Source organism: Sporosarcina sp. P26b, assembly GCF_002743245.1.
Classification (GTDB): domain Bacteria; phylum Bacillota; class Bacilli; order Bacillales_A; family Planococcaceae; genus Sporosarcina; species Sporosarcina ureae_C.
In genome coordinates this window covers 1-57671 of the sequence record NZ_PDYW01000008.1, presented here as the reverse complement: position 1 = coordinate 57671, position 57671 = coordinate 1, and the positions used below count along the sequence as shown (strand labels likewise).

The following is a 57671-nucleotide window of genomic DNA, read 5'->3' as shown; positions in this document are numbered from 1 at the left end:
TAGAAGATTACAGTGCAACTCAATTCGATATGAATGAAGAAGAAATTGAAAACTTGCTGTCTATCGGACGTATTCGTACCAAGGATTTTTTGCTAACTTGGTCACCAATTCACCTACAGTTAGTCAGTCAGCGAAATGTCACACAAATGAAATATTAACTTGCATTCCTGTTTAAAACCCTGTCACTACGGGTAAATTGACTTATGAGGAGGGTTGCTATCATGACCAACTATAAAGAAAGTTCTATCTTCATCCGAGAGCTTGAACTACTCAGTGACGAGTACGATACTGCACCCGCCGATATCAAAACTTTTATCTTAGAAGATATTCAGTTACTTGAATCTGCGATCTCCCTTTTACAAAGTGATGTACAGTAATTACTTATCATATAGAGTCTGTTTCATGCTTACAAAAATAACTGTTGCATCTTACTATCACGTTCTGCACGTTCTACTTCCGTTGCCAAGTCATACTTTTTCAATAGATGAAATACCTCGTTCAACGTTTCCTGACTCAATTGCCTATTCAAAAATACATTACCACTTTCCACTAGCTCTTGCGGCATGAATGTTTGTTGTTCATTTAACTTTTGCACAACATCCTGCTGCGTGTGATCAATTGTACATTTGCTCATTTACATTCACTCCCTTGTCCACTACCATATCACAATATTCGGTGAACATAAAATAAAGACTTGTTGCTATATTGAAGAAGCCACAAGTCTTTTTGTGGTTTATTCATATAACTACTCTTTAACCGATACATACTACAAGCCATTTTGCATTCGATATACGGGAGATGAGCAACATATGACAACTATTTCAAAGCGCCGACGGACTATTTCTCCACCCGCACTGATTGCTTTGTCTTTTGCAATTACTATTGTAGTAGGGACTTTGCTTCTGAAATTACCTTTCGCGACGTATACACCAATTAGCTGGACAGACGCTTTTTTCACCGCCACTTCGGCAACGACTGTTACCGGTCTTAGTGTATTTGATATAAACACTACACTGACTTTATTTGGTGAGCTGATTGTACTTTTTCTGATCCAAATTGGTGGAGTGGGATTTATGGCATTTGCTGTGGCTATGCTGATGATTCTTGGAAGAAAAGTTGGAATGAAAAATCGCATATTTATTCAGGAATCGTTCAACTACCAATCGATTGGTGGCACGATTAAATTCCTGCGTGAAATACTTTTGTTCGTTTTCATAGCGGAAGGTATTGCATTTATTGCACTGTCATTTTTCTGGGTTCCTGAATTTGGATGGAAGCACGGCCTTTATTATAGTTTGTTTCATGTAATATCCGCATTTAATAACGCCGGCTTTTCCATTTTTCCAGATAACCTAGAATCGTTCGCTGGAAATTCCGCCGTCATCCTGATCTTATCTAGTTTATTTGTTATTGGCGGTATTGGCTTTATAGTAGTAGTGGATATTTGGCATAAGCGTTCTATACGACAATGGGCTTTACATACTAAAATGATGGTTTATGGCACATTGATCTTGAATGCGATTGCTACGTTGTTTTTGCTTATACTAGAATTTCACAATGAAAAAACCATTGCGGATCTGAGCTTTATAGATAAAGTGTGGACTTCTTACTTCCAAGCCGTCACGCCAAGAACAGCCGGCTTCAATATGATGGCTGTTGGTAATATGGAAGAATCCTCATTGCTTCTTACACTTCTTCTAATGTTTATCGGCGGAGGAAGCGCTTCTACAGCATCGGGAATTAAATTGACGACATTTATGATTATTATATTAGCGACACTTTCTTATTTTAGAGGCATAAAAGAACCACACATTTTCAAACGAACAATTAAAGCAGAGTTAATTGTTCGTTCCATGGCGATTGCTGCGGTAAGCTCTTGTGTAGTTTTCACCGCTTTATTTTTATTATCCATTACAGAAAGTATACCTTTCCTACCTGTCTTGTTTGAAACCATTTCTGCTTTTGGTACGGTAGGATTGTCCATGGGCATTACAGATGATTTAAGTTCCGCAGGCAAAGTCATACTTTGTGTTGTCATGTTCTTGGGACGAATTGGCCCGTTGACATTGTTTTTCTTACTTATTCGGGCAAAAAAGGAATCGTATCACTATTCGTACGATCAAGTGCAAACGGGTTGAATTACCTTTTAATTATTATTCTTAACCTTTCAGAGTTTATTCTGAAGGGTTTCCTTGTTGACATGAATAGCACTACTGGATATAGAAGGAAAAGTTGACATAGCTGTCTACTCTCTTATCTATACGAACTATTCGTAAAACGGAATTTGACCACGCTTAAATTTTTAAGTCTTACAACTTTTACGAATGAATATCGTTAAATACTATATGTACTCTTCATCACTGATACAAAAGGGAGGATCTATGGACATAAAACCAATAGTCGAATTACAAAACTTGACGAAAGTCATTGGCAACAAGAAAATCATCGATAATATCAGCCTATCTTTATACCCTGGTCAGATCACAGGATTCCTCGGACCAAATGGAGCCGGTAAAACTACGACCATTCGCATGATGGTCGGGCTGATGAAACGGACTAGCGGCGAAATCCTGATTGACGGGAAATCTCTTTCCAAAGACTTTGAAGAAGGTTTATCCAAAGTAGGCGTCATTGTAGAAAACCCTGAGATGTACAAATTCATGTCAGGTTACAAAAATTTACTGCATTTTGCACGCATGCAGAAGGACATCAGTAAAGAACGAATCAACGAAGTCGTTACACAAGTGGGATTGGAACAACGGATTCATGAAAAGGTTTCCACTTACTCGCTAGGTATGCGACAGCGTCTTGGTTTGGCACAGGCTTTATTGCACCGTCCTAAATTTTTAATTCTAGATGAACCGACGAATGGTTTGGATCCTGCTGGCATTCGGGAGTTTCGTCAACATTTGCGAACTGTAGCGGAAACAGAAGGGGTTTCTGTCTTTGTTTCAAGCCATATGTTATCCGAAATCGAATTAATGTGTGACCGGATAGCCGTAATCCAGAATGGTCGCCTTGTCGATATACGGGATATGTCAGAAACTACTCAATCTCATTATTACCTAGAATTGTCCCCTGCCGAAGAAGCAGAAAGTCTATTGATTTCCAAAGGCTTCACAGTAGAATCATTACCTGTCGGTTTACTACTCCAAGCCGAGAAAGAACAGATTCCATCTATCATTCAGCTTCTTACATCTAATAAAATTGAAGTATATGCCGTGCAACCACACCGTAAAACACTAGAGGATCAATTCCTTGAAATGACGGGAGGCGGACAAATTGCTGAATCCCATACAAAATGAATGGATGAAGTTATGGGCTAAAAAAGGTACATGGGTAATGACTATTTTGTTAATTATCTCAGTCATTGGCCTAATGGGATTGACTAAATGGATAAATAACCAAGATCGTACAGAGGCAACCGATTGGAAGTCCAATGCACAAGAACAGATAAACTATACAAAAGAGGCACTTGAGCTAGACCTTCCTGAAGTGGAACGTAAACAGAATGAGGAAACGGTTAAAGTTTTAGAATACCGTTTAGCAAATAACATTCCACCTCTTGCTGTAGATGGCCGGGAATCCTTGATTATTAATCCTGTCGGGGTTGGAAGCTTTGTCGTACTTCTAACAGTCATTGCAGCAGCGGGCATCGTAGCTTCTGAATTCTCCCAAGGTACGATCAAAATGTTACTGACGCGACCAGTTAGTCGTTGGAAAATCATGACGTCAAAGTACATTACAGTTCTATTCTTTGGCATCTTGCTCATGTGTATAGGATTTGCGGTAACTGTCATCAGTGCCTATATTCTGTTCCCTTCAGGTGCAGGTCAGGAACTGAAATTAGTCGGCAATGCGATCGTCCCTGTTTCGGTGTGGGGACATGGGCTGTATATGCTGATTCTATCTTTCGCCAACGTACTCATCACGGCTACGTTTGCCTTCATGATCGGCAGCGTGTTCCGCTCTAACGGAATGGCTATTGGTCTATCGTTATTCATTTTCTTTACAGGCAATACGATCGCTTTATTACTTTCACAATATGAAGTTGCGAAATACTTGGTGTTCACGCATATGAATCTGACGATGTATGAGACCAACTCTGTTTTTGTGGATGGAATCACGATGCCGTTCTCGCTTGTTGTATTGGCAGTATATATAGTGATTTTCTTGGTGATTAGCTACACTGTGTTTACGAAACGGGATATTACTGCATAGGATCTTTAAAGAATGAAGAGAGATTTTGAATGAATAGATGTGCTCTCTTGACCGAGCAGCAATCCCCTCGCATTCACTACTAACTCACCCTACATCCAGCCTTGAACTATGCTTTATTAAAAAAGAGATGCCCCATTGAATTTCCGGGGCATCTCTTTTTTATGTTCCGCAATACGTCTGAAAAGAACTTCCATCAGAAGGCGGTGTCGTGTATTCTTCTTGTTCTGCTGTATAAGCATAAGGGTTTTCAAGTACTTTGAGCAAACGGATAAACGGTTGCATATTACCTGTTTCAGCTGCCTTTAACGCTTCCTCCACCCGGTGATTTCTCGGGATGACTGATGGATTATGCTGTTTCATCAATGCTTCTACTTCTTGGACATCTTGAGGCTGACGTTGCAGTCGATCCATCCAGCGATCTTTCCAATCAATGAACTCAGGCGTGCCAAACATTTCTTCTTGTTGGCCAAGTGTCAATGAACGGAACGTGTTCGTATAGTCAGCCTGATGGTTTTCCATGATAGCAAGTAAGTCATTGACTAACGTTTCATCAAATTCTTCCTCATTGAACAGACCGAGTTTCGAACGCATTCCGCCCATCCACTCAGCAACATAAAGCCTGCCAAATTCAGCAAGCTTACCCTCTGCCAGTTTTACAGCTTCCGCTGGCTCTTCATGAAGCAATGGGACAAGCGTTTCGGCAAAGCGCGTTAAATTCCATTCTGCTATACCAGGCTGATTGCCGTAAGAATAGCGTCCTTGCACGTCAATTGAGCTAAAAACAGTTTTTGGATCATAGCTATCCATAAATGCGCAAGGTCCATAGTCGATTGTCTCACCGCCTATTGCCATGTTGTCCGTATTCATCACGCCATGAATGAAGCCGACCAGCTGCCATTTGGCAATCAAAGAAGCTTGACGTTGGATGACGTGTTCCAATAGCGATAAATAAGGTTGTGACTCTGATTTTGCTTCAGGAAAGTGCCGATTGATCGTGTAATCTGAAAGAGCCCGTAAATCCTCGACTACTTGTCTCGCCGCTGCATATTGAAACGTCCCTACGCGTAAATGACTTGAAGCAACTCTCGTCAACACTGCGCCTGTCAAAGCCTTTTCCCGCAAAACAGGTTCTCCTGTTACGGTGACAGCTAAACTGCGTGTTGTGGGGATATCCAGTCCGTGCATGGCTTCGCTGATCAAGTACTCTCGTAACATCGGACCCAGTGCCGCCCGTCCGTCCCCACCGCGCGAATAGGGTGTCCTTCCCGAGCCCTTTAATTGAATATCCACCCGATGCCCTTCAGGTGTGAGATGCTCCCCTAACAGCATGGCACGTCCATCACCAAGCATCGTGAAATTACCGAACTGATGCCCCGCGTAAGCTTGCGCAATAGGTTCTATTCCTTCAAGTCGTTTATTTCCGGCAAAGATCGCGATTGCTTCTTCAGAATGCAATTGTTTTTCATCCAGTCCTAGCGATACTGCTAATTCATCATTGGTCAGGACTAATTGGGGGGAGTCGACGGTATTCGGTTCCACTTCTGTATAAAATGCCTCCGGTAAGTCACAGTAGCTACACTCGACTTTCCATCCAATAGTTTGATTAGTTTTCATATATTCCTCTTCCCTCCATTTGTTGATCTAGAATAAATCATCAATTTCTATGGTGCTCTAGTTCAGGAAAAATATATTAACACCATTTAGACCTTTTTACTCAAATTATAAATATTTTCTCCTGTTTTACATTGATTTACGCGTAAAAATATCTATACTATTAGTAAATACCTATTTAGGAGGCCTATACCATGTCGTCATTTCGTCCCAAAATGAATATGGAACAATTACTTCAAAGAGGCACGGATTTGGATTCTGCGCCAAGATTTCAAGAGACACTGCACTACAATAATTTCCGCAAACAAGATGTTCAAAATCTTCAAGAACTATATAAAAAGTGTGAGAACATCACACCGAGTATTACTGATATTTTTGAACAATATTTAACGGAACTTTCTCCTACACAAAAAAACCCTGTACCTCGCTCATTAATTGATGAGTATTTACACGACTTCTTCACCATGACACGCAGTACAGAATATATGGAAAAAACACTTCGCTTCTTCTTTACTTTACGCAAGCATAAATTCGAAGCAGGAAAAACCATTGTTTTATTTAATCAATTCGCCTTTTATATCCAGACGCATGTATTGTATCATTTCGGTTATCGCCCAGCCAAAGCATTCGATTTACTGAAGTCTCTGCAAGCCGCTGTCAATATTGATCAGCAACTGTATATTGAACTGATGACAGAGCAGACAGTAGAACATGTAGTAACAGAAATTTCAGGTCTTGTTGATGCGAATGCAAAGATCATGTTCATGAAGGATTTGATCTTTAGCCTAGACCACCAATCGGATGAAATCCAATCCTCTACTGCCGCTACTGAACAAATTACAGCTTCTATTACGGAAGTAGCCAATACTTCCTCACGAATTTCTGAAAAGACTGCAGACTCCGTAGACTATGCGATAAACAGTAAAAAAACAATCGAAACAACATTAGAAGATATTTTTCAAACGGAACAACAATTCCGTTCTATCGTTGAAACATTCTCTTCTTTGCAACAACGCATCGGAGAAATTGAAAACGTCGTGCAATTGATCAATGGCATTGCAGGACAGACAAACTTGCTGGCATTGAACGCATCCATTGAAGCAGCGAGAGCAGGTGAACACGGTAAGGGATTTGCTGTCGTAGCACAAGAAGTTCGTAAGCTAGCTGAAAATACAGTATCTGCACTGGCTGAAGTTACGGATAACGTAGGACATTTAAAATCCTATGCCAATAACGTATCCCATTCTATTGAAGATACAACGAAAATCATTACGCATGCTACTTCAGAAGCAAAAAACGCTTTGCCGTTGTTGACAGCAATAGTTTCTGCAATCGAAGAAATTAATATGGATGTCAGCAATACAGCCGCCATATCCCAGCAACAAGCTGCCTCAATTGACGAAGTGTCTCATCGCATGATGGCTATTTCTCAAACACAGGAAGACATACGTCAATTTGGCGAGAGTACTTCTGCTTCCATTTACGATTTGAGTAAAGAGATCAATGCATTTCGTTTACGCGTAATTAGCGAAAACAGTGTTCACTTATCTTCTAAATCTTTACTACAATTATCGAAAGCTGATCATATACTTTGGAAATGGCGTATTTATAACATGCTATTGGGGCTTGAGACTGTGAGGCCGGCAGATGTTTCTTCTCACAAAGATTGTCGCCTCGGTAAGTGGTATAACCTGCCTGAAACGAAAAAAAGGCTTGGGCATCTGACTGCCTATCAAAACATAGATCAGTATCATGCATTAGTTCATCAATACGCACGCGAAGCAGCAACTCACTTTGAACAAGGTGACCGTGTGGGTGCTGAAAATGATTTAAAGCAATTAGAAGTTGCATCAATGGAAGTGGTCAATCTACTAGACGAATTAATCATCGTTCTAGAAAAAGAAAGCGAGAACTTACAACCAGTATGATCGTAAAAAAGCTATCCGGGACATCCATTGATGTCCAAGATAGCTTTTTTCAATACACTTTCGCAAGAGAGAATCCTCTACCAAGAATTTCTGATGCGTTCAGGAATACAACAAATGCCTGTGGTTCTTCCTCTCTCAGAATCTTCTTCAAATAAATCGCTTCCGCTTGCTCTACTACACATAAAATCATAGTTTTCTCTTGATTGGAAAAGCCGCCTACCGAGCGAACTTTAGTCAATCCGCGGTCAATTTCCTCTTTAATAATCGTCTGGATACGTTCTTCATTATCCGTAATGATCAATACCAGCTTAGATTGTGATGTCTGTAATTGCACAAAGTCAATTACCTTACTGGTCACAAAGATCGCCATCATCGCAAATAATGCCAACTCTAGATTAAATACAATAGCGGATGCAATAACCACCATGCCATCTACAATTAATTGCGCATATCCACTGGACAAACCCGAATACTTCTTGACGATTTGCGCCACTGTCGCTAGTCCTCCAGTCGAACCATTTCCTCTGTAGACTATGCCAAGCCCTACTCCTAACATGATTCCTCCATAGATAGCGGATAGTAAAGGATTGTCGATAGTCGAAGGAATATCAGCAGTCAGCCAAATAGTTAGCGGCACAAAAAATGTTCCAACTAATGTTTTTAAACTAAAATCCTTGCCGAGAAGTAACATGCCTATAAAGAATATTGGGATATTAATAAGCCACTGAACAAAGGCAGGCTCAAACCCATACATCTCATACAGAATAGTACTAATTCCAGATACGCCTCCAGCTGCTAGTCGCGCTGGTAAGAAAAATATATTAAAAGCTAAACCGACTAAAACAGATCCGATCATAATCCAGACATATTCTATCAGAAGCTTTTTCTTCGGTGAACGGGTTTTCATTCGTAAAACCTCCCTATCTCGATGAGCTAAAAGTACATTTGTCATTTTACATCATATTTGTGAGGATGAATAGCCTACCGTATATTTATAGGCATAAACGGTCTCCCCTTTGCATTTACTAGTTTTGATAGTAAATTCACTTGGAAGGAAGCGATGTATTGAAATTAACACCATTTATTGACCCACTACCTATTCCTCAATATCTTACTCCACTGGAAAGGCATAAGTGCTTCACGTACTATGAAATTGGCATGAAAGAGTTCTTTCACGAGTTTCATTCAGAGTTGGCACCCACAAAAATTTGGGGTTACGAGGGGCAATTCCCTGGTCCACTAGTCAATGTCAACAGTGGTGAGTGCGCACATGTTAAGTGGAAGAATGAACTCCCCGAGCAACATTTCCTACCAATCGATAGAACACTGCACGGTTCAAGCGAACATATGCCAGATGTTCGTACAGTCGTCCATTTACACGGGGCGGAAGTTGAGCCTGAAAGTGATGGTCATCCTGAAGCTTGGTTTACTAATAACTATCATACCGTCGGTGCGGTATTTGACTCGCCGGTCTATAAATATAATAATAATCAACGTGCCGCTACACTTTGGTACCATGATCACGCAGTCGGCATTACCCGTTTAAATGTTTATGCGGGTCTCGTTGGCATGTATATTATTCGCGATGAAGAAGAACGCAAACTAAACCTTCCTTCTGGAGCATATGAAATTCCATTAATTATTGCTGATCGCGGCTTTAACGAAGACGGCTCCCTATTTTATTCAGATACTACAAACGTGAGGCCAGGACCTGTACAGCCCGGATTGACATTCCCTCATCCTTCCGTCACACCTGGTGAGGCGTTTGAAAACATCACAGTCAACGGTAAAGTCTGGCCGTTTTTAGAAGTAGAGCCAAGAAAGTACCGATTCCGCATATTGAATGCATCCAATGAACGCTTTTATAAAATGAATTTATCAAATGGTCAGAAAATCATACAGATCGGTTCAGATGGTGGATTATTGGAAACACCTGCCTATATGGATGAGTTAACGATTGCACCCGCTGAACGTATGGACGTAATTATCGATTTCTCCAAACTGGCACCCGATGATACGATCGTCTTAGAAAACACCGCAGCGACACCGTTTGATTTCGCACCGCCAGTAGGTGCTCTGCCTGACCCCGAAACCGACGGACAAATTATGCAGTTTAGAGTGGTTGAATTAACGGCACCAGATACGAGCAATCTCCCAGCTATACTCAGCCATATCCCCAAACTTCGGGAATGTGACGCTGCTCAAACACGTGATATTACACTGGATGCAGACATCGATGAATATGGTCGTTTAAAGTTCTTGTTTAATAATAAAGGTTTCATGGAACGAATCGATTTTAAACCTCAACTGAATGATACAGAAATCTGGCGCATCATCAACACGGCCGGCGCAACGCATCCTATACACATCCATTTGATCCAATTCCAGATTCTCGACCGCATCCCTTTTGACGCCCAAGGTTTCACAGCGAATGGTTTACTGAATTTTACAGGTCCTCCTGTAAAACCTCCCGTAAATGAACGAGGATGGAAAGACGTCGTCCAATCTCCACCTGGATTTGTAACACGAGTGATTATGCGCTTTGCTCCATTCACCGGTCGCTACATGCTTCATTGTCATATTTTAGAGCACGAAGATCATGATATGATGCGACAATTCGAAGTAGTGGAGCGCAAATGTGGCTGCAAAACCAACTGCACATGCAAAGAGCATAAACCAAAACGCAAATGTGAGTGCAAGAAGAAGTGTACATGTCAGGGTAAGTGTACGTGTAAAAAAAGCTGTACTTGTAAGAAAAAGAAATCGAATCACCCATCGAAAAAAGAACGTCATCATAAAAAATGTCCTACATGTCCTCCTTGTTCCGAAACGTATCGATGCGAATGTGAATGAAAGAACCCCTGTGATATTCTCACAGGGGTTCTTTACGCTTCTATCAAATAGTCATAGAGCATAGCTTCCACGAATATAGCACTTATAAAAAATTTGTAAAGTGAATAAAGATACTCGTGATAAATGCAGAAGAATATTATACATTTGTTAAAGAACTAAAGAATGCTTACCATTAATAATATTAGACTGTATTGCAGAACTATTGGTGATAGTAACATTTTCAAACTGTTTTAGTAATGCATCTGCTAAATACCACATTACGACTGGTGGAATTGCATTACCAATTTGTCTATATGCATCTGCTTCAGAACCAACAAATTCAAAATTGTCTGGAAAGGATTGTATTCTAGCTGCTTCTCGAGGAGTAAACCTTCTATATAGCTCTTTCTCGGGATCAACTAAAAGCACAGGATCACGAGAATTTAAACTTACTTTAGCCAGATGGCTTGTTATCGTTAAACAAGGACCATTTAAATCTTGCCATAACCCTCTTTTCATATTTTTTTTCGCATTTTTCATGCCTTGGACTGCTCTTTCAGAAAAGTAATACTTAGGATCATCTGGTACTAAACTTTTTATTACTTTGTTTAATGGTACCCATTTAACATCATCACTTGTACTAGACTCTGTATGAGTTGGCTCAGGGAATATATAGTTTTTTCCATAATCTTTTCTGACTCCAACAATGAAAACCCGGTATCTCTTTTGTGGTATACCATAATCAGCTGAATTAATTAGTTTTACAGTTAGATTATAGCCACATTTATTAAATTCATCACATACTCTCTGAAAAATGACACCTTTTTTCAAAGTCATAAAACCTCTAACATTTTCTGCGATAAAAAAGTCTGGTTGCTTGTCTTTTAAGACTCTTATCATTTCTTTATAAAGATTTGCACGCTCGTCAAACGGATCCTTAGTAGGATTAACAGTACTGAAGGATTGACATGGAAATCCTCCAACTAAGAGATTGTGATTTGGTATATCTTCTGTAGAAATATTACGTATGTCTTCGCAAACAATGTTATTACCGCCAAAGTTTTGTTCATAAGAGTTTAATGCTTTTCTATCGATATCATTTGCATAAACAATTTCGAAGGGTAGTTTTTTATATTTCTTTCCTATAAATTCAAAGCCACCTTTAATACCGACATCAGACCCACCGCAACCTGCAAACAATGATACTACTTTCATTTAGTTATATTCCTCCTTCTCATCTACTATAAAATCTACAGCATTCTTGGAAAAGTCTAATCTATAAGAAATAGGCTTTGCGCGAAGTATGCCTTCAACGTTTTTTTGATAAGGATCTTTTATTATATAGACCAAAGTCTTTTCAGGTGTGAAGTAAACTCGATAAAGAAAATAAGACCCTCTATGTTGTGTTGCAGCAATCCATTCATTTCTTGTCAAGTTTATTGAGTCAATCCAATTTGGATCATCTAATTTTGGCACTGTTACTCTTTTGGTCGATTTAACCTCTATATACTTTACAAACTCCGAGTCCTCTCCATTTTCTGCAACAACAGATTGAATATCATATCCTAACCCTCTCGTTTTACCTAAGTGAACCACTTTACCAGATAGTCTCACGTCAAATTTTCGAACCCTATCCTTTTCATAAGTTAAAACGTAATTCTCTCCTTCATCTCCTAAAGCCATTTTATCAAAACCATTTACTTTAAATTCTTCTGTTTTATTGGTTTGTTGTAATCTTAAGGAATTAAGCGAGGTTTTAAAAGATATAGTTTCATTTAGTCCAGCATAATATAATTGCCAGTCATCATATAACCTCTTTTTATCTATTGCAGTGTTTAGATTGTATTGATAGACGTCAAATTCAGGTTTACTGTTCCAAAAATCAGCAAATACTTTTATATATTCCTCATCAAGTGAATTAAGATAGACATAAAGTCCATCAAAACGTAATATATTCGCTAGCTCTAATAAATTAAGTTGTTCTCTAATGTGTTGCATATAATAGGAACTTCTCTCTGTTGGGTAATTGACTTTCATAGTCAAGCCCATACTTCGATCATATAATATTCTTTCGACTACATCAGCGGGGTTAACTAGACCTTGTAATACATTTAGAGCGTTCAGTACGTAATAAGCAATATCATCCTTTGTTAAGCGGATTCTCTTTTCTTCTGAGATCTGTAATACTTTAATAACATAAGGAAACTGTCTAATTGATAATTTTTTTTCAATATGATCTTTTATAGTGTCTATTTTATTCATTCCATTAGGAAACTGGAATTTAAAACATATATCCTTAAAGAAGGCGGGTTGATCAGAATCATCTAAATACTTCATAGTTCTACTAGATGGTATAATAATTCCATCTTGTTCATAGTACATACCAAATAATTTCCCTGCTATTTCTGAACGATGGTTGTCTTTTGTCTTTTTAGATATACCATTACCCAATAGCGATGTAACTCTTTTATTGAATTCCTCTATAAACTCTAATTTACTACATGGACAAATATCATCTATTATATTAGCGTATGCCGGAAGTAAGTCATCCAATTTATTCGATGCTTTACCTCTAATAATAATACATCTATATTGTTCTTCTGGATTATACTTCATTTGACTTAGCACCTAACTTTCTATAATTTTTTTTATTTCTAAAGCAAGGGCATAAGATAAAATAGGTGGAACAGCATTACCAACTTGTTTAAGCTGACTTGTTTTCGTTCCATAAAATATAAAGTCATCTGGGAATGATTGTATTCGGGCAGATTCTCTTACTGTAGGAACTCTGTTGGCTTTATAATGAAAGTGATGATTATGTCCTGTGTCAATAGTGAAACAAGGCTTTTTACTATTCATTCTAGTCCATGCTATATTTACTTTTCTTGTATTATGAAGATTTTCAGGTAAGTCCTTATAATTACCACCATCTGGTACTTGTGAGATGATCTCTACTGTTTTTGGTTTATGAATAGTGGCTAAATGATTTTTAACAACATCACTTCTTAATCTCATTAAACTTTGATACTTATTTTGAGGGGGGGTTAAATAGCTCATATGCTCTTCACCATGTTCATCTTCTAGTAAAGGGAGATCACTTATGGCTTCTTCACTGGTTACATATGGATATTTTAATTTTGCTCCATGAACTGGAACTGGAAACTGAAAGTAATCATAAGGAAACTCAAAAAGATCTTTTCTCAACCCTACAAAAAATACACGTTTTCTCATTTGCGGTACACCGTAGTCCGCAGCAGTAAGAATCTTATATGTAACGTTATAGCCTATACTTTCAAGACTCTCAAGAATCCCATCTTTAGCTTTTCCTCCAAATAATCGAACTAACCCTGGAACATTCTCCATCACAAATACTTTAGGTTGAATATCGTTAACAATATTAACAAATGACTTGTATAGTTGGTTTCTTGGGTCATCAAGGATCCTTTTACCTGATATGGAAAAACCTTGACAAGGGGGACCACCTATAATTATGTCTATTTCATTTTTATCTTTATTTATAAATGATAATAATTGATTTGCTGAAATACTATTTAGATCTTCCTCAATCACTTTAGCTTTATTATGATTTTTTTCAAAAGTAACAAGTGCATCTTTCCAGACGTCCACTCCTAAAAGCACATTAAAACCCGCCTTTTCAAAACCAAGTGAAAATCCACCACATCCGCTAAATAAATCTATAACATTCAATGTCAATATCTCCTTTTTCTCTAACTAAAATAATTATTACCGCGAATCTTACATTTTACTTGTATTTTGATACATCCTAGATAGTTTAGGTCCTAAATAATTTTTATAAAATAACTACATTTAATATTCTTCGTAATTTCATTGGTGATTTATTATACCATATACGAACGTAAGATCCTAATATGCAATTTTCACCGAAATAATCTATTAGAGAAGATAAAGTTACTAGTATCGTTAAACTGACATGCAAAGATTTTATTAGATCTAACGAACCGGTGTTTCAGTCTGCTAGAAAACAGGAATACTTAACCAACTACTATAATATAATCTACTTAAATGAGGTGTAGAAATGAAACGAGGAAACACATCCGTATTATTGCGCGTGGCGATTGTTGTTACGTATGTTATCATGATTGCAGCCAATGCACTCGCAAATATACTACCCCTAAATGGACAAACAACAGGTGAGCTGTCAGATAAATACGGAAATCTATTCGCACCTGCGGGATTTACATTTTCCATTTGGAGTTTGATCTATTTACTGTTATTATTCCACGTCGTCTATCAATTGGGGTTGTTTCAAAAAACGAAGAATCCACAACTTTTAAGTCAAGTAGGTAAGTACTTCTGTATTTCATCTTTGTTAAATGCTTCATGGATTTTCTTATGGCATTATGAATACTTACTTTTTTCCGTTGTTGTGATGTTGCTTATGTTGCTAACTCTCATCAAAATCAATACCATCACCTTGAATGCAACACTGACACGTAGAGAAGCATTTTTCGTCAAACTTCCATTCAGTGTCTACTTTGGATGGATCACGATTGCTACGATCGCGAATATTACCGCCTTTCTCGTCTCAATTGATTGGGATGGATTTGGAATATCTGAAGTCACATGGACGATTATCATTTTATTTGTTGGCGCTGCTATCGGAATTATGACTACTATTAGACAACAAGATATCGCCTATGCCCTTGTGTTGATTTGGGCATATTACGGTATTTACTCGAAGCACACTGCAGTGAGTGGATTTAATGGAGAGTATCCTACGATTATTCTATCGATAATAATTTGCTTAGCGCTTATAGCACTGACTATTGTATTCGTTGTTGTGAAAAAGTTACGCAAATAAAAAAGCGCAAAGGAGCAGGCGATTGCCTTTTCCTTTGCGTCAAATAGTTGTGCAATTAGGTTGTGTTATCATACAATACCCAATACATACATTCTACTACAAAACTTATCGTGATGAATTCAACAGCCTTTCCAATCGAGGACGATTAAATCGTTGCACCACGATCAACGGCACGTTAAACAGTACGGCATAGGCAACATTAAGCCAAGCAGCCCAAACTGGATTCCAGAAAAAGAAAAGAAATCCCGGCAAAATAGTTAACCAATGTACACATTCCGCACGTCTTGATTCTAAAAGAAAGTCATAAAGCGATGAATCATCCGCTCCATGCAAATGACTTTTATTGTATCCGCTCGAAATGAACAACGTACCGTCTGGAATATGCCCCTTCCACTTCTTCACGCGGAATAACCGTTGCCAAATTCGTCCTTCCTGTTCCCAAGAAAAACTCTTAAACAAGTGTCCATTCCGCGCAAACCAATTGATAGGAATTCGCTGCGCCGCCACCGATATAGTTAGATGAAAGATCATCCACGCGACTGCATCCAGAAGAATGACTCTATGCAGTGGCAATTCGATCAGCGGCATCCCATCACCCCCTTCATTGGTTCCTTCAACTCATTACCTCACACATTAATATTTCGCCCTTTCCATTGTACACTACCTTTTCGCTTTGATAGATAAAGTGAGTACGTAAAGATAGAAATAAAGACGACCAACAATAGTGGATATAGCGGGAATATCCACCAAATAAAACGACCGACACGTTTAGATGCGACCGCTAATTCAACTGCGTACAGTATATATAAACCAATAGACACCCCTAGCCAACTTGTCGAACTAAAGCCTGAAGCAAATAGCATACTAGCAGCAATTAATGCACCCGCCATCCATGTATAGATCAATACCATAACGAGTGGGTGCGTCGCTGCAGAACCACTTGCCATACTTTTTGAATAGCCTTGTACCATATCGGATAAGCCTCCTGGATACATACGCAACCAGGCTATTCCCTTACCACCATAGCAACGTACAGGCAAATCATGTTGTTGAAACGCCTTCCCAAGCGCCAAATCATCCATTACGGCTCCACGTACGACCGCATGTCCGCCAATCTCTTCATACTGCATCTTATCACATAACAAGCACGGCCCGAATGACCCCCCCGACTTCAAACGAGTTCCTGCAACTGTAAAGACGTTCATACCCGCCATCACAATGAGTGGAAACAGAAATGCCAACTGCTCATACCATTTCTCGGCATAGTGCTCCGGCTGTAAAGACAAAATTCCACCGCTCCCCATGGATTCAAATGATGCGATATAATTCGACAAACTGTCTGGATGTGTAAAGACCGTATCTGCATCCATAAATAGTAATAATTTATTGTTAGCTACCAATGAACCCGCCCAACAAGCAGCAGACTTTCCAATCCAGCCTTCTTCCAATAATTCATTTGAAATTACGTTAGCACCGTAAGATCGTGCCAATTCTCTTGTACCGTCAGTAGAGCCGTCATCTACCACAATCACTTCATACGATACGTGTCGCTGATGAACAATGGATTCAAGTAACGGCTTCAGACGAAACTCTTCATTTCTTGCTGGAATGATAATGGAAACAGAAGATGTGGGAATACCTTTATGCTGAATGGTGGGTACTCGCCAAAAAACTAGTACGCCACATAACAAGCCAAGGAGCGCTATGACAAGTGCAATCAGTAGCAAGATCGATAAGACATCCATCACAAACTCCTCCTCTGTATCATTCCTTTATGATCGTGACCGTTTCACCATATCACGCGTCAGGATCTTATCGCATACTTGTTGACCACTTAGCGTCACCATGGGCATACCGCCACCTGGATTGACTGTACCGCCAACAAAGTACAAATTATCAAAGCGTTCACTATGCTTCGAGTGTTTGAATCCTTTATTCTTCTTTTTATCCGATACCGTCCCATAAATCGCTCCACGGTGAGAGCCATATGTGCGTTCAATATCATGAGGCGTCCAGACATCACGCGTTACGATGTTCTCACGTAAACCTTCTAGCCCCATACGCTCAAGCTTTTCTAACACGTTATTCTCAAGCTTCAAATAATCCGCTGGCGTAAATGGGTTGTCTTGAATATATGGAATATGCGGTAGGATTTTCAGATTTTCGTGACCCGGTAACGTTTGTGAAGGATCTGTTTTATTCGTGTTAACAAGATAAATTGTTGGGTCATCAGGTAATTGCTTCTTCACAAACACTTTATCCATTTGCTTTTTGAGATTCTTGGAGAAGAAGAAGTTGTGATGATTAAGTTGCGGATAGCTCTTCTTTACGCCTAAATGAAGCACCAAGCCTGAACTGGATGGCTCAAACTTCTTCTCGAGTTTTTTCGTGAACTTAGGGTCACTATCGACCATCTTCTGGTAGAACGGAATTACTTCCATATTGGAAATGAAATAGTCTGCCTCTACTATTTCACCGTTAGCCAGTTCAGCACCAATAATTTGGTCTCCAACTGTCTTCATTTTCCGAACACCGATCCCTGTATGTAGCTTGACACCAACTTCTTCTGCCAATTGAACAAGTGCATTAGCTAAATGATGCATTCCGCCCGGTACATACCAACAACCTTGCGCATGCTGCATATAGACCATCATATTTAGTATAGCTGGCGCGTCATAAGGAGAAGAACCAACATATTTAATAAAGTACGACAACATATCGCGCAGATGCGGATTACGTACACGCTTGTCAATTGCACCGTGTACAGTAGAAAACAGATCAAAGCCTTTAATCGACTTGAGTGCACCATGATGTTTAATCACTTCACTCGTGGAGTCCAGTCCTTCTTTGAAGTAGCCCGCTTCCGTCATGTCATACAGACCTTTAGAATAGTTCAGGAACTTCTGATAATCTTTCATATCCTTATGTGATAACTGTGGGTTCATCTGCTCCATCTTTTGTAAATCACCATATAAATCGAGCACTGTTCCGTCGGGGAAGAAAGAACGCCATTCACGCTCTAATCTAAGTATTTTTACGTAATCTGACATACACTTCCCACTATCCTCAAACAGCTTTTCGAAAATATGCGGCATCGTCAAAATGGAAGGGCCCAAATCGAAACCGAAACCGTCTTGCTCCAAGCGATTTAATTTTCCACCTAGATGATTGTTTTGTTCATACAAGGTTACAGAATAATCACGTTGCGCTAATGAAATAGCAGCCGACAGCCCACCTAGGCCACCGCCAATCACCACTACGCGTTTTTGGTTTTCCAACATATAGGGCCACTCTCCTTCTTACATGCTCGCACGGGCAACTAACTTTGCCATTTCCACCGCTGACACATAATTTTTCTGATTAAAACAATCGTATCCACTTTTTCGTACACTATTTAATATTCCTTGATAAACATGTGCTGACGATAATACGGGAAAACGGCTATCCTCATCGAATTCTCCAATATGTTGCGTGAAATTGTCATATAAGTTCTCCGCACGTTTCGCAAGATATTCCCACATAGCCACAAAGTTCTTTGTGATTTGCCCTTCTGACAAAAAAACTTCACTATACTTATAGCGTTCCATTTCCTCTTGTGGCAAGTAAATACGACCTTTGTCTCGGTAATCTTCACCGACATCACGAAGGATATTTGTTAGTTGCATTGCAATGCCGAGATCTTCCGCCACGCGATTCAAGTCCGTCTTAGCGTTACTCGCAATAATGGGTAATAACATTTTTCCTACAGAACCTGCCACATACTTACTATACGTTTCCAATGAACTAAGATTCGATGGGCTCATAAAATGAATATCCATACGTTGCCCTGTCAGTTGTTCATAAAACGGTTGTAAGTCCATATCGAAACGATTGAATACGTCACGTAAAGCTCTCCATAATGGATGATCTACTTCTTGGCCTTTTGCAAAATGATTGAGTTCATCTGTCAATCGATCCAACGCAATAAGTTGTAAACCGCTTGTATTATTTTCATCTACACTATCATCTGCAGTTCGGCAAAAGGCATAGATAGCATATACTGCGCGTGCTTTATCTTTTGGTAGATTTGAGAACGCGTAATAAAAGCTCTTTGAATGACGCTTGATGATTTTTTCACAATAGGCATAGTCAGAAGCTATAGTCGATGATCGATCGATTACCATATGAATTCTCCTCTCAAGTTGCTTGGAATAATATACCTCTATCATCATGCATGAGTTCTTCTGTCGCGATTCGTGCGGAAAGAAGAACAATCGGCACCCCTGCACCTGGATGTGTACTACTACCTGTAAAGTATAAATTTTCACAATGCGTTGCTTTACTTTGTGGACGTAAATGATTACTTTGGCTAAGTGTTGGCTGCAACCCGAATGTTGCACCATTTTGTGCGTTGAAACGTTCTTCAAAGTCTTTCGGCGTCATAAAGCTTTCAGACACAATTTCATTTTCCACGTTTTCAAAGCCTTTTACTTTCTTCAATGCTTCTAGAACGTAGTGGCGATAATGCTGGATTGTTTCTTCATCCCACTCGTATTGTGAACATGAACGGTCGGAAACAGGTACTAGAATATACAAACCATCTTTACCTTCAGGTGCCAATGAAGGATCCAACTTGGAGCCAATATAAACGTAGAAAGATGCCTCTTCTAGTTTCTTACCAGTAAAAATATCATCCAAGTTTTCTCTCAACTTCTCATTGAAGATAAAGTTGTGTGCAGTCTTTATTTCTTCATATTTCTTATCCATTCCGAGATACATCAGGAAGCATGAACAAGAGTATTTCATATTATCTATTTTCTTATCTGTGTACTTCCCTTTAGAAGGCACATCTTTCACCAAATTTTTCATTGCGTATGGGAAGTCCGCATTGCACATTACATAATCGGATTCGATGAACTCACCCGCAACTTGTATACCTTTTGCTACTCTATTTTCAATGACTATCTCCTCGACCGGTGTATTGTAATGTACTTTGCCACCAAGCTCTAGGAACAAACGCTCAAGCGATGATGCCATAGTGTACATTCCGCCTTTAATAAACCAGACACCGTAGAGGAATTCGATCATCGGAATCATCGTATATAGTGACGGTCCACTATAAGGAGAAACCCCAATATATAATGTCTGGAAACTTATCATCTGCTTTAGACGTTCATCTTTAATGTACTTGCTCATAAATGCATCCGCTGTGTCAAACGTCTTCAGCTTCAAACCTTGTTTAAGTACAGACAAGTTATAGAAATCCGATGGTTTACGGAATGGCTTCTGCAAGAAATGTTCTTTCGCCACTAGGAAACGCTTATAAATCACTTGCAAGTATTCTAGGAATCCAGCCGCGTCATCTTCGCTTATTCCTTCGAACACTTCCATCAGTTTTGATAGTTCAGCAGAGATTTCATAGTGATCCTGTGGTTTGTCGCCAAAGTATACGCTATACATTGGATCTAAACGTTCCATAGGAATATAGTCATCGGGGTCTTTTCCACACAGATAAAAAATTTCTTTATATAGATCAGGCATCATTACAATGGTGGGCCCTAAATCGAATTGATAGCCGTCTTGTTGAATACGGTGCATCTTACCTCCAGCCATAGATTCCTTCTCAAATAGCTCTACTTGATAACCCGCGTGTTGAAGTCGGGTGGCACTCGCGAGTCCTGCTACACCCGCGCCAATTACGTTTACCTTTTTCTTCATTTTTTACATCTCCTCACTTCTAGTGTGAAACAAACATTGTACAGAGTTGTATAATCAATGGAATAATTACAAGTTTCGCAATAAAACCTTATACAATGGTTATACACTATTATAAGATTTTTCACAAGTAGTAGAGTTAGCATTTTTAAAATTACGTGAAAAAGCCCCTAATCTCATAGCAAGATTAGGGGCTTTTTCATGTAATCTATTGTAGATTTATACAGAAAAACTACAAGTTACTCTTATTAACAGAAACAAATTCTATACCCTTTCCTACAGCTTCATCTAAGTAAATAGAGAGCTTGTCCAACATATGAGCTGGTGCACGGTCATCGGCACCTCGGTTAGTGCCGTCGTCGTGTAGTAAAATAATCGAACCGTCAGCTGGGACGTTACGCAAGCCTTCTAGTAGTCCTTGCTCGCAACTATTTATTTTCCAGTCTTTGAAGACATGTGACCAGAGGACGATTTGATACGGTCTGGTGACGAATAGTGTTGCTGCGTTCATAAAACCCCATGGCGGTCTGTATACTGTTGGTGATTCTCCTGTAATATCGAAGATGGCACGATGGGTTTCCTTAATTTCTCGTGACAACATAGAAGGCGTTAGCAACCAGCTAGATGTATGGTTGTCGTGATGAATACCGATTTGATGACCTTCTTTGTGCATACGTTCGACAACCTCAGGATAGTCTCGAACATGTTGGCCCACTACGAAGAATGTTGCTTTGATTTGATGTTGCTTAAGTAAATCGAGCAGTTGCATTGTGTAAACGGGATTGGGTCCATCGTCAAACGTTAAAGCAATGCCTCTTCGTTCTGGCAGACGTTTCATGACTCGGTACCCTGTTGACCGGATCAAGGCGGTAGCTCCCATGCCATAGGCAAAAGGAAGAAGTGCAGCTGCTCCTGCAATCCAGGCAATGTTTTGTTTTTTCATACTAACTCACTTCCTTTTTCTTTAGTATAGAGTGTATTTATTCGTAATTCAAAATCATAACTATGTATCCATTCTATTCTGACCACTAAACTTTATCCTGTATTGACTCTTTTTAAAGTATCAGATTCCCTTTATTCTAAATCTAATACTTTTATACGTGAGGATGGTACAGACCATGCAGAAAACACAAAGTTATCCTACGCAACGAACAAAGACATTTGATTTAATACTGACGTCCATGCTTGCATCACTCGTGTTCGTCGCTACACTTTTACTTAATATTAAGCTGCCTCTTGGAAACGGTGGACTGATTCACCTCGGTACTGCCATGTTGTTCATTGTCTCTATTTTATTCGGACCTAAAAAAGGGATGATCGCAGGAGCTATCGGAATGGGCTTATTCGACCTCGTCAGTGGCTGGGCGTTGTGGGCACCTATCACTATCCTGACACGTGGCTTGCAAGGGTATATTGTTGGTAAAGTTGCATGGTCAAACGGCCGTAAAGGAACAAGCTTCAAATTTAACCTACTCGCCATGCTGATTTCGATACCACTCACTGTTGCAGGCTACTACGTAGGAGAAAGTATACTCTACAACAGTTTAATCATCCCGCTTGCTTCCATACCAGGTGATCTAGTGCAATGCGCAGTGGGAATAGCAATTGCTATTCCGGTTTGTGCGATGTTGAAAAAGGTTTCCATGTTTAAATAAACACTACCCACTGCAAAAGCAGTGGGTAGTGTTTATTTATATGTACTATTCATTTTCTAGAACTAAACGAGTTAAGTGTATATAAAAGTGAATTCATTAAAAAAACTCTACTACGAATCACATCGTAGTAGAGTTTTATGATTCTAACAATTAGTTATGAACTACTTCTTTCTCCAGCTCATTCTCTGTCAGTTTTAATGTTTTGGAAGTAGATGCATGCATGTCCTTCAATAACTCAGGATGCTCTGCTAATGCTTTACCAAATGAAGGAATCATCTCCTTCAACTTCGGCTCCCAGTCGCTTACTTGCTCAGGGAAGCACTTGTTAATAAGGTCCAGCATAACTGCTACTGCAGTAGATGCTCCCGGAGAAGCTCCTAGCAACGCTGCAATTGAGCCATCCTTATCTGTTACAAGTTCCGTACCAAATTGTAGCGTCCCTTTGCTATCTGGAGTATCTTTGATAACTTGTACACGCTGTCCCGCCGTCCATAAATCCCAATCTTCGCTCTTCGCATCTGGAATAAATTCACGCAGTTCATTGATACGTTGTTCTTTTGTTTGTACTACTTGTTCTACCAAATACTTAGTCAACGACATATTCTTTGCACCACATGCTAGCATAGTCGTTAAGTTATTAGGTTTTACAGAACCAATTAGATCCATCATAGATCCTTCTTTTAAGAACTTCGGTGTGAAGCCTGCAAATGGTCCAAACAGCAAGGATTTTTCGCCGTCTATATAGCGAGTGTCCAAGTGTGGAACGGACATTGGCGGTGCACCGACTTTAGCTTTACCATATACTTTTGCATGATGCTTTGCAATGACATCTGGGTTTTTACAAACCATGAATACACCGCTAATTGGGAATCCACCAATGTGCTTACTTTCAGGAATACCTGTTTTCTGAAGCAATGGAAGACTTCCGCCCCCGCCACCAATGAAAACAAATTTAGTTTTATGGAATTCAAGCTTTCCATCTTTATTATTCTTTATTTTTAATTCCCATTCGCCATCACTTGTACGCTTGATATCTTCTACTTGATGACCGTAGTTCACTTCAACGTCCACTTTTTGCATGTGCTCGATTAACATACGAGTCAACGCACCAAAGTTTACGTCCGTACCTGTATCAATTTTTGTTGCAGCAATTGCTTCATTGACAGTACGGTCTTTCATGATTAACGGAATCCACTCTTTCAACTTCTCCGGATCTTCGGAAAACTCCATTCCTTGGAATAGTGGATTTGCTGTCATCGCTTCAAAGCGCTTCTTCAAATACTTCACATTGTCTTCACCTTGTACAAGACTCATGTGTGGCAGTGGCATTATAAATTGCTCAGGATCTTTAATTAATTCTTTCTCGACTAGATGTGACCAAAACTGCATAGAAAGCTGGAATTGCTCGTTTACTTTAACCGCTTTCGCAATATCTACAGTACCATCCGGTCTTTCAGAAGTGTAATTCAGTTCACACAATGCTGCGTGACCTGTTCCTGCATTATTCATCTCATGCGAGCTTTCTTCACCTGCTCTATCCAGTTTCTCGAACAAGGAGATGTTCCAGTCTGGCGCTAATTCCTTTAGCATCGTTCCTAGTGTCGCACTCATAATTCCGGCACCAATTAAAATAACATCTGATTTAGTTTGTCTATTACTCATTTTGACCTTCCTTATATGTGAAATTTACAGAAACGTAAATGTTCCTAAATAAGGCGTCACAGCATACATGGCGCGTACTAGGAGCACTTTATTCTGTCTTGGTTTGACCATACAACTACTACCATCTTTTCTAGTATACATCAAATATAACGAGGTTTAAAGAGACTTGTCTGTTTGTTTGTGAAGATAATCACAATAAAGTGTCAGAATTCTGTTATATTTTCTTTTTATTTTAGCATTGAGAAATTTCATGTTAATAGATCTTCTGAAATCACTTTAAATCCTTCAATAATCGTATCTTCTTCTACTTCAATCAAAATACATTGCTTGCCATCATAGTTGACCTGCTTCACATATTTCAAGTCTTGTGGGCTGATAGAAATATTGGCTACTTTGGTTTCAATTTTAATTGACTTCGATGTATAGCTAGGGACAATGTGAGCCGCCTTCATTTCATAAGATGTGTCATCGACTATAGTCTGGAAAGCCGTTTCTACCGCTTCTGTATTGACGTAGTCGACACCGCTCATTTTCAACACACGCTCTACTTGCTTCGCATCAATTACTGGTGGCTCTTCCGGTTCTTCCTCTTCTTCATCCACTACAGTCAACCTGTAGATTGCCTCGTAGACATTTCCTAGCGTTTCCGTATCTACTTCGCCACCTACTACTTGTTTAACAATCTCCTCGAAAACAGCTTTATCGTCAGCGGCAGTAACTACTTCTTCTCCATTCAAGACATTCTCTATAAACGCATAGTCGGGCTTATTCGCTTTACCGGCTGCATACAAGACATGGTTTACATCAGCCGAATTGTCTGTAAAGCAAGGGAAGAGAAAGCCGCCGATGGGTGATGCTAGATTAATGATAGGATCAAGCATCGTATTCGATTTAAATTCACGCTCTTGAAAATCAAATACGATAGAGCGCTTCGGCAAGTCGGTGTGATTCATACTGCATAGAATAAACGGTGTCGTAAACACTTCATCACGCATATCGATTTCTGTCTCTTCACTGTTACGTTTGGTCTTTTTAAAGTAGTTCCCACGAACAAATGTGATGACAAGATCTTTTTCATATTGGACATCTTTCACCATCTTCAATGCCAAATGCTGCATCTCAGTTTTCCAATCATCTACTTCTTCTGCCTGCAAACCTTCATACAATAACTTTTGTGTGTGTTCCTCATTAGGCTCTTCTTCCTGACGTTCGAACTTCACTTCAAATAACTTCATACCTAGCTTACCGCCAAGTACTTTCTTGAAGTTCGTCATGAATAATTCCTGTTGTTCACGGTCCAGCAAAGCAAAGGCCTGACTTTCCTCATGATAAATCTCACTGCTTTCCTGTCTAATATACACATGGTAAATATCAGTGATTGTTAGAAGATCTGTATCTAATTTAAATCGTTTACGAATATCTGCAATATCGTTCTTATTCATTTTCGTTCCCACTTCCTAACTGATTTAAATGAATTGATTCAACACGTTGGATGATGTTATCACACTTATCTGGAAAAAATTAAATAAATTGTACATAAAAAACGAAAAAACGGGTACACAATGGAGTGAGACTAAAAAATGTATACAAGGAGTAGTGATTTCATGTCAGAAAAACTATTTACAGCCACAGCAACTGCTAACGGAGGAAGAGAAGGTCATGTTGCGTCTTCCGATCAAGTAGTTGAATTCGATACGGCAATGCCTGGAACAAAACGAGCGAAAGAATTAGAGCGCTCTACTAACCCCGAGCAATTATTCGCTGCGGGTTACGCGGCTTGTTTTGACAGCGCACTTCAACTCGTCGCAAGCAAAGAACGCGTTAAATTCTCTTCCGAAGTCACAGCAAACGTCAGCCTGTGTAAAGACGAATCGGACGGTGGCTTCAAGCTAGAAGTAGAACTACAAGTAAAAGGTACAGACATTGAAAAAGCACAACTAGAAGAACTAGTAGAAAAAGCACACCAAGTCTGCCCTTACTCTAAAGCTACAAGAGATAATATTGCCGTTACATTAACAGTAGCCTGATTACAAAATCGTACGAACACAAGATAGAGCTGTCCCCGAATTCGTGATGACGATTTCCGGGACAGCTTTTTAAAATAGTATAGGATGTAACGTCGTTGAACCTACTTCAGCGCTAGCAAATAGCTCTCGTTTAGTAAGTATTAAACAACTAAGTCTTTACCTATCGCTAGTAATAGAGAAATAAACTAGTTGATCGTAAGTGGAAGGCGGTGACTCCCCGATGGATCAGCGGCTCAAGCCACGCCCATGGGAAAGCGTTCGCCTGGAATGTCGATCAACGGTGCCCCCACCTCACTAATTCTACTGAATATGCCCTACTAACTTATTTCAATCTATCAAGTAACTCCAAAATAGCAGTAGTCGTCTGAGTCATCTGCTCTTCATTCGATATAGTAGCCTTGCCGTCACCCTTCTGCTCACCGTAATCACCAAACTCCGCATGATTACCACCCTTTATCTCCAAGAACTTCGCATCACTAGGCATACTAGCCTTAGCCGCTTTAATAGCCTTCGCATCTGCCACTTCATCACGACTCGCCCAAATCGACAACACATCCACCGACGTTTCACTCAAATCAGTGTGACTACCAGGATAAGAGGCCAACAACACTAGCGCAGCAATCTTATCGTGACGTAATGCATAATCAGATGCCGTGACACCGCCTAAAGAATGCCCACCAATCGCCCATGTAGTAATTTCAGGATGCTTGCGTATGACTTTATCCGCTCGATCAGGTGAAAAGATGGCCATCTTCAACGGCAAGTGAGGAATGACCACAGTATAACCTTCTTTTGCCAGCTCTTTTGCCATCGGGGCGTAGGCTTCTGCCTCTACTTTTGCACCTTGATAAAAAATAAACCCGATATTCTTTTTATTCGAAGTCGGTTCAAACACCAACTCTTTTTCATTTTCAACTGTTACTTCCGAATCTGATTGCAAATGATCTTCTGCGTAAGACTGCGCCTTATAATAAAAGCTAGCAAATACGAAGAAACCAACCGCGATGATCAATAGGAAAATAGCGAGTCCAATAAATAACTTAAACTTCCACGACTTCTTTTGTTTCATACTCGATCCTCATTCCAGTTTATTTCTTCATGATCTCGATGAAATGCTTTAACACTCTAGCCGTCAAACCCCAAACGGTATAATTGCCATATTCATAAAACCATTCTTCAAGTGAATGGCTTCTAAATTTATATTGATTCCCGTTCATGATCTTTTCGAATGGGAAATTATCCGGTGGTGCTGTTTCGACTGCTACGGTATGCATATAGGGCTCATGTTCTATCAACCAGTCCAGTGGAATCGCAAACACTTCTTCCACTTCGTCTTTATTATAGCTACGAATAATTTCATTGTAATCAACGACTGCCACAAACGGATAGACAACGAATGAAGGCGATGCTATATATGGACTTAACTCTCCTAGTACTTGCACCGTCTTCGGATTAACTCCAAGCTCTTCCTGTGTCTCTCGTAAAGCAGCTTCCATCGGTGATGCGTCTGTTATATCTATTTTGCCACCCGGAAAGCTAATATCACCCGGTTGCTTTCTCATCGTGAAAGAACGCACTTCAAATAGTACATGCCATTCTCCATCCGCTTCTACTAACGGAATAATAACGGCTGAACGGAATGCTGTCTCTTCCCCAATAAATAAGGATTTGTTATCGAATAATTTATTTTGTAGTTGCTCTAAGTCCATGAAGTCCCCCACCTCATTGTTTTCATCTATCGTATCATTACCAGACGAATCCTTAAAGAAATTAAAAAGAGCTACTCGTAAAGAGCAACTCTCCATATTATCAATATATGTCAGCGCTTCACGAGTTTCCCTTGCACTACATATCGTTTATCTTTACTATTCACAGAGTTATTACACGTAGACAGCGTGACAATTCGATCTTCAGGTCCGACTTCAACAGGCATATCGATTAGCGACCGTGCTTCAACTTCTCCTAAAAACTCACTGAATTCTTCATTCGTCTGAAAGTCTGTTTCAATATAATAAAAATCAATCGTCGTTTCATAGGCTGCGAATACTTCAATATCATAGCCATCATATAACGTATCGACATAAATAATAGGGTGTGCGTCTGCATAGTCTTGTTCACCAAATTTTTTCAAACTACCGAACATCGTATCATTTCTCATTGCATGGCCATAGAGAACCGTGTTTTGACTCATGTCTTGGATATCATTACGAAAATCCATAAAGACACTTCCCGCACGGCTACTTTCTCGAGTGAAGTTTCGATTTAAGTAATAGTCATTGTCTTCAGCTTGCAGTATGGGATTATGTAACTTGGTACCTTCCACAGACACCCATCCGACAATATCCTCATTCACTTTATGCAATTTTTCAAATTGCCTACGCATTGAATACTCACCTAACGAATGTTCTTGCGACGTTTCTTCCGCTACAGCTAGTTGCTTCGTATCTTCAAGAGCTGTCTCATATATTTGTTGCGTATCTTTTAACGAACTGGCTGATTCCACGTAAGTGTACAAATACTGTACGAGTAAATAGCCTGAGTAGAGAAAGACTGCCAGATAAACGAAAGGCAACAGTTTCGACAGACGTTTTTTCATCAGCTTCCCCCCTAAATGCCAAGGGACATCATGTAAAGGCCTAATTCGTCATCTTCCTTGAATACGGCATTGACTCCATACACTTCTTTAATGACATCCTTTGTAATGACCTCACGCGGTGAACCTTCTGCAATAATGCGACCATTCTTCATCATTATAATTTCATCGCTATATCGAATTGCCTGATTGATATCATGCAACACCATGACGATCGTCAATCCATAGTCTTCATTTAGTGACTTTACGAGCTCCAATAATTCAATCTGATAATAAATATCCAAATAGGTGGTCGGCTCATCCAAGCATAGTATTTCCGATTGCTGTGCAAGTGCCATGGCAATCCATACACGTTGACGCTCTCCGCCAGATAATGCCTCTAAGTCTTTATGCCGCTTGTCTGTCAGATTCGTGACGGACAATGCCCAATCTATAGCCTTTTGATCTTCATCCTGATTTCGTTGCAATAATGTTTTATGAGGCAACCGGCCAAAGCTGACCAATTTTTCAATCGTCAAGTCTTTTGGCACTTCATTCTGCTGATACACAATAGCTAGTTTTTTTGCGAATTCTTTCGGCTTAAACATCACCAAGTCACGATTCTCGAGTGAAGTTGTGCCCGACTTCGGCATATTGCTTCTCGATAGAACGCTGAGTAATGTCGATTTCCCACAACCATTCGGGCCGATAATCGTTGTAACTTTCCCTTTAGAAATAGACGTAGAAACGTCATCCAAATGATTCGTTATATTATCGTGTGATACAATAATGCGCTTCATTTCCATAACAAGTCACTCTTTTCGCAGTAAGAATATTAAGAACGGTCCACCGATAATCGCCATCAGCGTTGAGGCTGGTATTTCAAGCGGCGCTACTATTGTACGCCCCAGTGTATCCGCAAGTAGAATAATCAACGCCCCTAAAAGTGCAGTGAATGGTATGAGCACTTTGTGATCATACCCTACTAACCTACGGGCAATGTGTGGCACAAGCAATCCAACAAACGAAATCACACCCGCCACTACAACCGATATTGCTGCCAATAACACTGCTACTGCCGCTATAATTAAACGGGCACGGGCGACATGGAAGCCAATACTTTTTGCTGTCTTATCTTGCAACACCAATAAGTTACACCAGCTGTATAATGCAAAAGCTAACACCAATCCGATCGTTCCGTACGTCGCAATCGTCGAGACATCACTCCATGTACGCATCGTCAAATTTGAACCGATGATACTGGAAGCTGAGACATTTAATGAACCACCAAAGCTGATGAAAGCTTCAGTGAGTCCCGTGAACATAGCATTGATCGCGATTCCAACAAGAATTAATTTTAACGGGCTAAGACCCGATTTCCACGATAGTGCAAACACTAGAAAACAAGCGAATGCACCGCCCATAAATGCAAATAAAGGCGTCATGAAAAAGAGCGCCGGGAAGAATGAAATAATGAATAACTGTACAAACGCCGCACCGGAAGATATTCCGATAATCCCTGCATCCGCCAATGGGTTACGCATGACAGACTGTAGCAAGACACCCGATACCGACAATGCCGCCCCTGCAAATATTGCGACAATCATGCGAGGAAATCTCAAATCACGAATCGCTTCCATCTGACTGTTACCTTGTTCAAAGAGTGCACCAAAAAATTCAAAGAATCCCATTTTGATGCTGCCTGTCGTAGCTGAATACACGATAGTTACGACAAGCAACAGGGATACGATTATATAACTAGTTATTCTTTTTCTCATGACGGACTTCCTTTTCAAACGAAATTCATCGAGTTATCGATAGAATATCTTCATTAGCTCACTTAATGCCTCAGGTACTTGCAAAGAAGCCGTTGTACCGAATAACTCTTCTTCTAAATCATATACTTTACCATTTTTTACAGCATCGAAATGTTTCCATACATCATTTGTTTGAAACTCTTCGTTGAACATTTCCACGACCTCATCCGGCATGCCGTGTGATAGACGCAAGATAATGTCTGGATTACTATTATGAAGATACTCCGTATTGGATGATAAGTATTCAGGATCCTGCCCTTCCATTACATTCGTTCCCCCTGCACGTTTCACTAGGTCACCTGCGTAGGAATTTTCTGTAGCTACTAAATAACTGCCTGGAATACCGAGTAAGATCAAAACGCTTGGCCCTTTACGGTTCGCAGCCACAACTTCCGCTGCTTCAATTTTCTTCTGTAGATCCCCTACTAATTTATCTGCTTGTGCTGTACGATCATAACGCACTCCAAGACCTTGGATTTCTTCCATCATCGAATCGATACTTTGAAAGTTCAAAAATGTCGCGGGTATATTCAATTGCTCAAATCCATCTTCAAGATCATATTCCAATGTAGAAACAGATAAGAAATCTGTCGTGTCCAAGGATTTCACGATTTCCATATCGGGCGTCATGGCATTACCAATAGTAGGAAGTCCGTCGAAACGGCTTGCCATTTGTTTTTCAGATTCAGGAATAGCGATAGCATCTATATCTAACTTATCGAGAATTTCTGCAATAACGACAGTACCGGCAATAATTCGCTGATCACTTGTTGTATCTGTTTCACTCTTCACTGCGTCATCTGCTGAAACAGCCTTTTCTTCTTTATCATTACCGCATCCTGCGATAATCGCTGCTGTCATGATTGCCAACATCAGCAGTATATATTTCCACTTTTTTTGCACAATGTAATCCTCCACTCGTTATTTATCACTTATCATGCTGTTTTTCTTTGTCAGCCTGCGTAAAAATAAAATACCCGACAGCATACATAATGATAATAATACACCGATTCTCAACACATCAAACGGTATTGTCTGATCGGTCTCCTCGTTCATTGCCACCTCTTCAGGTTCACTTGCTACTTGTGCAACGACTTGATCTGGTTGTTTCTTTGCACCGTCCACTGTACGATCAAACTCCAGTTTTTCTTCCGTCAGAAGAGGAGGTACGTCTGTCTGTACTGGCTGCTTTTCTTCGGATGACTTATCCAATTTTTCATCTTTTTTCGTAACGGTAGATGGTTTCTCTGCAGTAGTAGATTTTGCAGGTTGCTCTACTCGCTTAGTCAATGAAGAAACAGCTTTACTATTTGAAGCTTCCTTACGTAGAAACTTCGCCGTTTGTTGCTGGTTGAAAACAATTTGCAAAAACTCTTCTTCTACATGTGAACTCACAGGGTTCTCCGCTTTCATCCAAACGCCTATCCCCTTCTGGAAGTCTTCTACTTCAAACTGCAAAATACGCGTATCGGTTTGCGATACTACTTTAGGTTCCACTAAATTTCCTTGCTGCTCTACAGTAAATCCCTTGACCTTGCTAGGATGAAGTATTTCCAACTGTGCATAGAATCGATGATCACGTTCAATAACACGAATTACTGGATTGACATAGTCATTCATGGCAGACAATTTTCCAGCTAACAGCAGTTGATAGTGTATCGTATCATCACCTGCCTGAATTGACTGTATTGGTTGGCTTTGATCAAACGCTGGCAATGACTGTTGCTCGATGAGGAGTTCAGAAGAAAATGTTTGCTGTGCATGTTCTTTCGCTAATCTATACGTTCCTGCTAGTTCAATCTTTTGTTGTACATCCTTAATATCAAACTGAACTAAATTTTCTGCTCTATTCAGCCGGGTACTCATTTTGTTCCCTTGCTGCATGGCAGTGATATGCGTTAGGATGTGATCATTTTTCGCTGAAATCGATAACGTATAGCGATCTTCCTTAACAGTTAACGTAGCCTGCTTAATAAATAAAACATCTGTATCCTCTGCTTCATGTGATAGAAAATTTAGTTCAACTTGATAGTCATCCGTTGCGTTAGTTTTGCTTTCATTTGCATTTACAGAATGAAAAGGAAGCCACGCTGAGATGAGTAGCAAAAGTAGAGGCAACCAAACAATTCTTTTCATTTCAAACGTACACTCCTTTACATATCGTGTAAAACGACAGGAACTTCCTTCCGCATGTAAAAAAGCGAAAGGAAGTATCTGTATTTACTCTTATTTTTTCATGAAGTTCAATGAACCGTTTAGAATTTTAGCCATTTGTGTACGTTGTAGGGAATCGCCAGAGTTGATCAAGACTTTACCATTCGGCTGTTTTGCGCCTGTCATGATTTTTTCCGCGTATAACAATGCAAATGCTTGCTTCGCTTCAGGATCTGTAATGACTTTTCCATCTGCATAGAACGGAAGAGTTGTATCTCCTTTTTTGATTTCTTTACCTTCTGCAAATTGAATTGCACGGTACAACATCAAAGCACCTTGCTGACGAGTCAACGTGTTATTCGGGTTGAACTTTTCATTCGTTTGTACAATGCCTGCTTCCGCTAGAGCATTGATTGCGCTGATCCGTTCTTTATCTGTGATTTTACCTAAGTCTTTAAATCCAACATCTTTAGTTGTGTCGAGATTTAACGCACGTGCTACCATTAATGCAAACTGTGAACGTGTAATGTTGTTGCGTGGATTGAACTTATCCGCACTTTTTACAATCCCTTTATCAAGCAACGCAAGGATTGCTTCTTTGTTGCCGTCTTTATCAATATCTTTAAACGGATTTACGACTGGTGTAGGGTTTGGTTTCACTTCATTAGTGAAGTCCAGTTGTACTTTATGGTTTGCATCATACTTAACAGGTCCTTCATTTACAATAACGTGAAGGTCAGCATTCACTAACTTTGTTAGGTCTGCTACTTTAAATGTGTATGTGCGTGCCCCTGTTGATTTGTCATCTGTTGCAATTGGGATTTCCTTGCCAGCGATTTTGAAGCCGTGGATGTAACCGCCTTTAGGGAAAGTAAGAGTTACTTCATTACCATCGGTTACTTTCTTTACTGAAGCTGTCGATGACATGTAATCCTTCATGATCGACTCTTCTTTTGTTCCATCTTTGTAAACTTTTACATTTACTTTACTAATTGTTTCTGCATCTGTGTCTGCTTTAGCGACCGTTGCTTTGAAATCGAATGGATACCACTTATCCATGTTAGCAGGTGCATATACAACATGGATTTTGCCTGAATGTATTTCATCCGCTACTACTGGGAAAGTATAAGTCGTTGTGCCGTCCGCATTTTTAACTTCCGTTGCATCAGCAAACTCTTCTCCTTGTTTCGTTTGAAAGCCTGCAATCATAGGAGCTGATTTAACTGCAACCGTTACCTTCGCATATGTTACTCCATCTTTTTCTACCAACGTACCTTGTGGAATGAGGTGGCTACTGATTGCAGGTTCTGGTGTAGTTGTACCTGATTTATAAACATGAAAGTCAACTACTTGATCCACAGCAATCGTCTGTTTCAAAGCCGACACTGCTTGATCACTTGTGCTGATCGGGTTAGCGGATGCTGCTGTTGGAATAGCGATAGAAGCTGCTAATAGTGAAGCAAGTACTACTTTTGTTGCGCGAGATGATGTTTTTTTCGTCATAATTATTGTTCCCCCTGTTTTTTTTGGAATCTAGTTCTATACAATAAAAATGCAGAACCTGCTAATACAAAGATTAATAGGTACGGCGTTGAATCACTAGTTTGCGGATTCTTTACTGGCTTTTGGGTAGTAGGCTTTTTTGTTATAGTACCTGTGCTCGTATTGGTATTCGTGTTCGTGTTAGCACTTGGTGGAGTAGTATTCGTTGCAGGTGGTTTTACAGCTGGTGGTGTAACGGCAGCTTTTTCTTCAAACACCAAGTCAACTGTATACTCGTGGTGATAATTGATATCCTCGACATCAACTTTCATAGGAATCTTCACTGGTTTAGAAATGTCATTTACACTAAACTCTACAACTCTTGTATCGGCTTTAAGATCTTCATTGACTACTTCTGCTCCGCCCGCTGGCTCAAACTTCGTAATCCAAGAGCTGTTCTTAAGAGTAAGCTGTACGATGGCAGAACCATTCGTTACAGTGACGAGTGCTGGCTTTTGAAAGTAATCATTAGCAATAGATGCATTAGAGCTGTCTGGCTGGTTTACTTGATAGTTTAATTGCTGAGTACCATCCGCTATCTTAGCGGACGCTTGTGGCAAGCCAACTGTCAGCACGAAAAAACTTACAACTAAAAAGTACAAAAATGTTTTTTTCACTTGTACATAATCTCCTCTCACTTGTCATTTTTCATGCTACATAAATCCAATAATTGATTGCCAATTGTCGGATAGACTTCTACTTCTAAAGTATCTCATAAATAGCCCCATACATGAAAGGAAGGCACTCAAACGTCTATTTTTTTATGACGACTATGTGACGATTTTAAGAGATAAATGAGAACGGTTATCATTTAATATATCTTTTATTGGCCACTATGTCAATCATATTTTGGAAAATTATTTCAATTTATATTTCAGGCTTTTTAGTTAGTCACGAACTAAGGGGCTTTGCATAGTCTAGATAGATACGAGTTAAGAATGAAAGGAGTTTTATAATGAATCTTGAATCTTTTAGCGGTGTCGTAATGGTGATAAATGATTTTTACACCGGGCAAAACAACGACTCAGGTTGCTACATGCTAATGACAGTCGATAATGGTCGCGGAAACGTTGTTAACTTTGTAGTAGAACCAACAACTTATTTCGTCCATCAAGTGAAAATTCATGTTGGCGATCACGTTACAGGATTTTATGATGCGGACGCCGCCACTCCTATGATCTATCCTCCTCAATTTAGAGCCATTGTTATGTCAAAGGATTCTAAAAGCGAAAATATCAAAGTGGACTCCTTCAATCGTCGCTTACAAAGTAGCGATGGAACGCTTCAGCTAAATCTATCTCCACAAACTGAAATACTGTCTACAAATGGTCAGTATTTTACAGGAAATATAGCAGACCGGAATTTGATTGTGCTGTACGGTTCGGCAACAAGAAGCATTCCCGCGCAGACTACGCCACATAAAATCATTGTAATTTGTACATGAAGATTATAACTATTAGAAAACAGGGATACGTCGCTATGACGTATCCCTGTTTTATAGTCGATAAAATTCTTGTGTTCTAGTATATATCTCTTCATAGACTTCTTCTAGATCGATCCCTTTGATGACTGCTATGCTCTTCATACTCTCATGGACCATAGAGGGGTGCGTTAACTTACCTTTGAACATCTCCTCAAAGGACCAAGGCCCATCGGTTTCTACCATTAGTTGACTGAGTGGAACACTTTCTACTAATTGTTGGATCTTTGGCCTATATACCACTTCAGGCGTTACTGAAATCATATAGCCATTTGAAATAATTCGATGCAAAACACGATCTTCTCCTTTAAACCAGTGGAAGTGGGCGCGAGAAACTGAATACTTTTCCAGTAACTCACACACTATTTCCGCATCTTCGTACACCGCATGTAAAGCGATTGGTAAATCAAGTTGTCCAGCCTTTCGGATAAAACACTCTAACAAATGTACATAAGGAGCTAAATCCAGGCCGGGCCGTTCTCGTCTCAAATAATAAGGCAACCCCACTTCTCCAATAGCCGTTAGACTTTCTGCATGATCATCAATTAGTCTTAAAATAGATAATGCTTCTTGTTCTGTCGGCAAAACTTGTTCGGGGTGGTAACCAATTGCTGGTTTGATTCTATCATCTGTTTTTGCAAGGTTTAGTTGTCTTACAGAAGACTCAAGATTATTCGAGACCGAAACTAGTGCAGTTACATCATTTTGCTCCAATTCATTCAAAATCTTACTACGTTGATCTATTTCATACATATCCATATGAATATGTGCATCGATTACATATCTTCTCAAGACCCATTACTCCCCCCGCTTTGATTTACTATGTTCCACGTGAAACGTCTACCCGTAAATGAACCTTGTCTATTATATCTGCGTCCTACTAATTTACATTAGGAAAAGCAGGTGGTGGTTTATGAATTCGCACCGCATACAAACAAGAGTCGTACATGCTATAAAACAACTTGGTACGTTTGGCTGGCAACAAGCACTTTCTTGTATCTTCCCTGTCATAATTTTCGCTTCGCTTGCACTAACACAAATTATCACTCTGCCATTTCTGCCAAGGTATGATTGGTTGCTTCTAATTTTTGTAGCAACTCAGTGGTGGATGGTACGCTCGGGTCTTGAAACACGGGACGAACTAAAAGTAATTACGCTCTTTCATATGATCGGTCTTACTTTGGAGATCTTCAAAGTACATATGGGTTCATGGTCTTACCCTGAGGAAGGGTATTTCAAAATTTTAGGTGTCCCCTTATACAGCGGCTTTATGTATGCGAGTGTAGCAAGCTATTTGTGCCAGGCATGGCGTCGACTTGATGTACAACTCATTCAATGGCCTTCCTTCTACATAGTCGTTCCGCTATCCATTGCCATCTACGGAAATTTCTTCACTCACCACTATTGGATTGATATGCGTTGGTGGTTGTCTGTACTCGTTCTAATCGTTTTCTGGCGTGCGTCGGTACGCTATCGGGTAAACGATGTATCGTATCGAATGCCGTTAGCCCTTTCATTTGTTCTTATAGGTTTTTTTGTTTGGATTGCTGAAAACATTGCTACTTTCTTTGGTGCATGGACCTATCCAAACCAGAGTGAGACATGGCACCTAGTCGGAATCGGAAAATTAAGTTCTTGGTTGTTACTGGTCATTGTTAGTTTTCTTATCGTCGCTACGTTAAAGCAAATTAAAAAAGAGTAGCTCATTTTTTTGTACTGCGAATCATATATCATACTGATTTCCCAGGAAATATAGACGTCGTAACTAGTAAAAACGCAATAGCCCTATATGATGGGCTATTGCGTTTTTCATTCCGTATTAATGTGTAGTTGGTTTAGGATAATCGAAGCCTTTCGTATCTACTTCAACCGTCTTCATCTTTTGCTCTTCAACAGGCTTATCCATAGCGTCTGTTTCATTAGCCACGATAGCATCTACTGTTTCCATGCCTTCAATCACTTTACCGAAAGCTGCATACTCGCCATCCAGAGAAGCCGTTTCATCTGTCATGATGAAGAATTGTGAACCAGCGGAATTCGGATCCTGTGCACGTGCCATCGACAAGACACCACGCTCATGCTTCATATTGTTTTCAAAACCGTTTGAAGAGAATTCTCCATCAATAGAGTAACCAGGTCCGCCTGTCCCGTCACCCGAGGAGTCGCCACCTTGGATCATAAAGCCTGGAATGACGCGATGGAAAATCAACCCGTCATAGTAGCCATCTTCAATTAACGAAATGAAGTTTGCTACTGAATTCGGTGCAACAGTCGGCTCTAATTCTAAAACGATTTGTTCGTCATTTTCCATTGTAATGGTTACAACTGGATTCTCTTTTACATCTGCTGAGTAATCTACCGCTTGCTCTTTAGGTTCTTCTTTCGGCGTCTCGGTAGTCGTTTCTGCTGGTTCTTCTTCAGTCGCTTTTCCACAACCTACTAAAAGAATGGCCAACGCCAGTATACTCATCATAAAGTACAATGCTTTGTTACGCTTGAACATATTTTCCCAACACTCCTAACTTTTATCTTTCATTATATCCTATTAATTCTCGGTGTCTGTATCGCGATAACGAATCGCTAACCCTTTTAAAAAGTTACGTGCATATCGATCTCCACATGGTTTGTAATTGCGGTGCCCTTCTTTACGAAGAACAGCACTTAATTCATTTTTAGAAATCGTCACACCGACACTTTCTAGAATATCAAGCATATCTTCACTTGTGAGCGCTAATGCGATTTTTACTTTTTTCAGCAAAATATTATTTACATTACGATGGCCCTCTTCAGACATTAAAAATGGTTGGGGAGCATTTCCTGTGTTCTCAGGTACTCCTCTTTTTGAAATGATGAGTCCATTAAGAAATGACTCTAACGTAATGTTGTCAATTTCTTTGGCATATTCATTCATTTGCATTTCATCCGTGCTATCCTCATTCGTTTTTGTTAGCATTTCTTTAACTTCTGCTCTGTTTGTATTCAGTCCGCCTAGCGCAAACATTTCAACCACTGCCGAGTCTTTCAAATCCAGTGCGTAACGCAGTCTACTTAAAATGTCATTATTATTCATGTGATCACCTGTTCCCTCTCTAGTATATTGCTGTGATTCTTAGTATAGCCTGTTTGGTTATAGAATGTCCTCATTCAGTCGACTGTTGTTTGATCTGCTTCTATCGTTTGTAAAAACTGGTCGCCGAAATTACAAATCGATGTCACGACTGGTTCTAATAGCAGACCCGTTTCACTTAATTGATATTCCACTTTAGGTGGTACAACAGGATAAACGTAGCGTGTCACAATATTATCCTCTTCCAACTCACGCAACTGTCTGATTAACATGCGTTGATTGGCGTCAGGAAGCTTTTTCTGCATCTCGCTTAGTCGTAATGGCGATTCGTGTAGCAAGCACCAGATAATCGCAATTTTCCAACGCCCGCCAATGACGGATAAAGCTAAATCCTTACTAGTGAAATATTGTTTATCTTTATAATGAATGACCATATTGCTTCACTTCTTTCTATACTATTCATGTTCATAGTGACAAAAGAGTCAGTATTGCATGGTGAATTATAATATGTAATGATAGAAATGTAAACACTATAAAGCAAAAGAAAGAAGGGCTTCATTTGAAAAGTAGAGCAGCTGTAGCATTCAAACCTGGAGAACCACTTAAAATTGTAGAAATCGATGTAGAAGAGCCAAAAGCTAATGAGGTATTAGTCAAAATTCTTTACACTTCTGTCTGTCACACAGACGCATACACATTATCCGGCGATGACGCGGAAGGAGTATTCCCTGCCGTTTTAGGTCATGAAGGTGCTGGTGTCGTAGTTTCAGTAGGTGAAGGAGTTACTTCCGTCAAACCTGGTGATCACGTGATTCCACTGTACACACCTGAATGTGGAAAATGTAAGTTCTGTCTATCCGGTAAAACTAACCTATGCGGCGCAATTCGCGAAACACAAGGTAAAGGATTAATGCCTGACGGTACTACACGCTTCTCTTACAACGGTGAACCCATCTATCACTACATGGGAACAAGTACTTTCAGTGAGTATACTGTCGTGTCTGAAATCTCCCTAGTTAAAGTAGAAGATCATAACGTACCACTTGATAAAGTATGTCTATTTGGTTGCGGCGTCACTACAGGTATCGGAGCTGTTCATAAGACAGCGAAAGTAGAAGAAGGTGCTGTTACAGCAGTCTTCGGTCTAGGAGCTATTGGTTTAGCCGTTATTCAAGGACTAAAGCAAGCGAAAGCAAGCCGAATCATCGCAATCGATCTCAATGAAGATAAGTTTGAACTAGCGAAGAAGATGGGCGCAACCGATTTCATCAACCCTTCTAAATTCGACAAGCCAATTCAAGAAGTCATTGTAGACATGACCGACGGCGGTGTAGATTACAGCTTCGAGTGTATCGGTAATGTCGAAGTCATGAAAGCTGCTCTTGAATGCTGCCATAAAGGTTGGGGCGAGAGCATCATCATTGGTGTCGCAGGTGCTGGTAAAGAAATTCATACACGTCCATTCCAACTAGTTACAGGTCGCGTATGGCGTGGATCTGCATTTGGCGGAGTAAAAGGAAGAACTGAATTACCAGGGATGATTGATGACTACATGGACGGTGAAATTGATTTAGATTCGTTCATTACGCACCAACTAAACTTTACCGATATCAATGAAGCATTTGATTTACTGCATAAAGGTGAATCAATTCGATCAATACTAACATATGGAGAGTGAGATCATGAATGTAGAACGCGTTGAGCAAAGACGATCTTTTGGTGGGGAACAAAACAAGTACAACCATTATTCAGAAGTCCTCAAGTGTGATATGACATTTAGTATCTTCTTACCGTCAAATACAGAGCAAAAAGAAATACCTCTCATTTGGTTTTTATCGGGATTAACATGTACGGATGATAACTTCAGTCAAAAAAGTGGTTTCCAAAGCTTGGCTGAAAAACATCAAGCGGCAGTAATTATTCCAGATACATCACCACGCGGAGAAGACGTAGCGGACGATGAGGCATTCGACCTTGGACAAGGTGCGAGCTTTTATCTAAACGCAACAGAAGAGCCATGGGCAACGCATTATCAGATGTATTCTTATATAACACAGGAGCTAAGTGAACTGGCTGCTACTCTTGTGCCTAACTTCTCAGGTAACGAAAGTATTATGGGTCACTCGATGGGTGGTTATGGTGCCTTGATGATCGGAATGAAGAATGCAGACCGTTTCAAAGCGATTTCCGCGTTCTCCCCCATTTCAAGTCCAAGCGATGTTCCTTGGGGAATCAAAGCATTTACGACGTACCTAGGTGAAGACAAAGCGACGTGGAAAGAGTGGGACACTGCCGAGTTAGTGAAGGAAGCAGGTATTCCTCCCATACTTATTACGCAAGGTACTGCAGATGGCTTTTATCCGGAGCAGTTGAATGAGAAACCGTTCCTTGAAAATGCGAAGCAGCATAATCAAGTAGTGAAATATAATAAAGTAGACGGCTATGATCATAGCTATTTCTTCATCTCTTCTTTCCTGGAGGAACACTTTGATTTCCATATGAAGAACTTGGGATAATTTGAATACATGTAGATAATTGAAGACTATATAAGGGGGCGCTTCCCATAGGCCTACGGGAATGCGTCCCCTTGCACTGTCTATCAACGGTTCATCTTCCTATTGCATTCAGCTACATTCCGAATGTCCACATTATTTCTGATGTGGATGTTTTTGTTTTTAAGAGCATATGAACTAAGATAGAAGGAACGTATTAAAATCTATTACATAGGAGGGACTGTTACGATGGATCTAAAGAAAATGTTAGCCGATGAACGTGTGAAGCCGTATGTTCTGAAAGCTCGGTACGGTATTGAAAAGGAAGGACAACGCGTAGATTTGGAGGGGAATTTAGCGACGACGGATCACCCCGCAAGCGTTGGAATGGCAGATGAACATCCGTATATTCAGCGCGACTTCTCGGAAACGCAAATGGAATTGATCACGCCTGTCCTGAACACGCGAGACGAATTATTTGATTATCTATCAGCTATCCATGACGTGGCATACCGCTCCATAGGAAAAGATGAAATGTTATGGCCATTAAGCATGCCACCTGCGCTTCCCGAAAAAGAGGAAGATATCAAGATTGCAAAATTGGAAAACTTCGAAAATGTTCTCTACCGACGCTCGTTGGCTAATTCATACGGTCGCCGAAAACAAATGATTTGTGGGATCCATTTTAATTTTGAATTCAGTGATGAATTGCTCGGGAAATTATTTGATTTGCAGTCCGAAACCGATAATTATCAATACTTCAAAACAAATATTTATTTAAAACTCACTAGAAATTACTTATACTACCGCTGGCTTGTGACGTACTTTTATGGTGCCTCCCCTACTAGTGATGAGAATTTCTACGGTTGCGATGATCAGCCAAATGAGCCGGTTAGAAGCATTAGAAGCAGCAGATTCGGCTATGTCAATCACGATGATGTGAAAGTTTCATTTAGCTCGATAGAGAAGTATATTGACGATTTATCTTGCGTAGTAAATAGAGGTTTGCTCGTAGAAGAAAAAGAATTCTATACCGCGATGCGCTTACGTGGAAGCGAGCGTGTAGAGGAATTCTTGACTGAAGGTGTTCGTTATGTAGAGCTACGAAATATTGATTTGAATCCATTTGAAACGAATGGAATTAGCTATGAACAAGCGGAATTTCTTCATATTTTCTCTCTATATCTTCTGCAGAAAGACGAACATCCAGAAAGTGACGAGTATGGAAAAGTAGGCGATGCGCGAAATGACGTAGTCGCACTTGAGCATCCTTTGTCACATACGACATTTGAAACAGAAGCGCATGAGCTAGTTGATGGTATGGAAAAAATGACTAAAGAATTAGGCTTCCCTGTTTCCGACTCGTTATTTAGCAATTTGAGAGCCATGCTAGAAGATCCTTCGAAGACACTAGCCGGCAGATTGTATACGGAAAGCCAAAAAAGTAGTCAACATCAAGTGGCTTTGGAAATGGCAAGAGAAACCTACGCCAATCTATGGGAAAAACCTTATGAGTTAACGGGCTTTACGGATATGGAATTGTCTACACAAATCCTCATGTTTGATGCATTTCAACATGGTATCGAAGTAGAGATTTTGGATCGTCAAGATCAATTCTTGAAGCTGAAATTACGAGATCATGTAGAATTCGTCAAGAACGGTAACATGACTAGCAAAGATACGTATGTCTCGACTTTGATAATGGAAAATAAAACGGTTACGAAAAAAATTCTTCATCAAGAGGGTTTTTGTGTACCTGGTGGTGACGAGTTCAACAATATAGAGGATGCATTACGTGCCTTTGAGATGTTCGCTAAGACGCCTTTCGTTGTCAAACCCAAAACAACGAACTACGGAATCGGCATATCTATCTTTAAAGATGGTGCCAGTTACGAGGACTACAAGCAAGCCATCACACTTGCATTCAATGAAGACTCGTCTGTCTTGGTAGAAGAGTTCCTGAATGGCACAGAGTACCGTTTGTTCGTGCTACACGATAAAGTACTTGCCATTATGCTACGCGTACCTGCAAACGTCACAGGAGACGGCACACACACGATTAAGGAACTGGTTGAAGAAAAGAACCAAGATCCACTGAGAGGTACAGACCACCGTACGCCATTAGAACTTATCCAGTTGGGCGAACTAGAAGTTCTCATGCTGAAAGGTCAAGGCTATCAACTGGATTCAATCCCTAAAGACGGTGAAATTGTCTACTTACGTGAAAACTCTAACGTCAGTACTGGCGGAGACTCAATTGATGTAACCGATCAGTTTTCCGATGATTATAAGAAGATTGCAGTAGAGGCAGTAGCTGCTCTAGGCGCAAAAATTAGCGGAATTGATTTCATTATTGAAGACCTCGATGTACCAGCAGCAAATCCAGGTGCGTATGGCATTATTGAAGCGAACTTTAATCCTTCGATGTATATGCATATCTACCCTTATAAAGGGGAATCTCGTCGAGTGACGACGGATATATTATATTACTTATTCCCAGAACTAAATTAAAAGCACACAATGAAACGGCCCCTTCCCTTTTGCAGAACATCTGTCTGCATCAAAGAAAGAGGCCGTTTTTCGTATAAGGAATAACTCACTTCTACTGTTGGTCTTTAAACACGTTAATATTGCGTGAATTGACTAGTACAGCTTAAAGTTTTCTTGCTGCAGGCTTCGTTACTTCCACTAGCCTTAATTTTCTTCGCTGATAAGTTGACAGCACTACTCCTCCCACTATAAATAGTGAACCGACAATTTCTGACCCCGTTATTGGTTTATACAACAAGATCAAACCCATTACCATCGCTACAAAAGGTTCTAAATTAGATAATATGGAGGCCTTTGAAGCATCAACATATCTAATATTGTAGTTCCAAATTAACATGGCAATACCGTGTACCACAACGGCAGTTACGATCAAAAATGACCAATCCGAGACCTTTACACTCATTCGTATGGGCGTATCAAGTAAAAAAATAAAAGGAATTGACACAACTAGTCCGACAACATTTGAATATAAAGTAATTGCAAGCGGATCCACTCTACTGGAAAGGAGTCTCGTCATGATAATTAGCATAGCGAAAGTAATCATCGTAACTACAATCCACCATAAACCTTTATCGATATGTATAGAGGATATATTTCCTTTTGCTACGACAAAGAAAATACCTATGATCGCAACAATAGATCCTAGTAACATACGAATTGTTAATTTTTCTTTTAAAAAAACGCCAGCTAAAACGCCGGTTAAAATGGGCGTAGTTGCCAAGATTAATGCAGACGTTGTTGGATCAGCCGTTTCTAATCCAGCGAAAAATGACCACTGGTTAATAAAAACGCCAAAAACACCTAAAAAATTACTGCTAGTAAATCATATTTATTCAATCGTTTCACATGTAATTTATATGAAGATAATCCAATCAGAAAAATTACTATAAACAATAGTCTGAGCGAAGTGAGAAGAGCCGGGGAAAAGTCCTGGACCAACATCTTTCCAAAAACAAAATTACTGCCCCACACCATTACACAAAGTGTCAGCCAAGCGTATGCTTTAAACAAATTTATCACCCTTCCTACAACGAAATGCCAACTGGCCTATTCTATACTTACTTATACTTTTCGTACACATTTTTGTTTGGATATATCCACTTACTGACATACAGCATGGCAATGTATACAGGATTAAAACACAGTAATAGTAATATTTTTATCTACATCGTTATTTTACTATTCATTACATCCTAATAGCATTGAGCTTGCTTGCATCATTCGTTATTTAGGATGTTTTTTTCAGTACATTCAAGTATTTAAATATTATCTACACCATATAACGTACAATGTAATTATTTACTAAATAAACGTTCGTGTTTTGGGTTGAAACCATAAAAAGCCTCTGCTATAATCATAACGTATTCATTGCAATAGTGTTTTTACTAAATTCTGCATAAAAATAGTGAGTAATAGGAATCTCTTACACTTAGTAAATTTTAAGCGCCGTCATACTATACTTTAACGATACGTACTGATTAGCCAAATGAAATTTATAATGCACTAGGAAAAGTAATTTGCTAGGGATACTATTCGATTGGAATTATTCAGGAATGAGGAGATTATCTTTGAAGAACATGAAATTAGTTGGCTTTATTGTATGTATGGTTATTCTAGCAACGATCGTTTCGGGCTGTAACTCAACTACTAAGAATACAGCTGAAACTGAACTACGTCCGATTATTGTTCAAGGACCCATGCCTATTGAAGCTGAAAAGTTTGCTGAGAAATTAAGCGATGCAGAAGTTGAGGAATCGGGAAACTTTGTTTTTTATAAAGGTACTATCGATGACTATCCTGTAATTGTTACGAAAACTAGTAAAGGGATGGAAAACACTGCAGCCGCTACTGCATTAGCAATTGAGAAGTATAACCCTATCGCTATTATTAACCAGGGAACTTCAGGCGGACACGACCCGGACTTACATGTATTTGACATAGTGTTAGGAAAACGAACTGTCAATATTGGTTCTATGAAGACTGAGTCTGCTGAAGAAAACGAAGGAATGGATCCATCGCTATGGAAGCCCATGGACCTTATGGCTTCTGAAGGCAGTGCCGGAGAAGATCCTGATGCAGAGAAGATTCGCTACTTTGATGGCGACGATGAATTATTAGCAGCAGCAAATGCGGTTAAAGATCAATATGAACTAGGTAAAGTTGTTGAAGGTACTATTGGATCTGCAGATCTTTGGAATAACGAAGTAGACCGCATAAACTGGTTCCATGAAAAGTACGGTACTTCTGTTGAGGAAATGGAAGGTGCTGCCGCAGCACAGATTTCTGATAGTTACAACGTTCCTTTTTTAGGAATACGCATTCTTTCAAATAACAAAACTAATAATGGACAATATAATCCAGAAACTGCTTCAGCCAATCAAGACTATGTTTATCTTGTTTTAAAAGAATATATCTCCAATTTAAAATAAGTGACTTTAACTCGTAAATAAAACTAGAAGAGAAAGGTTTGTTCCATAAACCTTTCTCTTCTAGTTTTTAGCGTTTGAAAGCATCAGGCAGCCTATTCAAAAAGTCTGAGAAGTGTACATGCTTGCATCTACGTTCCATATATGAAATAAAAGGTCCCTGGGCGAGACTTTGTTTTAAAAAAACTCCTACATAGCGCTGGAATGGCTTTATGAAAAATGATTGAAATAGATACAAATAGGTAATAGATTGTAAACAACGAAAATAAAAGGAGTGAGCCATTTGAAAAAATCAGCATTAGTCATTATTAATCCTTCCTCTGGAAAAGAACAAGCAACAGAGTATGAAGAGCAAATTAGAGAAACACTTCAAGATGCGTACAGTGAAATCACTGTGAAATATACGGAGGGCGAAGGTGATGCGACACGCTTTGCAAAAGAGGCTGCAGAAAATAACTATGACTTCGTTGTTTCACTCGGTGGAGACGGAAGTGTGAATGAAACTGTCAATGGACTCGCTCCATTTAATAACCCTCCAAAACTCGGAATCATTCCAATGGGCACAGTGAATGATCTTGCTCGTTCATTAAACATTCCAATGAAACCTGTTGATGCGATTAAATTGCTTGTCTCAGGTATTGAAACAAAAATTGACATTGGAATGGCTAACGATGATATTTATTTTACAAACATTTTAGGAATTGGAAGTGCTGCGAAAGCAATTCATCATGTCGACAGTGCAGAAAAATCTAAAATCGGACCCATTGCCTACTTGAAAGCGATTGGGAAAGAAATAATGGATGACCACACTTTTCCAATTAAGTTTGAGATGGAAGAACATACATGGGAAGGTGACGTATCGGTTGTCTTAATATCCCTCATCGACTCGCTTGGTGGTATTAAAACAATTGTAAACGAAGTTGAAAACGGAGACGGAAACTTCCATATCTTCGCGTTTAAACACCTTAACTTGACTGAGCTTGCGAAAATGACCCCTTCAATCATAATGGGCAAATTAAAGGAATCAGAAAACGTTCAATACTTTAAAACACGACAAGTCAACATAACGACTTCTGCCGGTGAGACACAAGAAAGTGATATAGATGGTGAACAAGGACCGAATTTACCACTCAATTTAAAAGTTTTGCAACAACATATAACCATCATTTCGAACAAAGCTTAAATCAAACTTAAAATTACCAAAAAAGATTCCAGGTTTCTTCATCTAGAATCTTTTTTAATTGTTATAATCTCTTATGATTCTAGTACAACTGGGTCAAACCCATTCGCAATACCTTTATCGTGCGTTTCGGTGCAATAAGAGTTAGTTGTAGCTATACATTAACTTTTCTTTTCACTATCGAACTTATAGAAAACCTATGTTTAAAATTATCTGCAATACACTTCCAGCTAATTAAAAACCTCATCTATTTATGGTAAGGCTCGCCGTGAGATATATAAGTGAGATTTTTATTCCATTTTATATCGAACTTCAACCTTATTGTATTGGATAACAATCAGTCATTTATCGGTCCAGAATTGGTCCAGAATTGGTCCGGAATTGGTCCAAGCTTTGTAGTATCGGTCCAGAATCGGTCCAAATTTTATAGTATCAGTCCAGAATCGGTTCATTTGTTCACTAACAATCTGCTAAATATCATTTTAATCTATAAAAACTTGCCCTTGCTCTACCTTCTAAAACAATAACTTTCTCATCCCTTAAACGTTGTAAAATACGTTTACTACTTGTAGATGAAAAGCCACACAATCTTTCGACATCAGGACGAGTAATCGAACCATTTTTATTCAAATATTCAATAATCATTGTTTTAGCTTGTATTTCATCAAAATCTTTGTCTTTTGTATACTCAATATTATCATCTAAACTTTCATACACTCGATGGGTAAACATATATTTATTTCTTGCTTCTCTTTGTAGAATGTTTCTTTTTTGACAAAGTTTACTTAAAACATTTGATGCTGATTGAATTGTAATTTGAGCCACTTCTGCAGCCTTATTTAGAGTTATCGTTTTATTAGATTTAATGTATTTTAAGATGCAAATTTCTGAAACTGAAAACTCCCCATTATTTTCTTGCTCTTTAGTAATAAACTTCAAAAATTCTATATCTTCTAAGCTACTTCTTAACGTTAAACTTACTGCCTCAGAATACAAATTATATTCAGGGGCTGATTTTCCTAAGGAAAGCATATCCTTAAAAATTATATCTACACCTTGACCAGAACGTTGAACGTATTTTAGCTTTTGAAGTGTTTCTGCAATCAATTTGTTTCTCGGCGATGAAGGATGTGTAATAATATTAGTACTGTCAACTCCAGACGGAAACGCGCCAGGGTTTTCAATAATAATTTCGTTAGGGAAAAATTTAATAAAAATTGACGAATTACTCTCATAATCACGATGTGAGATAGCATTAAGAAGGGCTTCTTGAAATACATTGATAGGATAATCTTGGACTTCTAATTTAAATAGGCCCATCTGTATATTTTTAATTCCGTTCCTGTCTTCGAAAAATTGTTGAATTCTATCTACAATTTGAATTAAAGGGATTTTTAGCTCTAAACGCTTATTATATTCCGTTTGCCCATCGCTATAAGTAAGAATTATTATTTCCGCTTGTGGCATATATTTAGCAATCGCTTCTTTTGTACCAATAAATAACACCCCCGCTACAGTTAACTGAATTTCATTATCAACAACATCTACTAAGCGTAAATCCTTTAGAAAGGTGATATTATCTGATTGATATAAAGTAGACTCTTTATCACGAGATTGTATTTTTAGTTTCAATCGCTCTACTTCCGTAAAGTCTATATCATCTTTAGTCGTCGGTTCGATAATTTTTGCAGAGTAGTCGCCTTTAAATCCTTTAATTTTATTAGAGGTATATTCTGATGGATAAAATGGTTTTGTATTTTTCCCTAATCTTTTATATACAATACCTTTTGAAGTGGCTACAATTTCTGGAGACTTTTCAATTTTTATTTTAAAAATTTCTTTGCCATCAATCTTTATTACATCAATATCAGTAAAAAGCTTAGGTATAGTCTTGTCATAAATGCTTTCAATAATATTTTGTTCATCGTAATCAAAACATCCGGTTACTTCTCCATCGTCTTCTACCCCGACTAAGATGATACCACCGTCAGTATTGGCAAATCCTACAGATTCATTTGTTAAAATATTCATAAGTTCTTTCTTGTTTGCTTTAACCCAACTTTTAAACTCTACATGCTTAGATTCACCCTGTTGGATTATTTCAAATATATCCATTGAATACACCTCCTAACTTGATATGACTATTATACCAAGATTAGAAGGTAAAAAGGAAACACTTAAGTGTGCCTAATAAAAACCTAATTTACTTATGATAAGGCTCACCGTAGTTATTTAAGAGGCAAAAAAATCAGACAGAAGAGCAAAGAATTCTAGCTCTTTCTGTCTTTAACTATATAATTCGAAGAATAATAGTTCGCCTTTAAAGCACGTTGAATTCCGTTGCTATTCCCGCAGGAGTCGCCGCCTTCCACTTCAATCAACTATGTATCGCTTTAAGCTAATTTGTCATTTATGCAGGTAGCTTAACCCTTCTCATATAAATCTCAATACATTCATCAATAAAATTAAGGCTTTACTATAATTAATTCATTCGAATCCAGTCCATCTTTTACATATAATTCGGGCGTATCCTCTTCTGGAATTCCCTCTAGCATAAGTGCAGACTTCCCCTGTTCAAATGCCTTTCTTACTGAATGTCCAAATCCAATGGCTGAGTAAAACTGAGCCGCAAAGACCCGGGCAGCCTCATCTCCTATTGACTTCGTCATCCCAATTGCTGCATCAACATGCTGAACCACTGCTCTTGCTTGTCCGTATGAAAAACATGTGTTGAAAAATACTAACTTGATATCATCCGAGGCACTAATCATAGTTTGAACTATTGCTTCCTTTGTAACAAACTTTGCTTTTCCTTGATTATCTTGGAAAACTATTTCATCATCTTGTGAACCGTGTCCACTAAAGTGAATGATTGCGGGAGTCTCTTCATTAATTGCTTGCATGACGTCAAGTGCTCTAACAGCCCAACGCGTCTCAAAAGATACTGAATCTCTATATTCCGACTTTCTGATCATCCCATGAATCGCTCGTGCTTCTTCATCTAATCTTAATTGAGAAGCATCTAATGGATTCGAAGCCATAAAGAGTACTGTGATTTTTTCAGGTAATTTTCTCAATTCCTCTAATGATATATTCACTTTTTGATGCATTTCATCGTGTTTATCCAACGTAATGCAAACCTCCCTCATATATTTTTCACTTTCATAAATTCTCTTTTTATCTGCAGCGTCTCTCTTTTTCTGTTCACGCTCAAGTTCTCGATTCAGCTTTTTTTCTTCACCCCCTATCTCTCCTTCAACTTTTGCTATTTTCCTATCGAGTTCAGCAACCTTTTTATCTATACTAACTAGTTTTATTTCCTCTCGTTTAATTTCATTATATTTAGATTTTACAGTTGAAGCAGACTTTGTTCTACTGATCGCTTCTTTAGCTGCGAGTATTTTTTTCTTATGCTTTTGTACTTTTCCAGATTCGTCAGCTCTAGATCTTCTTAATTTTCCTAGTTCCTCTTGCTTTCTTTTGATTGTTCTTCTATACGAGTCAATGAGTGACAATTTGTTCAACCTCCCTATTTGAAGTGCTAATTGATACCACTTGGCAATCACACGCTGTACTTCAATTTATATTTTTTGAAGATTATAATCAGATAATTAATTTACTTTCCCAAAGTTCATTCGCCATGGTTCCTCAAAAAAATCCTTCAAAATTGGAATATCTGCTGACTTAACTGCTTAGAACGAAAGTGTAAGTGGACTACAAAGAAAGGAGGGAATGAAATGGAAATCGATATACAGAAAGCTGATAAGGCAATCGGTCAATACCTGAGAGCTTCACGAGATACAAAAGAATTCACTGTTCGTCAAGTTGGCGAAATGGTCGGAATCTCTTACAGTGAGGTCTCCCGTTTGGAAAATGCGATTCACGGTAACATACGAATCGAATTGCTCTTGAAATTTGCTCATGCACTCGACATCGACCTCGGAGAAATGTTCCGCCAACTAAACTTAATTTAAGGAGGAGATTGAACTATGAAAGTCAAAAGAAAAAACCTGGAACGGCTGCTGAACAAGCTGCTGTTCCTTCGCAAAGACGTCCTGGAATATTACCTTGCCTCTGAATTGCTTCACTTGGAGTTAGAAAAGAGTTACAAGGGAATGTATATCGACCTTTACGCTATCCATGCAGAAGAAAATCTTCCTGTATTCATCGAAGTCCAGAAAGATGAGCTGGATGCCGTCCATTCCAATCAGCTAAAGGAACTGATCCGTCATATGGATGAAGGCATCATCTTATGGATTGGCACGAAAGCTTCCAGCCACTTCACAGATGAATTGATAGAATTGGCGAGAGTTGCAGAGAAGTCGCTGCAAATTCAATTCTTAGAACTTGATAGCTACACTATCGAACAACTAGACCTTCTTCGCCAAGAAGACCCTGTAACTGCAGTCCGAAAAATAATGAGTCCTGAATTCCACGTACCCCAGTTCTTATTAAAGGCAGCAGCTCGAAACATGCGAGAACGAAAAGGGACCCCTTTTGCAGTCCGGGAGTTAAGTAAGACCGAGAAGGTCAATAAAAGTCTGATGGACCTATTGCGTCACACATATCCCTACTTCGACAATGTATTGCGTTCGAAAAGCAATCTGGACAGGCGGCAAATACAAATGGGGTCAGGAACCGGGTACATCGAGATTGTTCTGACCGCTGTCTCAACACCGACGAAAGAAGCTATGCTTGAACTTCGAAGCACGAACCACACAACGATCAATACTCTGCAGCAGATACAGAACAAGCTTCATAAAATCGAATTCTCATCTCCGACCACTTATGAAACCAAACGGTTCGTGATACACTATGGAACCACACTCTCTACAGAGGAGATATTCGAAAAGCTGCTTCCTGACTTCGGCAGACTTATTCATGTCTTAATCGATTTTCACAGAACTTAAAAAGATGCAGTCATCAATGGTTCACGCGATGACTGCATTTTGCATTTGCGATAATCAGGATACACCTAACGCCTTAAACACCGCATCAATCGGATCAGCATAGAAAATCGGCTGGATCTTCACCAGTAAATCGGATGGCACTGTCTGCAAGTCGACAACCGACGCTGCCGGGATCAGTACTTTTCGTGCTCCTGCATCGACACAAACTTGAAGAACGTTTGCCAGCTCTTCTACTTTGGCAATCGTACCGCCGACAGTCATATTTCCAATGACAACCGTGCTGTCTTGGATGGGCTTATCCAAAGCCCCTGAACACAGACCGATCAGCTCTGCAACAGCCAATTCCTCTGTCAATCCGATACCCTGCATATCGCTTACGTGCATCAAATAATCTTTCGTTTTCGTGCTGATCGTATTGCTGACACTTTTGCTGTTTGCTGTGAAATAGCGGAAAGCCGTATCGAGACTTTCCCTCGCTCCTCGATGAGAGCTGACGCCTGACTTATCAAATTTTCCCGTCCCGCTGACCACCTGATTCTCCAGCTTGTACACACCAATCATGCCTGAATCACTCTGCCCGACGACATACACATGGCCAGGTTTCTCCATACCTTCAGGAATCAGCTTGCCTCCGCCCTGCTCGGGTACGGAGACATACTCCTCCTCCATAGACTCTTTATCGAAGTATGAGAACATGACATCGTAGAACTCCATTCCTCCGATTTTCTTCAGCTGCTCTTTCACTCGGCGGCGGCCTTCCAATGCGTACTGCAGGACCTCTTCAATATCTTCTTTCGTATATTCTCCATGCGGATAAATCAGCTTGACCATACCAGAAACCGTTTTACGGACTGCGATGGTATCCCGCTGATTCAAGTTATTCCCCAACTTAAAATATCTGTCCAATGAATCTGCAAATGACCGCTTCCTCATTTCGCGGAAAAATTCTGCAATATAATCGACGATGAAGCCATAGCGGTCCGTGAAGAATTCCGGCCGCATCTTCGGTATCTCCCAGCCCGGCATGTAATAATGCATCCGATCAAAAAATGCCGTGTCATTTGCCATCTCTTCCGGAAATGGAGCGAAAAGATGGGAAGTCTTCAACAATACATCGACGCTCTGATTGATATTCCCGACGAACACCATGGAGGCGGAAGCATTCTTTTCTTCCTTCCCTCTGGCGAAAGATCCGGAAGCCATATAATCCTTCATGATCTGGATGCCATCTTTATCCTTGAAGCGGATGCCTGCCACCTCATCAAATGCGACACAGTCCCACATGCCGACAAGACCGATCTTTCGCGATGACATATTATAGAACAAGTTGGCGACCGTCGTCTGGCCTCCTGAGACTAATATCGAGTTCGGCGAAATTTCTTTATAAACATGCGATTTTCCAGTACCTCGTGGGCCAAGTTCGCACATGTTATAGTTGTTCTCTACAAGCGGAACCAGCCGCAGCAGCAAGTGCCACTTGACCCGTTCCTCCAACTGAGTCGGTTCCATGCCTGTCGAGCGGATCAATGCATCAATCCATTCATCCTTGGTGAATTTCTTGCGTCCCTCAAACACTTCCTGAATATCCATGTTGGGCATTTGAATGGGCTGCAGATTATGAACACTGAACGGATTCACGTTTCGTGCTTCTTCATCGTAATAGTAATCTATTTTCACCATGCACCAAATACCACCGACAAGCAGCTTGTCGTATTCTTTCACATAATTCGCCGGTACAGGCACGCCCTTCAAGCCTAAGTTCGAAAACTCCGCTTCGTACTGATCCAGTTTCGGATTCAGTGCTACAGTGACCTTGTCGATGATGGAATACTGTCCAAGCTCTCTTATACGTGACTTGACCTTCTCCGCTTCATCAGGACGAACGAAATTATCAGAGAGAATCTTTTTTACACGTTCCACGCCTTCCTGAATGCTGGCTTCGTCATCAGTTGCCGTATACATGCCAAGCAAATACTCGAGTACGTAGACCGGCACATTCGCCCCTTCTTTAATCAGCTTCGTCAAATCTTTCCGGACTACCCGACCGGCGAATGCTTCATTCAGCTTCTTATCCAGCTCCAGTGTCATCACTTGTTCTTCCAATCCTCACACCTCCCTTAAAAGTCAAAGTCGCTAACGATGCCTAAGTTGATTGAAAATGCTATCCGTTCTGTCTCCACGCCAGTTTCCCTGTCTTTCATAATCAAATAATACGTCTTGTCCCGATCATAAGAAATGCTTTTCAAAACAAACCTAAGTTTGAATGTCCGGTCTGCCGGGTTCTCGAACGTCCTGTCCCCGATGATCGTTTCTTCATTGGACAGCACACTGCCGGCTTCATCCGCCATGTAGACGATAACAGTCCGAGCGTTCGTTTTGTCTCCTACTTTTTCCGTCTGGAAGAAATCCAATGTGAAAATACTATTCGTGATCCGCCTCATGGTGCTCGTTAATTTGATATCCACTTTGACGATGGATCTTGCTCCCTTTTGACCCGCACGTATGTTTTTGAAAGACAGGAGCGGCACGACAACTTCCTGCAAGCTCGCTCCGCCATGTACAAAGTTCGCACCCGCTCCCTGTATCCGATTGCGGATGATACCGTTCGGAAGGTAGGCAGTCAGCTGCTGTTCATTCTTCATGACAGACGACAGATCAATCGCAAGCTGTCCTGGAATCTCTGCACTCTCCTTAGACAGCATGTAGCGGCGTTTCACTTCAATCGTTTCAACTGATGCCTTTTCGATCTTGTCGCTCTCCGGAAGAGCATCCCGCTGATAGAGAAAGCCATGGTCGGAAGTGATATAGATATTCGTCCCGCTTACGTCATCCCGGAGCATCTTCACCAGCTCATACAATTGATTCACGGCCTGGTCTGCCGCCTGGAATGTACTCTGCTCTGTCGATGCATTGTCCCCTACAGCATCGATGGCATCATGATAAATATAGACGAGCTTCTTGCCTTTCAGCATGTCCCGTCTGCCTGCCTTGTTCATCGCCGTGATGTCTGGATGCTTAACCGCAATGCTGTGACTTACAGTTCCTTCAATGATTTTCTTTCGATTATCTATGCCGGCAGAGCTGACTCCATTCACGAGAACATTGCCTTGCTCATCCATATCCAGCCCGCGATGCGGCAAGAGGGCTGCCATGCCAAGTTTTGTGACGGAAGGTACGACGCTAAGCATCGAATCTATACTGCAGGTACCCATTGTTTCCGTATTTAACCGTTTAGCCAGCTCTACTCCCACTTCATATCGCATAGCATCCGAGATGATCACGAATGCCCGCTCTCCATTTCGGATATGTGGAGACACAACTGACGAGTAGAAGTTCTGCTGAGCCTGCACACCAGGCAATGACCAGTCAGATGTCATTTCCGATGAAACAGCTTGTGTCCAGCGGGCTCCCAGCTCCCCTATAAACCAGCCGGTATACAGGTGTTCCACTGATTCTCTCAATTTCTTCAGCAGTTCGTGGTTGCTTTCCTCATCAAAAGCGACATAGAACTTCCGGTAATAGGTGTCCATCTTGTAATACTCTTCTTCATAAGCACGGTATACCTCAATTGCTGACCCTTGCTGGATTCCGCGTGAAGTTTCTTTTCGGAACTCATGCATCTTCACTGCGTAATACAAGGCCTCGTACAAAGACGCATACTGGTGATAAAAGTGCTTGGAACGCCGCAGTTTGATGAGTTTCGTGTATTCCTCGTAGTCCTCGAAGTTCTCCATCAGACCATTGGTTATGTAGATCAGGATTGCCCGGTCAATGTACGGGAATACCTCTGCTTGCTTAAACTGGTCTATCGGAATGCTTTGAAGGATGCTCGACAGTCCGATTTCCTGCTCCGCCATCTCTGCATAGTCATCAAATACCGGACTGTCCGATCGATGGTGCATCCAGTGATCTATGAACACCAGACAGTTTGCCCGATTATTCTTCGCCACAAACGATTCCACAGAAATCAAATGAGCGGTATCTGCCGCATGACTGAACGCTGTTACGGCAAGGTGAAGGAACAATGTCTTTAGGGTCTTCGTTTCTCTCTCGTAGCCATACTGCCCCTCTACATGCTGCCAGAATACCTCCACATCAAAGAACTTTGTCATGGCTTCCATATATTTATTATTCTCGTCTACCAGTGTATCCATCAAGACGGTTCGCAGCACTGCTTCAAAATCCGGCAGCTTGATGTTGCATAGTGCACTCATCATTGCAAGCTCTATCGTTTGTTCGGTATAGTTCTCCATGTCGAACGCCTGAAACTTGCGGTACCGATCCTTGTTCTCGAAGAACTTTTCATACTTTTTCACCGTTCCGCGTAATACCGGATCAATCTGCAGATTATTCAATACCAAAGATACCCTATCAGCATAGAATGTCTTCGAGTACAACACCGTGTCTGCCAGCCAGTTATCCTCTACACTCAACTCTTGATCTGTATAGATTAAATAGCATGAAGACGGGTCTGCCTCTTCCAGCATGTATTTCGTCTGGAATTGATTGCGGTCCGTCAATGTATGGACGATGACATTCTGCAATGACAGTCGTCCTACTTCCTCGCTGAATACTTGTTCCTTGTCCATCCAAAACACAATCCGCCGTTGCTCCCCATTCCCAAGTGGCTGGTCAAAAATGTCCTGAATTGCGGACTCAATCTGTGTCATGTTCAATTGCTTTCACCCGCTTTTTCATCTATCTTGAAAGGTTTTATCATACTCTATACTGTACATGTATTTTGCCGCTTTGTATATTTCTTCTAGCAAGAGGAAGATCATTAAGAAAAAGCCGAAGAGAGCTGGTATGAGCAGACTTCGGCTTAGTTGAACGTGCGTATGAGAGTTTGGCTGTCATTCTTTATAATTCATCTGATCGTAAGCGTCAAATAGTGAACACATATTAATAGAAGAAGATTCGTGAGATACTCCTCCCATAGAACACATTTTGGGAGGTATTTATTTGAAAAGAAAAGAGAAAGAAGCATACTGGTCTGCGAAGATCGATG

At 40.0% G+C, this 57671-nt stretch carries 51 protein-coding genes and 1 pseudogene (1 of these 52 running past the window's edge); 19 read left to right on the top strand and 33 right to left on the bottom strand.

Going from position 1 to position 57671, the window contains the following annotated elements; translation table 11 throughout:
• Both CSV69_RS09740 and CSV69_RS16810 read left to right on the top strand, forming a co-directional pair.
• A protein-coding gene (locus CSV69_RS09740) for a patatin-like phospholipase family protein (protein ID WP_099693292.1) crosses the window boundary here: on the top strand, window positions 1-158 show its 3' end. The gene continues 772 nt to the left of window position 1, outside the view; only the last 158 of its 930 coding nucleotides appear in the window; the start codon falls outside the window, past its left edge; the stop codon is at window positions 156-158.
• 63 nt (window positions 159-221) lie between these two features.
• A complete protein-coding gene (locus CSV69_RS16810; RefSeq protein WP_157129956.1) occupies window positions 222-377 on the top strand; it encodes a hypothetical protein in 156 nt (51 codons plus the stop codon).
• Between the two features lie 29 nt (window positions 378-406).
• Here CSV69_RS16810 and CSV69_RS09735 read toward each other — a convergent pair whose 3' ends face one another.
• Entirely contained in the window at window positions 407-634 is a 228-nt protein-coding gene (locus tag CSV69_RS09735) for a group-specific protein (RefSeq protein ID WP_099693291.1), read from the bottom strand.
• A 175-nt stretch (window positions 635-809) separates the two neighbouring features.
• Between CSV69_RS09735 and CSV69_RS09730 the strand changes: the two genes are divergently transcribed.
• From CSV69_RS09730 to CSV69_RS09720, 3 genes are all read left to right on the top strand, one after another.
• Window positions 810-2138, top strand: a complete 1329-nt coding sequence (locus CSV69_RS09730) for a TrkH family potassium uptake protein (RefSeq protein WP_099693290.1) — start codon at window positions 810-812, stop codon at window positions 2136-2138.
• 243 nt (window positions 2139-2381) lie between these two features.
• Complete coding sequence (locus CSV69_RS09725) at window positions 2382-3305, top strand: ABC transporter ATP-binding protein (protein ID WP_099693289.1); 924 nt, start codon at window positions 2382-2384, stop codon at window positions 3303-3305.
• Window positions 3283-4221, top strand: a complete 939-nt coding sequence (locus CSV69_RS09720; RefSeq protein ID WP_099693288.1) for an ABC transporter permease — start codon at window positions 3283-3285, stop codon at window positions 4219-4221. Before CSV69_RS09725 ends, CSV69_RS09720 begins: the two co-directional genes overlap by 23 nt.
• Before the next feature lie 159 nt (window positions 4222-4380).
• Here the strand turns inward: CSV69_RS09720 and CSV69_RS09715 are convergent, their stop codons facing one another.
• Window positions 4381-5835 (bottom strand): protein adenylyltransferase SelO, encoded by a 1455-nt coding sequence (locus tag CSV69_RS09715; protein ID WP_099624911.1) that lies wholly within the window; start codon window positions 5833-5835, stop codon window positions 4381-4383.
• A 191-nt stretch (window positions 5836-6026) separates the two neighbouring features.
• Here CSV69_RS09715 and CSV69_RS09710 point away from each other — a divergent pair, with 191 nt between their 5' ends.
• Window positions 6027-7760, top strand: coding sequence for a globin-coupled sensor protein (locus tag CSV69_RS09710; protein ID WP_099693287.1), 1734 nt, complete (start codon window positions 6027-6029; stop codon window positions 7758-7760).
• A 49-nt stretch (window positions 7761-7809) separates the two neighbouring features.
• Here the strand turns inward: CSV69_RS09710 and CSV69_RS09705 are convergent, their stop codons facing one another.
• The gene (locus tag CSV69_RS09705; RefSeq protein WP_085427643.1) at window positions 7810-8667 is read right to left on the bottom strand and encodes a YitT family protein; all 858 of its coding nucleotides are present in this window, start codon (window positions 8665-8667) and stop codon (window positions 7810-7812) included.
• 158 nt (window positions 8668-8825) lie between these two features.
• Between CSV69_RS09705 and CSV69_RS09700 the strand changes: the two genes are divergently transcribed.
• Complete coding sequence (locus CSV69_RS09700) at window positions 8826-10613, top strand: multicopper oxidase family protein (RefSeq protein ID WP_085427644.1); 1788 nt, start codon at window positions 8826-8828, stop codon at window positions 10611-10613.
• 147 nt (window positions 10614-10760) lie between these two features.
• Here CSV69_RS09700 and CSV69_RS09695 read toward each other — a convergent pair whose 3' ends face one another.
• From CSV69_RS09695 to CSV69_RS09685, 3 genes are read right to left on the bottom strand one after another with little or no spacing between them, the layout of a single operon-like run.
• A complete protein-coding gene (locus CSV69_RS09695; RefSeq protein WP_099693286.1) occupies window positions 10761-11807 on the bottom strand; it encodes a DNA cytosine methyltransferase in 1047 nt (348 codons plus the stop codon).
• Entirely contained in the window at window positions 11808-13208 is a 1401-nt protein-coding gene (locus tag CSV69_RS09690) for a protein NO VEIN domain-containing protein (RefSeq protein ID WP_099693285.1), read from the bottom strand. It abuts the gene before it with no gap.
• 12 nt (window positions 13209-13220) lie between these two features.
• Window positions 13221-14300: a DNA cytosine methyltransferase gene (locus CSV69_RS09685; protein ID WP_233192361.1), complete on the bottom strand. Its 1080-nt coding sequence runs from the start codon at window positions 14298-14300 to the stop codon at window positions 13221-13223.
• A 349-nt stretch (window positions 14301-14649) separates the two neighbouring features.
• Here CSV69_RS09685 and CSV69_RS09680 point away from each other — a divergent pair, with 349 nt between their 5' ends.
• Window positions 14650-15435 (top strand): lantibiotic ABC transporter permease, encoded by a 786-nt coding sequence (locus CSV69_RS09680; protein WP_099693283.1) that lies wholly within the window; start codon window positions 14650-14652, stop codon window positions 15433-15435.
• Between the two features lie 105 nt (window positions 15436-15540).
• Here the strand turns inward: CSV69_RS09680 and CSV69_RS09675 are convergent, their stop codons facing one another.
• The 6 genes from CSV69_RS09675 to CSV69_RS09650 all read right to left on the bottom strand — a co-directional run bounded on the left by CSV69_RS09675 (window position 15541) and on the right by CSV69_RS09650 (window position 22072).
• Window positions 15541-16023 carry a glycosyl-4,4'-diaponeurosporenoate acyltransferase CrtO family protein gene (locus CSV69_RS09675; RefSeq protein ID WP_085427648.1) on the bottom strand — a complete coding sequence of 161 codons (483 nt, stop codon included), beginning with the start codon at window positions 16021-16023 and terminating at the stop codon, window positions 15541-15543.
• A 38-nt stretch (window positions 16024-16061) separates the two neighbouring features.
• Window positions 16062-17180, bottom strand: coding sequence for a glycosyltransferase family 2 protein (locus CSV69_RS09670; RefSeq protein ID WP_099693282.1), 1119 nt, complete (start codon window positions 17178-17180; stop codon window positions 16062-16064).
• Window positions 17181-17207: 27 nt separating this feature from the next.
• Window positions 17208-18716 carry a phytoene desaturase family protein gene (locus CSV69_RS09665; RefSeq protein WP_099693281.1) on the bottom strand — a complete coding sequence of 503 codons (1509 nt, stop codon included), beginning with the start codon at window positions 18714-18716 and terminating at the stop codon, window positions 17208-17210.
• A gap of 18 nt (window positions 18717-18734) precedes the next feature.
• Window positions 18735-19598, bottom strand: a complete 864-nt coding sequence (locus CSV69_RS09660) for a phytoene/squalene synthase family protein (protein ID WP_085427651.1) — start codon at window positions 19596-19598, stop codon at window positions 18735-18737.
• 13 nt (window positions 19599-19611) lie between these two features.
• Window positions 19612-21132, bottom strand: a complete 1521-nt coding sequence (locus CSV69_RS09655; protein WP_099624918.1) for a phytoene desaturase family protein — start codon at window positions 21130-21132, stop codon at window positions 19612-19614.
• Window positions 21133-21361: 229 nt separating this feature from the next.
• A complete protein-coding gene (locus CSV69_RS09650; protein ID WP_099693280.1) occupies window positions 21362-22072 on the bottom strand; it encodes a polysaccharide deacetylase family protein in 711 nt (236 codons plus the stop codon).
• A 175-nt stretch (window positions 22073-22247) separates the two neighbouring features.
• Here CSV69_RS09650 and CSV69_RS09645 point away from each other — a divergent pair, with 175 nt between their 5' ends.
• Window positions 22248-22784 (top strand): ECF transporter S component, encoded by a 537-nt coding sequence (locus tag CSV69_RS09645; protein ID WP_085427654.1) that lies wholly within the window; start codon window positions 22248-22250, stop codon window positions 22782-22784.
• A gap of 150 nt (window positions 22785-22934) precedes the next feature.
• Here the strand turns inward: CSV69_RS09645 and CSV69_RS09640 are convergent, their stop codons facing one another.
• Both CSV69_RS09640 and CSV69_RS09635 read right to left on the bottom strand, forming a co-directional pair.
• Window positions 22935-24446, bottom strand: a complete 1512-nt coding sequence (locus CSV69_RS09640; RefSeq protein ID WP_099624920.1) for a malate:quinone oxidoreductase — start codon at window positions 24444-24446, stop codon at window positions 22935-22937.
• A gap of 248 nt (window positions 24447-24694) precedes the next feature.
• Window positions 24695-25888 carry a DUF4317 domain-containing protein gene (locus tag CSV69_RS09635; RefSeq protein ID WP_085427656.1) on the bottom strand — a complete coding sequence of 398 codons (1194 nt, stop codon included), beginning with the start codon at window positions 25886-25888 and terminating at the stop codon, window positions 24695-24697.
• Window positions 25889-26050: 162 nt separating this feature from the next.
• Between CSV69_RS09635 and CSV69_RS09630 the strand changes: the two genes are divergently transcribed.
• A complete protein-coding gene (locus CSV69_RS09630) occupies window positions 26051-26473 on the top strand; it encodes an organic hydroperoxide resistance protein (protein ID WP_085427657.1) in 423 nt (140 codons plus the stop codon).
• 322 nt (window positions 26474-26795) lie between these two features.
• On the opposite strand, the gene CSV69_RS09625 is transcribed toward CSV69_RS09630, so the two are convergent.
• From CSV69_RS09625 to isdC, 9 genes are all read right to left on the bottom strand, one after another.
• On the bottom strand, window positions 26796-27542 hold the full coding sequence (locus CSV69_RS09625; protein WP_099693279.1) for an alpha/beta hydrolase: 747 nt from the start codon (window positions 27540-27542) through the stop codon (window positions 26796-26798).
• Window positions 27543-27561: 19 nt separating this feature from the next.
• Window positions 27562-28182, bottom strand: a complete 621-nt coding sequence (locus CSV69_RS09620; protein ID WP_085427659.1) for an NUDIX hydrolase — start codon at window positions 28180-28182, stop codon at window positions 27562-27564.
• Between the two features lie 110 nt (window positions 28183-28292).
• Complete coding sequence (gene srtB, locus CSV69_RS09615) at window positions 28293-29069, bottom strand: class B sortase (protein WP_085427660.1); 777 nt, start codon at window positions 29067-29069, stop codon at window positions 28293-28295.
• 11 nt (window positions 29070-29080) lie between these two features.
• Window positions 29081-29851, bottom strand: coding sequence for an ABC transporter ATP-binding protein (locus tag CSV69_RS09610; protein ID WP_099693278.1), 771 nt, complete (start codon window positions 29849-29851; stop codon window positions 29081-29083).
• A gap of 6 nt (window positions 29852-29857) precedes the next feature.
• The gene (locus CSV69_RS09605; RefSeq protein ID WP_099624923.1) at window positions 29858-30823 is read right to left on the bottom strand and encodes a FecCD family ABC transporter permease; all 966 of its coding nucleotides are present in this window, start codon (window positions 30821-30823) and stop codon (window positions 29858-29860) included.
• Window positions 30824-30856: 33 nt separating this feature from the next.
• Window positions 30857-31735 carry a heme ABC transporter substrate-binding protein IsdE gene (gene isdE, locus CSV69_RS09600; RefSeq protein ID WP_143560822.1) on the bottom strand — a complete coding sequence of 293 codons (879 nt, stop codon included), beginning with the start codon at window positions 31733-31735 and terminating at the stop codon, window positions 30857-30859.
• A gap of 48 nt (window positions 31736-31783) precedes the next feature.
• Entirely contained in the window at window positions 31784-32998 is a 1215-nt protein-coding gene (locus tag CSV69_RS09595) for an NEAT domain-containing protein (RefSeq protein WP_099693276.1), read from the bottom strand.
• A 90-nt stretch (window positions 32999-33088) separates the two neighbouring features.
• Window positions 33089-34519, bottom strand: a complete 1431-nt coding sequence (locus CSV69_RS09590) for an NEAT domain-containing protein (RefSeq protein WP_099693275.1) — start codon at window positions 34517-34519, stop codon at window positions 33089-33091.
• 2 nt (window positions 34520-34521) lie between these two features.
• On the bottom strand, window positions 34522-35175 hold the full coding sequence (gene isdC, locus CSV69_RS09585) for a heme uptake protein IsdC (RefSeq protein ID WP_233192360.1): 654 nt from the start codon (window positions 35173-35175) through the stop codon (window positions 34522-34524).
• 338 nt (window positions 35176-35513) lie between these two features.
• On the opposite strand from isdC, the gene CSV69_RS09580 reads away from it, so the two are divergent.
• A complete protein-coding gene (locus tag CSV69_RS09580; protein ID WP_085427666.1) occupies window positions 35514-36002 on the top strand; it encodes a hypothetical protein in 489 nt (162 codons plus the stop codon).
• A gap of 51 nt (window positions 36003-36053) precedes the next feature.
• On the opposite strand, the gene CSV69_RS09575 is transcribed toward CSV69_RS09580, so the two are convergent.
• Window positions 36054-36830 carry a TatD family hydrolase gene (locus CSV69_RS09575; RefSeq protein ID WP_099693273.1) on the bottom strand — a complete coding sequence of 259 codons (777 nt, stop codon included), beginning with the start codon at window positions 36828-36830 and terminating at the stop codon, window positions 36054-36056.
• Window positions 36831-36951: 121 nt separating this feature from the next.
• On the opposite strand from CSV69_RS09575, the gene CSV69_RS09570 reads away from it, so the two are divergent.
• Window positions 36952-37740 carry a DUF817 domain-containing protein gene (locus CSV69_RS09570; RefSeq protein WP_099693272.1) on the top strand — a complete coding sequence of 263 codons (789 nt, stop codon included), beginning with the start codon at window positions 36952-36954 and terminating at the stop codon, window positions 37738-37740.
• A 117-nt stretch (window positions 37741-37857) separates the two neighbouring features.
• On the opposite strand, the gene CSV69_RS09565 is transcribed toward CSV69_RS09570, so the two are convergent.
• The 3 genes from CSV69_RS09565 to CSV69_RS09555 all read right to left on the bottom strand — a co-directional run bounded on the left by CSV69_RS09565 (window position 37858) and on the right by CSV69_RS09555 (window position 39539).
• Window positions 37858-38541: a peptidylprolyl isomerase gene (locus tag CSV69_RS09565; protein ID WP_085427668.1), complete on the bottom strand. Its 684-nt coding sequence runs from the start codon at window positions 38539-38541 to the stop codon at window positions 37858-37860.
• A gap of 42 nt (window positions 38542-38583) precedes the next feature.
• A complete protein-coding gene (locus CSV69_RS09560; protein WP_099693271.1) occupies window positions 38584-39108 on the bottom strand; it encodes a YehS family protein in 525 nt (174 codons plus the stop codon).
• 74 nt (window positions 39109-39182) lie between these two features.
• Window positions 39183-39539, bottom strand: coding sequence for a winged helix-turn-helix transcriptional regulator (locus CSV69_RS09555; RefSeq protein WP_085427670.1), 357 nt, complete (start codon window positions 39537-39539; stop codon window positions 39183-39185).
• Between the two features lie 125 nt (window positions 39540-39664).
• Here CSV69_RS09555 and CSV69_RS09550 point away from each other — a divergent pair, with 125 nt between their 5' ends.
• The 3 genes from CSV69_RS09550 to gshAB all read left to right on the top strand — a co-directional run bounded on the left by CSV69_RS09550 (window position 39665) and on the right by gshAB (window position 44108).
• Window positions 39665-40783 carry an S-(hydroxymethyl)glutathione dehydrogenase/class III alcohol dehydrogenase gene (locus CSV69_RS09550; protein WP_099633728.1) on the top strand — a complete coding sequence of 373 codons (1119 nt, stop codon included), beginning with the start codon at window positions 39665-39667 and terminating at the stop codon, window positions 40781-40783.
• Window positions 40784-40787: 4 nt separating this feature from the next.
• The gene (fghA, locus tag CSV69_RS09545) at window positions 40788-41621 is read left to right on the top strand and encodes an S-formylglutathione hydrolase (protein WP_099693270.1); all 834 of its coding nucleotides are present in this window, start codon (window positions 40788-40790) and stop codon (window positions 41619-41621) included.
• A gap of 225 nt (window positions 41622-41846) precedes the next feature.
• Window positions 41847-44108, top strand: a complete 2262-nt coding sequence (gene gshAB / locus CSV69_RS09540) for a bifunctional glutamate--cysteine ligase GshA/glutathione synthetase GshB (RefSeq protein WP_099693269.1) — start codon at window positions 41847-41849, stop codon at window positions 44106-44108.
• A gap of 142 nt (window positions 44109-44250) precedes the next feature.
• Here the strand turns inward: gshAB and CSV69_RS17410 are convergent, their stop codons facing one another.
• Together CSV69_RS17410 and CSV69_RS17405 are read right to left on the bottom strand one after the other, a co-directional pair.
• On the bottom strand, window positions 44251-44664 hold the full coding sequence (locus CSV69_RS17410) for a DMT family transporter (RefSeq protein ID WP_369823950.1): 414 nt from the start codon (window positions 44662-44664) through the stop codon (window positions 44251-44253).
• Between the two features lie 147 nt (window positions 44665-44811).
• Window positions 44812-45089, bottom strand: a pseudogene (locus CSV69_RS17405) (DMT family transporter); the annotation flags it as partial.
• A gap of 611 nt (window positions 45090-45700) precedes the next feature.
• Between CSV69_RS17405 and CSV69_RS09530 the strand changes: the two are divergent.
• The gene (locus tag CSV69_RS09530; protein ID WP_099624947.1) at window positions 45701-46576 is read left to right on the top strand and encodes a 5'-methylthioadenosine/S-adenosylhomocysteine nucleosidase; all 876 of its coding nucleotides are present in this window, start codon (window positions 45701-45703) and stop codon (window positions 46574-46576) included.
• A gap of 280 nt (window positions 46577-46856) precedes the next feature.
• On the top strand, window positions 46857-47756 hold the full coding sequence (locus CSV69_RS09525; protein WP_158232645.1) for a diacylglycerol/lipid kinase family protein: 900 nt from the start codon (window positions 46857-46859) through the stop codon (window positions 47754-47756).
• A gap of 474 nt (window positions 47757-48230) precedes the next feature.
• Here CSV69_RS09525 and CSV69_RS09520 read toward each other — a convergent pair whose 3' ends face one another.
• Complete coding sequence (locus CSV69_RS09520; RefSeq protein ID WP_085427676.1) at window positions 48231-49868, bottom strand: RNA-binding domain-containing protein; 1638 nt, start codon at window positions 49866-49868, stop codon at window positions 48231-48233.
• 350 nt (window positions 49869-50218) lie between these two features.
• Window positions 50219-51268: a CHAT domain-containing protein gene (locus tag CSV69_RS17155; protein ID WP_099693268.1), complete on the bottom strand. Its 1050-nt coding sequence runs from the start codon at window positions 51266-51268 to the stop codon at window positions 50219-50221.
• Window positions 51269-51490: 222 nt separating this feature from the next.
• Between CSV69_RS17155 and CSV69_RS09510 the strand changes: the two genes are divergently transcribed.
• Together CSV69_RS09510 and CSV69_RS09505 are read left to right on the top strand one after the other, a co-directional pair.
• Entirely contained in the window at window positions 51491-51727 is a 237-nt protein-coding gene (locus CSV69_RS09510; protein ID WP_099693267.1) for a helix-turn-helix domain-containing protein, read from the top strand.
• Between the two features lie 15 nt (window positions 51728-51742).
• Complete coding sequence (locus tag CSV69_RS09505) at window positions 51743-52663, top strand: hypothetical protein (protein ID WP_099693266.1); 921 nt, start codon at window positions 51743-51745, stop codon at window positions 52661-52663.
• A 54-nt stretch (window positions 52664-52717) separates the two neighbouring features.
• Here the strand turns inward: CSV69_RS09505 and brxL are convergent, their stop codons facing one another.
• Window positions 52718-54751, bottom strand: a complete 2034-nt coding sequence (gene brxL / locus CSV69_RS09500) for a protease Lon-related BREX system protein BrxL (protein ID WP_099693321.1) — start codon at window positions 54749-54751, stop codon at window positions 52718-52720.
• A 29-nt stretch (window positions 54752-54780) separates the two neighbouring features.
• Entirely contained in the window at window positions 54781-57333 is a 2553-nt protein-coding gene (gene pglZ / locus CSV69_RS09495; RefSeq protein WP_369823947.1) for a BREX-1 system phosphatase PglZ type A, read from the bottom strand.
• Window positions 57334-57671: the final 338 nt, after the last annotated feature.

Excerpts from the sequence above, each read along its gene's own strand:
- CSV69_RS16810 (WP_157129956.1), top strand. The coding sequence starts at position 222 with ATGACCAACTATAAAGAAAGTTCTATCTTCATCCGAGAGCTTGAACTA.
- brxL (WP_099693321.1), bottom strand. The coding sequence starts at position 54,751 with ATGACACTGGAGCTGGATAAGAAGCTGAATGAAGCATTCGCCGGTCGG.
- CSV69_RS09610 (WP_099693278.1), bottom strand. The coding sequence starts at position 29,851 with ATGGAAATGAAGCGCATTATTGTATCACACGATAATATAACGAATCAT.
- CSV69_RS09625 (WP_099693279.1), bottom strand. The coding sequence starts at position 27,542 with ATGAAACAAAAGAAGTCGTGGAAGTTTAAGTTATTTATTGGACTCGCT.
- CSV69_RS09670 (WP_099693282.1), bottom strand. The coding sequence starts at position 17,180 with ATGGATGTCTTATCGATCTTGCTACTGATTGCACTTGTCATAGCGCTC.
- CSV69_RS09595 (WP_099693276.1), bottom strand. The coding sequence starts at position 32,998 with ATGAAAAGAATTGTTTGGTTGCCTCTACTTTTGCTACTCATCTCAGCG.
- fghA (WP_099693270.1), top strand. The coding sequence starts at position 40,788 with ATGAATGTAGAACGCGTTGAGCAAAGACGATCTTTTGGTGGGGAACAA.
- CSV69_RS09570 (WP_099693272.1), top strand. The coding sequence starts at position 36,952 with ATGAATTCGCACCGCATACAAACAAGAGTCGTACATGCTATAAAACAA.
- CSV69_RS09665 (WP_099693281.1), bottom strand. The coding sequence starts at position 18,716 with ATGTTGGAAAACCAAAAACGCGTAGTGGTGATTGGCGGTGGCCTAGGT.
- CSV69_RS09530 (WP_099624947.1), top strand. The coding sequence starts at position 45,701 with ATGAGGAGATTATCTTTGAAGAACATGAAATTAGTTGGCTTTATTGTA.
- CSV69_RS09715 (WP_099624911.1), bottom strand. The coding sequence starts at position 5,835 with ATGAAAACTAATCAAACTATTGGATGGAAAGTCGAGTGTAGCTACTGT.
- gshAB (WP_099693269.1), top strand. The coding sequence starts at position 41,847 with ATGGATCTAAAGAAAATGTTAGCCGATGAACGTGTGAAGCCGTATGTT.
- srtB (WP_085427660.1), bottom strand. The coding sequence starts at position 29,069 with ATGAAAAAACGTCTGTCGAAACTGTTGCCTTTCGTTTATCTGGCAGTC.
- CSV69_RS09675 (WP_085427648.1), bottom strand. The coding sequence starts at position 16,023 with ATGCCGCTGATCGAATTGCCACTGCATAGAGTCATTCTTCTGGATGCA.
- CSV69_RS09660 (WP_085427651.1), bottom strand. The coding sequence starts at position 19,598 with ATGGTAATCGATCGATCATCGACTATAGCTTCTGACTATGCCTATTGT.
- CSV69_RS09605 (WP_099624923.1), bottom strand. The coding sequence starts at position 30,823 with ATGAGAAAAAGAATAACTAGTTATATAATCGTATCCCTGTTGCTTGTC.
- pglZ (WP_369823947.1), bottom strand. The coding sequence starts at position 57,333 with ATGACACAGATTGAGTCCGCAATTCAGGACATTTTTGACCAGCCACTT.
- CSV69_RS09735 (WP_099693291.1), bottom strand. The coding sequence starts at position 634 with ATGAGCAAATGTACAATTGATCACACGCAGCAGGATGTTGTGCAAAAG.
- CSV69_RS09635 (WP_085427656.1), bottom strand. The coding sequence starts at position 25,888 with ATGAATAAGAACGATATTGCAGATATTCGTAAACGATTTAAATTAGAT.
- CSV69_RS09730 (WP_099693290.1), top strand. The coding sequence starts at position 810 with ATGACAACTATTTCAAAGCGCCGACGGACTATTTCTCCACCCGCACTG.
- CSV69_RS09630 (WP_085427657.1), top strand. The coding sequence starts at position 26,051 with ATGTCAGAAAAACTATTTACAGCCACAGCAACTGCTAACGGAGGAAGA.
- CSV69_RS09555 (WP_085427670.1), bottom strand. The coding sequence starts at position 39,539 with ATGGTCATTCATTATAAAGATAAACAATATTTCACTAGTAAGGATTTA.
- CSV69_RS09590 (WP_099693275.1), bottom strand. The coding sequence starts at position 34,519 with ATGACGAAAAAAACATCATCTCGCGCAACAAAAGTAGTACTTGCTTCA.
- CSV69_RS09680 (WP_099693283.1), top strand. The coding sequence starts at position 14,650 with ATGAAACGAGGAAACACATCCGTATTATTGCGCGTGGCGATTGTTGTT.
- CSV69_RS09645 (WP_085427654.1), top strand. The coding sequence starts at position 22,248 with ATGCAGAAAACACAAAGTTATCCTACGCAACGAACAAAGACATTTGAT.
- CSV69_RS09690 (WP_099693285.1), bottom strand. The coding sequence starts at position 13,208 with ATGAAGTATAATCCAGAAGAACAATATAGATGTATTATTATTAGAGGT.
- CSV69_RS09565 (WP_085427668.1), bottom strand. The coding sequence starts at position 38,541 with ATGTTCAAGCGTAACAAAGCATTGTACTTTATGATGAGTATACTGGCG.
- CSV69_RS09695 (WP_099693286.1), bottom strand. The coding sequence starts at position 11,807 with ATGAAAGTAGTATCATTGTTTGCAGGTTGCGGTGGGTCTGATGTCGGT.
- CSV69_RS09710 (WP_099693287.1), top strand. The coding sequence starts at position 6,027 with ATGTCGTCATTTCGTCCCAAAATGAATATGGAACAATTACTTCAAAGA.
- CSV69_RS09505 (WP_099693266.1), top strand. The coding sequence starts at position 51,743 with ATGAAAGTCAAAAGAAAAAACCTGGAACGGCTGCTGAACAAGCTGCTG.
- CSV69_RS09640 (WP_099624920.1), bottom strand. The coding sequence starts at position 24,446 with ATGAGTAATAGACAAACTAAATCAGATGTTATTTTAATTGGTGCCGGA.
- CSV69_RS09725 (WP_099693289.1), top strand. The coding sequence starts at position 2,382 with ATGGACATAAAACCAATAGTCGAATTACAAAACTTGACGAAAGTCATT.
- CSV69_RS09705 (WP_085427643.1), bottom strand. The coding sequence starts at position 8,667 with ATGAAAACCCGTTCACCGAAGAAAAAGCTTCTGATAGAATATGTCTGG.
- CSV69_RS09520 (WP_085427676.1), bottom strand. The coding sequence starts at position 49,868 with ATGGATATATTTGAAATAATCCAACAGGGTGAATCTAAGCATGTAGAG.
- CSV69_RS17410 (WP_369823950.1), bottom strand. The coding sequence starts at position 44,664 with ATGACGAGACTCCTTTCCAGTAGAGTGGATCCGCTTGCAATTACTTTA.
- isdE (WP_143560822.1), bottom strand. The coding sequence starts at position 31,735 with ATGTTGGCAATCATGACAGCAGCGATTATCGCAGGATGCGGTAATGAT.
- CSV69_RS09580 (WP_085427666.1), top strand. The coding sequence starts at position 35,514 with ATGAATCTTGAATCTTTTAGCGGTGTCGTAATGGTGATAAATGATTTT.
- CSV69_RS09620 (WP_085427659.1), bottom strand. The coding sequence starts at position 28,182 with ATGGACTTAGAGCAACTACAAAATAAATTATTCGATAACAAATCCTTA.
- CSV69_RS09510 (WP_099693267.1), top strand. The coding sequence starts at position 51,491 with ATGGAAATCGATATACAGAAAGCTGATAAGGCAATCGGTCAATACCTG.
- CSV69_RS09655 (WP_099624918.1), bottom strand. The coding sequence starts at position 21,132 with ATGAAGAAAAAGGTAAACGTAATTGGCGCGGGTGTAGCAGGACTCGCG.
- CSV69_RS09650 (WP_099693280.1), bottom strand. The coding sequence starts at position 22,072 with ATGAAAAAACAAAACATTGCCTGGATTGCAGGAGCAGCTGCACTTCTT.
- CSV69_RS09560 (WP_099693271.1), bottom strand. The coding sequence starts at position 39,108 with ATGAATAATAATGACATTTTAAGTAGACTGCGTTACGCACTGGATTTG.